59 protein-coding genes, 1 tRNA gene and 2 other annotated features (1 of these 62 running past the window's edge) are annotated in these 56,353 nt (G+C 43.3%); of the genes, 21 read left to right on the top strand and 39 right to left on the bottom strand.

The annotated features are described in order from the left end of the window. Positions 1-183: 183 nt before the first annotated feature. A complete protein-coding gene (locus tag EV146_RS11720; protein WP_132006154.1) occupies positions 184-783 on the top strand; it encodes an SCO family protein in 600 nt (199 codons plus the stop codon). Positions 784-910: 127 nt separating this feature from the next. Here EV146_RS11720 and EV146_RS28155 read toward each other — a convergent pair whose 3' ends face one another. Continuing rightward, positions 911-1,045: a hypothetical protein gene (locus tag EV146_RS28155; RefSeq protein WP_257535514.1), complete on the bottom strand. Its 135-nt coding sequence runs from the start codon at positions 1,043-1,045 to the stop codon at positions 911-913. Positions 1,046-1,319: 274 nt separating this feature from the next. Here EV146_RS28155 and EV146_RS11715 point away from each other — a divergent pair, with 274 nt between their 5' ends. Continuing rightward, positions 1,320-2,936, top strand: coding sequence for an ABC-F family ATP-binding cassette domain-containing protein (locus EV146_RS11715; RefSeq protein WP_121613979.1), 1,617 nt, complete (start codon positions 1,320-1,322; stop codon positions 2,934-2,936). A 33-nt stretch (positions 2,937-2,969) separates the two neighbouring features. On the opposite strand, the gene EV146_RS11710 is transcribed toward EV146_RS11715, so the two are convergent. Continuing rightward, positions 2,970-3,101 (bottom strand): YuzL family protein, encoded by a 132-nt coding sequence (locus tag EV146_RS11710; protein WP_121612219.1) that lies wholly within the window; start codon positions 3,099-3,101, stop codon positions 2,970-2,972. Between the two features lie 111 nt (positions 3,102-3,212). On the opposite strand from EV146_RS11710, the gene EV146_RS11705 reads away from it, so the two are divergent. The 3 genes from EV146_RS11705 to modB all read left to right on the top strand — a co-directional run bounded on the left by EV146_RS11705 (position 3,213) and on the right by modB (position 4,994). After that, complete coding sequence (locus tag EV146_RS11705; protein WP_132006151.1) at positions 3,213-3,458, top strand: YkuS family protein; 246 nt, start codon at positions 3,213-3,215, stop codon at positions 3,456-3,458. A 93-nt stretch (positions 3,459-3,551) separates the two neighbouring features. After that, positions 3,552-4,334, top strand: coding sequence for a molybdate ABC transporter substrate-binding protein (modA, locus tag EV146_RS11700; protein ID WP_132006148.1), 783 nt, complete (start codon positions 3,552-3,554; stop codon positions 4,332-4,334). Between the two features lie 6 nt (positions 4,335-4,340). Continuing rightward, on the top strand, positions 4,341-4,994 hold the full coding sequence (gene modB, locus EV146_RS11695) for a molybdate ABC transporter permease subunit (protein WP_132006145.1): 654 nt from the start codon (positions 4,341-4,343) through the stop codon (positions 4,992-4,994). 13 nt (positions 4,995-5,007) lie between these two features. Here modB and EV146_RS11690 read toward each other — a convergent pair whose 3' ends face one another. Beyond that, positions 5,008-6,189 carry a D-alanyl-D-alanine carboxypeptidase family protein gene (locus EV146_RS11690; RefSeq protein ID WP_158287077.1) on the bottom strand — a complete coding sequence of 394 codons (1,182 nt, stop codon included), beginning with the start codon at positions 6,187-6,189 and terminating at the stop codon, positions 5,008-5,010. A gap of 109 nt (positions 6,190-6,298) precedes the next feature. After that, entirely contained in the window at positions 6,299-7,495 is a 1,197-nt protein-coding gene (locus EV146_RS11685; protein ID WP_132006139.1) for a DHH family phosphoesterase, read from the bottom strand. Positions 7,496-7,675: 180 nt separating this feature from the next. Here EV146_RS11685 and EV146_RS11680 point away from each other — a divergent pair, with 180 nt between their 5' ends. The 4 genes from EV146_RS11680 to EV146_RS11665 all read left to right on the top strand — a co-directional run bounded on the left by EV146_RS11680 (position 7,676) and on the right by EV146_RS11665 (position 12,375). Further along, entirely contained in the window at positions 7,676-8,122 is a 447-nt protein-coding gene (locus EV146_RS11680) for a cupredoxin domain-containing protein (RefSeq protein ID WP_132006136.1), read from the top strand. Between the two features lie 350 nt (positions 8,123-8,472). Further along, positions 8,473-10,698, top strand: a complete 2,226-nt coding sequence (pflB, locus tag EV146_RS11675) for a formate C-acetyltransferase (RefSeq protein WP_132006133.1) — start codon at positions 8,473-8,475, stop codon at positions 10,696-10,698. Positions 10,699-10,916: 218 nt separating this feature from the next. Continuing rightward, a complete protein-coding gene (gene pflA, locus EV146_RS11670) occupies positions 10,917-11,657 on the top strand; it encodes a pyruvate formate-lyase-activating protein (protein ID WP_132006129.1) in 741 nt (246 codons plus the stop codon). A gap of 133 nt (positions 11,658-11,790) precedes the next feature. After that, positions 11,791-12,375: a biotin transporter BioY gene (locus EV146_RS11665; protein WP_132006126.1), complete on the top strand. Its 585-nt coding sequence runs from the start codon at positions 11,791-11,793 to the stop codon at positions 12,373-12,375. A 25-nt stretch (positions 12,376-12,400) separates the two neighbouring features. Here the strand turns inward: EV146_RS11665 and EV146_RS11660 are convergent, their stop codons facing one another. Next, positions 12,401-12,718 (bottom strand): hypothetical protein, encoded by a 318-nt coding sequence (locus tag EV146_RS11660; RefSeq protein WP_132006123.1) that lies wholly within the window; start codon positions 12,716-12,718, stop codon positions 12,401-12,403. 338 nt (positions 12,719-13,056) lie between these two features. Between EV146_RS11660 and EV146_RS27550 the strand changes: the two genes are divergently transcribed. From EV146_RS27550 to abc-f, 3 genes are all read left to right on the top strand, one after another. Continuing rightward, entirely contained in the window at positions 13,057-13,218 is a 162-nt protein-coding gene (locus tag EV146_RS27550; RefSeq protein WP_181215862.1) for a hypothetical protein, read from the top strand. A gap of 24 nt (positions 13,219-13,242) precedes the next feature. Next, positions 13,243-14,016 carry a membrane protein insertase YidC gene (yidC, locus tag EV146_RS11655; RefSeq protein ID WP_132006120.1) on the top strand — a complete coding sequence of 258 codons (774 nt, stop codon included), beginning with the start codon at positions 13,243-13,245 and terminating at the stop codon, positions 14,014-14,016. 358 nt (positions 14,017-14,374) lie between these two features. Beyond that, complete coding sequence (gene abc-f, locus EV146_RS11650) at positions 14,375-16,075, top strand: ribosomal protection-like ABC-F family protein (protein WP_132006117.1); 1,701 nt, start codon at positions 14,375-14,377, stop codon at positions 16,073-16,075. A gap of 41 nt (positions 16,076-16,116) precedes the next feature. Here the strand turns inward: abc-f and EV146_RS11645 are convergent, their stop codons facing one another. The 5 genes from EV146_RS11645 to EV146_RS11625 all read right to left on the bottom strand — a co-directional run bounded on the left by EV146_RS11645 (position 16,117) and on the right by EV146_RS11625 (position 18,373). Beyond that, positions 16,117-16,464: a fluoride efflux transporter FluC gene (locus EV146_RS11645; RefSeq protein ID WP_158287076.1), complete on the bottom strand. Its 348-nt coding sequence runs from the start codon at positions 16,462-16,464 to the stop codon at positions 16,117-16,119. After that, a complete protein-coding gene (gene crcB, locus EV146_RS11640; protein ID WP_219916300.1) occupies positions 16,461-16,871 on the bottom strand; it encodes a fluoride efflux transporter CrcB in 411 nt (136 codons plus the stop codon). The genes EV146_RS11645 and crcB overlap by 4 nt, the downstream gene beginning before the upstream one ends. A 137-nt stretch (positions 16,872-17,008) precedes the next feature. After that, complete coding sequence (locus EV146_RS11635) at positions 17,009-17,212, bottom strand: DUF6501 family protein (RefSeq protein ID WP_121612205.1); 204 nt, start codon at positions 17,210-17,212, stop codon at positions 17,009-17,011. 71 nt (positions 17,213-17,283) lie between these two features. After that, the gene (locus tag EV146_RS27865; protein WP_241993898.1) at positions 17,284-17,655 is read right to left on the bottom strand and encodes a hypothetical protein; all 372 of its coding nucleotides are present in this window, start codon (positions 17,653-17,655) and stop codon (positions 17,284-17,286) included. A gap of 469 nt (positions 17,656-18,124) precedes the next feature. Further along, positions 18,125-18,373: a hypothetical protein gene (locus EV146_RS11625; RefSeq protein WP_132006111.1), complete on the bottom strand. Its 249-nt coding sequence runs from the start codon at positions 18,371-18,373 to the stop codon at positions 18,125-18,127. Positions 18,374-18,622: 249 nt separating this feature from the next. On the opposite strand from EV146_RS11625, the gene sda reads away from it, so the two are divergent. Then, complete coding sequence (sda, locus tag EV146_RS11620; RefSeq protein ID WP_121612203.1) at positions 18,623-18,757, top strand: sporulation histidine kinase inhibitor Sda; 135 nt, start codon at positions 18,623-18,625, stop codon at positions 18,755-18,757. A 112-nt stretch (positions 18,758-18,869) separates the two neighbouring features. Here sda and odhB read toward each other — a convergent pair whose 3' ends face one another. From odhB to mnmH, 4 genes are all read right to left on the bottom strand, one after another. Continuing rightward, positions 18,870-20,129, bottom strand: a complete 1,260-nt coding sequence (odhB, locus tag EV146_RS11615) for a 2-oxoglutarate dehydrogenase complex dihydrolipoyllysine-residue succinyltransferase (RefSeq protein WP_132006108.1) — start codon at positions 20,127-20,129, stop codon at positions 18,870-18,872. 14 nt (positions 20,130-20,143) lie between these two features. After that, positions 20,144-22,966 carry a 2-oxoglutarate dehydrogenase E1 component gene (locus tag EV146_RS11610; protein WP_132006105.1) on the bottom strand — a complete coding sequence of 941 codons (2,823 nt, stop codon included), beginning with the start codon at positions 22,964-22,966 and terminating at the stop codon, positions 20,144-20,146. A 312-nt stretch (positions 22,967-23,278) separates the two neighbouring features. Further along, positions 23,279-23,515 (bottom strand): hypothetical protein, encoded by a 237-nt coding sequence (locus EV146_RS11605; protein ID WP_132006102.1) that lies wholly within the window; start codon positions 23,513-23,515, stop codon positions 23,279-23,281. A 153-nt stretch (positions 23,516-23,668) separates the two neighbouring features. Then, positions 23,669-24,751: a tRNA 2-selenouridine(34) synthase MnmH gene (gene mnmH / locus EV146_RS11600; RefSeq protein WP_132006099.1), complete on the bottom strand. Its 1,083-nt coding sequence runs from the start codon at positions 24,749-24,751 to the stop codon at positions 23,669-23,671. A gap of 398 nt (positions 24,752-25,149) precedes the next feature. Here mnmH and EV146_RS11595 point away from each other — a divergent pair, with 398 nt between their 5' ends. Next, positions 25,150-25,746, top strand: coding sequence for a class I SAM-dependent methyltransferase (locus tag EV146_RS11595; protein ID WP_132006096.1), 597 nt, complete (start codon positions 25,150-25,152; stop codon positions 25,744-25,746). A 39-nt stretch (positions 25,747-25,785) separates the two neighbouring features. Here the strand turns inward: EV146_RS11595 and trpA are convergent, their stop codons facing one another. From trpA to EV146_RS11555, 8 genes are all read right to left on the bottom strand, one after another. Beyond that, positions 25,786-26,550 (bottom strand): tryptophan synthase subunit alpha, encoded by a 765-nt coding sequence (gene trpA / locus EV146_RS11590; protein WP_121612198.1) that lies wholly within the window; start codon positions 26,548-26,550, stop codon positions 25,786-25,788. Beyond that, complete coding sequence (gene trpB, locus EV146_RS11585) at positions 26,551-27,759, bottom strand: tryptophan synthase subunit beta (RefSeq protein WP_132006093.1); 1,209 nt, start codon at positions 27,757-27,759, stop codon at positions 26,551-26,553. It abuts the gene before it with no gap. Then, positions 27,756-28,376 carry a phosphoribosylanthranilate isomerase gene (locus EV146_RS11580; protein ID WP_132006090.1) on the bottom strand — a complete coding sequence of 207 codons (621 nt, stop codon included), beginning with the start codon at positions 28,374-28,376 and terminating at the stop codon, positions 27,756-27,758. The genes trpB and EV146_RS11580 overlap by 4 nt, the downstream gene beginning before the upstream one ends. Then, positions 28,373-29,158 carry an indole-3-glycerol phosphate synthase TrpC gene (gene trpC, locus EV146_RS11575; RefSeq protein WP_132006087.1) on the bottom strand — a complete coding sequence of 262 codons (786 nt, stop codon included), beginning with the start codon at positions 29,156-29,158 and terminating at the stop codon, positions 28,373-28,375. Before trpC ends, EV146_RS11580 begins: the two co-directional genes overlap by 4 nt. Beyond that, the gene (trpD, locus tag EV146_RS11570; protein WP_132006084.1) at positions 29,159-30,184 is read right to left on the bottom strand and encodes an anthranilate phosphoribosyltransferase; all 1,026 of its coding nucleotides are present in this window, start codon (positions 30,182-30,184) and stop codon (positions 29,159-29,161) included. Then, positions 30,168-30,770: an anthranilate synthase component II gene (locus EV146_RS11565; RefSeq protein WP_132006081.1), complete on the bottom strand. Its 603-nt coding sequence runs from the start codon at positions 30,768-30,770 to the stop codon at positions 30,168-30,170. Before EV146_RS11565 ends, trpD begins: the two co-directional genes overlap by 17 nt. Beyond that, complete coding sequence (gene trpE / locus EV146_RS11560) at positions 30,754-32,148, bottom strand: anthranilate synthase component I (RefSeq protein ID WP_132006078.1); 1,395 nt, start codon at positions 32,146-32,148, stop codon at positions 30,754-30,756. The genes EV146_RS11565 and trpE overlap by 17 nt, the downstream gene beginning before the upstream one ends. 61 nt (positions 32,149-32,209) lie before the next feature. Next, positions 32,210-32,452, bottom strand: a binding site (T-box leader). 51 nt (positions 32,453-32,503) lie between these two features. Then, positions 32,504-32,743 (bottom strand) — a binding site (T-box leader). Positions 32,744-32,815: 72 nt separating this feature from the next. After that, positions 32,816-33,469: an MOSC domain-containing protein gene (locus EV146_RS11555; RefSeq protein WP_132006075.1), complete on the bottom strand. Its 654-nt coding sequence runs from the start codon at positions 33,467-33,469 to the stop codon at positions 32,816-32,818. A gap of 136 nt (positions 33,470-33,605) precedes the next feature. Here EV146_RS11555 and EV146_RS11550 point away from each other — a divergent pair, with 136 nt between their 5' ends. After that, positions 33,606-34,868: an MFS transporter gene (locus tag EV146_RS11550; protein ID WP_132006072.1), complete on the top strand. Its 1,263-nt coding sequence runs from the start codon at positions 33,606-33,608 to the stop codon at positions 34,866-34,868. Positions 34,869-35,022: 154 nt separating this feature from the next. On the opposite strand, the gene EV146_RS11545 is transcribed toward EV146_RS11550, so the two are convergent. The 4 genes from EV146_RS11545 to EV146_RS11530 form a co-directional block, all read right to left on the bottom strand. Continuing rightward, positions 35,023-35,826 (bottom strand): DUF2935 domain-containing protein, encoded by an 804-nt coding sequence (locus EV146_RS11545; protein WP_132006069.1) that lies wholly within the window; start codon positions 35,824-35,826, stop codon positions 35,023-35,025. A 123-nt stretch (positions 35,827-35,949) separates the two neighbouring features. Further along, positions 35,950-37,830, bottom strand: coding sequence for a PTS fructose transporter subunit IIABC (locus EV146_RS11540; protein ID WP_132006066.1), 1,881 nt, complete (start codon positions 37,828-37,830; stop codon positions 35,950-35,952). 21 nt (positions 37,831-37,851) lie between these two features. Further along, positions 37,852-38,763, bottom strand: coding sequence for a 1-phosphofructokinase (pfkB, locus tag EV146_RS11535; RefSeq protein WP_132006063.1), 912 nt, complete (start codon positions 38,761-38,763; stop codon positions 37,852-37,854). Beyond that, the gene (locus tag EV146_RS11530) at positions 38,760-39,512 is read right to left on the bottom strand and encodes a DeoR/GlpR family DNA-binding transcription regulator (protein WP_132006060.1); all 753 of its coding nucleotides are present in this window, start codon (positions 39,510-39,512) and stop codon (positions 38,760-38,762) included. The genes pfkB and EV146_RS11530 overlap by 4 nt, the downstream gene beginning before the upstream one ends. 563 nt (positions 39,513-40,075) lie before the next feature. On the opposite strand from EV146_RS11530, the gene EV146_RS11525 reads away from it, so the two are divergent. Further along, positions 40,076-41,140: an aromatic acid exporter family protein gene (locus EV146_RS11525; protein ID WP_132006057.1), complete on the top strand. Its 1,065-nt coding sequence runs from the start codon at positions 40,076-40,078 to the stop codon at positions 41,138-41,140. 70 nt (positions 41,141-41,210) lie between these two features. On the opposite strand, the gene map is transcribed toward EV146_RS11525, so the two are convergent. Both map and EV146_RS11515 read right to left on the bottom strand, forming a co-directional pair. Beyond that, positions 41,211-41,951 carry a type I methionyl aminopeptidase gene (gene map, locus EV146_RS11520; RefSeq protein ID WP_121612182.1) on the bottom strand — a complete coding sequence of 247 codons (741 nt, stop codon included), beginning with the start codon at positions 41,949-41,951 and terminating at the stop codon, positions 41,211-41,213. Positions 41,952-42,249: 298 nt separating this feature from the next. Further along, positions 42,250-42,969: a YebC/PmpR family DNA-binding transcriptional regulator gene (locus EV146_RS11515; RefSeq protein ID WP_121612181.1), complete on the bottom strand. Its 720-nt coding sequence runs from the start codon at positions 42,967-42,969 to the stop codon at positions 42,250-42,252. 293 nt (positions 42,970-43,262) lie between these two features. On the opposite strand from EV146_RS11515, the gene EV146_RS11510 reads away from it, so the two are divergent. After that, positions 43,263-43,781 (top strand): acyl-CoA thioesterase, encoded by a 519-nt coding sequence (locus EV146_RS11510; RefSeq protein ID WP_121612180.1) that lies wholly within the window; start codon positions 43,263-43,265, stop codon positions 43,779-43,781. Positions 43,782-43,911: 130 nt separating this feature from the next. Here EV146_RS11510 and EV146_RS11505 read toward each other — a convergent pair whose 3' ends face one another. Next, positions 43,912-46,056, bottom strand: a complete 2,145-nt coding sequence (locus EV146_RS11505; protein WP_132006054.1) for a heavy metal translocating P-type ATPase — start codon at positions 46,054-46,056, stop codon at positions 43,912-43,914. Then, the gene (locus tag EV146_RS11500; RefSeq protein WP_132006051.1) at positions 46,049-46,417 is read right to left on the bottom strand and encodes an ArsR/SmtB family transcription factor; all 369 of its coding nucleotides are present in this window, start codon (positions 46,415-46,417) and stop codon (positions 46,049-46,051) included. The genes EV146_RS11505 and EV146_RS11500 overlap by 8 nt, the downstream gene beginning before the upstream one ends. Before the next feature lie 187 nt (positions 46,418-46,604). Between EV146_RS11500 and EV146_RS11495 the strand changes: the two genes are divergently transcribed. Continuing rightward, positions 46,605-46,687 (top strand) — tRNA-Leu (locus EV146_RS11495). A 184-nt stretch (positions 46,688-46,871) separates the two neighbouring features. Here EV146_RS11495 and EV146_RS11490 read toward each other — a convergent pair. After that, complete coding sequence (locus tag EV146_RS11490; protein ID WP_132006048.1) at positions 46,872-47,078, bottom strand: cold-shock protein; 207 nt, start codon at positions 47,076-47,078, stop codon at positions 46,872-46,874. Between the two features lie 370 nt (positions 47,079-47,448). Between EV146_RS11490 and EV146_RS11485 the strand changes: the two genes are divergently transcribed. Continuing rightward, positions 47,449-48,072: a LysE family transporter gene (locus EV146_RS11485; RefSeq protein ID WP_132006045.1), complete on the top strand. Its 624-nt coding sequence runs from the start codon at positions 47,449-47,451 to the stop codon at positions 48,070-48,072. Between the two features lie 166 nt (positions 48,073-48,238). Here EV146_RS11485 and EV146_RS11480 read toward each other — a convergent pair whose 3' ends face one another. Further along, the gene (locus EV146_RS11480) at positions 48,239-48,583 is read right to left on the bottom strand and encodes a hypothetical protein (RefSeq protein ID WP_181215861.1); all 345 of its coding nucleotides are present in this window, start codon (positions 48,581-48,583) and stop codon (positions 48,239-48,241) included. Between the two features lie 127 nt (positions 48,584-48,710). Continuing rightward, positions 48,711-50,060, bottom strand: coding sequence for an amino acid permease (locus tag EV146_RS11475; protein WP_121612174.1), 1,350 nt, complete (start codon positions 50,058-50,060; stop codon positions 48,711-48,713). A 210-nt stretch (positions 50,061-50,270) separates the two neighbouring features. Here EV146_RS11475 and EV146_RS11470 point away from each other — a divergent pair, with 210 nt between their 5' ends. Beyond that, positions 50,271-50,573, top strand: coding sequence for a DUF6509 family protein (locus EV146_RS11470; RefSeq protein ID WP_132006042.1), 303 nt, complete (start codon positions 50,271-50,273; stop codon positions 50,571-50,573). Between the two features lie 29 nt (positions 50,574-50,602). Here the strand turns inward: EV146_RS11470 and EV146_RS11465 are convergent, their stop codons facing one another. The 5 genes from EV146_RS11465 to ku all read right to left on the bottom strand — a co-directional run bounded on the left by EV146_RS11465 (position 50,603) and on the right by ku (position 53,539). Continuing rightward, positions 50,603-50,998, bottom strand: a complete 396-nt coding sequence (locus tag EV146_RS11465) for a cytosolic protein (protein ID WP_132006039.1) — start codon at positions 50,996-50,998, stop codon at positions 50,603-50,605. Between the two features lie 63 nt (positions 50,999-51,061). After that, positions 51,062-51,559 carry a metallophosphoesterase family protein gene (locus EV146_RS11460; protein WP_132006036.1) on the bottom strand — a complete coding sequence of 166 codons (498 nt, stop codon included), beginning with the start codon at positions 51,557-51,559 and terminating at the stop codon, positions 51,062-51,064. Between the two features lie 131 nt (positions 51,560-51,690). After that, positions 51,691-51,813: a hypothetical protein gene (locus EV146_RS28150; RefSeq protein ID WP_277873214.1), complete on the bottom strand. Its 123-nt coding sequence runs from the start codon at positions 51,811-51,813 to the stop codon at positions 51,691-51,693. A gap of 74 nt (positions 51,814-51,887) precedes the next feature. Beyond that, entirely contained in the window at positions 51,888-52,400 is a 513-nt protein-coding gene (locus tag EV146_RS11455) for a hypothetical protein (protein WP_121612170.1), read from the bottom strand. Between the two features lie 287 nt (positions 52,401-52,687). Continuing rightward, on the bottom strand, positions 52,688-53,539 hold the full coding sequence (ku, locus tag EV146_RS11450) for a non-homologous end joining protein Ku (RefSeq protein WP_132006034.1): 852 nt from the start codon (positions 53,537-53,539) through the stop codon (positions 52,688-52,690). A 144-nt stretch (positions 53,540-53,683) separates the two neighbouring features. Between ku and EV146_RS11445 the strand changes: the two genes are divergently transcribed. Continuing rightward, positions 53,684-55,513, top strand: a complete 1,830-nt coding sequence (locus EV146_RS11445; RefSeq protein ID WP_132006031.1) for a DNA ligase D — start codon at positions 53,684-53,686, stop codon at positions 55,511-55,513. A 69-nt stretch (positions 55,514-55,582) separates the two neighbouring features. On the opposite strand, the gene dapF is transcribed toward EV146_RS11445, so the two are convergent. Continuing rightward, a protein-coding gene (gene dapF / locus EV146_RS11440; RefSeq protein ID WP_132006029.1) for a diaminopimelate epimerase crosses the window boundary here: on the bottom strand, positions 55,583-56,353 show its 3' portion. The gene runs 189 nt beyond the window's last position; 771 of the gene's 960 nt are visible here — the last part of the coding sequence; the start codon falls outside the window, past its right edge; the stop codon is at positions 55,583-55,585.

Below are 56,353 nucleotides of genomic sequence, written 5' to 3'. Positions count from 1 at the left end.
TTTAAAGCGATTACATATTGAGAGAATTTGCACGCTTGCCATTTTGAATATTTCATATAACTTGCATCGTGAAAAAACAATCGTCGAGCAGTAAACGAAGATACGCATCGGGAAAGATTTGTCACAATATATCCATATGATTAAAACTGTTTCTCCTATATGTTATTAAGGGGGGATGCAAAAATGAAAAGGATATACATCATTTGTGGAATATTGTTATTTATCGGAATCGCATCAGGAATCTCTTTTTTCCTGATCCGGGATGCAAATGCCCAAATACCGGACAATATCACACTGATGACACAGGATAAGGAAGACTTCACTTTTGGTGAGAATAATAAAAAAATAAAACTTGTTGAATTTGTCTATACACACTGTCCAGATATTTGTCCAACTACTACCCAAAAAATGCTGCTCCTACAGAGAGATCTTGAAAAGGAAGGAGTTTTCGGGGACAAGGTTCAATTTATAACGGTTACTATTGATCCATATCGTGATACACCGGAAGTGATGAAGGAATACATGACTACCTTTGAGATAAAAAATGACGGAAACTGGCTTATGATTACTGGGAACCCGGATAATATGAAAGAGGAACAAATTAAAATACGGGAAGTTGCCGAAACCTTTCAATTCCAATACCGTGATCCTGGAAACGGCTTCTTTGTTCATACTGCCTTTACTTACTTGATTGACGAAAACAATAAATACATCAAAAAGTTTCCCATGGGCGAGGAATTTAATAAAGATGAGGTCTTTAAAAAGATCATGAAGGAAATTTAACAATGTCAATAAGCGGCAGGGCATTGCCCCGCCGCTTTTATGTATGTACTTTGTTATGTTCTGCTTTTACTGTCCCTTTGCGCCATGCCCGGCCCGTGACAGGGCTGAACATGGCACAGGCGCTTGTTTAATGTGAATTGACAGTGGGATGCTTTTTGGTTTGCTCCAGGGAGAAGAACTGTGACCTTGGCTTGGTAAAGCTGACTTTTATCCCTGATTCTTTCAAACGGTTCACAAAATCGACCAGCTGCTGTTTAGCCATCTTATAATCTCCTTTTAGGACCTGTTTATACTACTATTTTACCTTATATAATTGAAAAATGTGTGAAGATGAGCAAAAAAATTGAAAAAAATATTATAATGATCTTCTTTTTAGCAGTCTGCATTTTTATTGACTGTTTCTTCCCACTTTCCTTGCTAAGACTATTCCCTGTTTTTTTTTGATTAACCCATTTTTGGAAAACATTAGTAAAGAATTCGCGATGGAGCTCGGGATGTGGTATAATTTTTGGGATTATTTTATTTGGAGGAAATTCATGATTACAGTTAATAATGTTGGCTTGCGGTACGGTGACCGAAAGCTGTTTGAAGATGTTAATATTAAATTTACCCCTGGCAACTGCTACGGATTAATTGGAGCCAATGGTGCCGGTAAGTCCACTTTCCTTAAAATCCTGTCTGGCGAAATTGAGCCCCAGTCAGGCAATGTTTCATTAACGCCTGGAGAACGACTTACTGTGCTGAAGCAAAATCACTTTGAATATGAAGATGTAGAAGTGATCAAGGTTGTCATCATGGGACACAGCAGGCTTTATCAAATTATGGAGGAAAAAGACGCCATATACATGAAGGCAGATTTTACAGACGAGGATGGCATGAAAGCTGCAGAGCTTGAAGGTGAATTCGCTGAATTAAATGGGTGGGAAGCTGATTCGGAAGCTTCGATTCTTCTAAAAGGACTGGGTATCGGAGAAGATCTGCATAATAAAAAGATGGCCGATCTGGACGGCGGGCAAAAAGTTAAAGTACTCCTTGCCCAGGCATTGTTTGGGAAACCTGATGTACTTCTCCTCGACGAGCCGACCAACCACCTTGACATTAAAGCTATTCAATGGCTTGAAGAATTCCTGATCAATTTTGAGAACACAGTCATAGTTGTTTCCCACGACCGTCACTTCCTGAACAAGGTATGTACTCATATTGCGGATCTGGATTACAGCAAGATCCAAATCTACGTCGGGAACTATGATTTCTGGTATGAATCCAGCCAGCTGGCTACAAAAATGGCCCAGGACGCAAACCGGAAAAAAGAAGAGAAAATAAAAGAATTGCAAGCCTTTATCGCACGCTTCAGCGCGAATGCATCTAAATCAAAACAAGCTACATCAAGGAAGAAGCTTCTTGATAAGATTTCTCTTGATGATATTAGGCCTTCTTCACGCCGATACCCATATGTCAATTTCGGGATTGAACGTGAAATAGGAAATGACTTGCTGCGCGTTGAGGGATTAACAAAGACCATCGACGGAGTAAAGGTTCTTGATAATATTTCTTTCATTATGAATAAAGATGATAAAATTGCACTTGTGGGAAAAAATGAACTAGCAAAAACAACCCTCTTTAAAATTCTCATGGGCGAAATGGAACCTGACAGCGGCAGCTTTAAATGGGGCGTTACAACCTCCCAGGCTTACTTCCCTAAGGATAACAGCGAGTATTTCGAGGGATCGGACCTGACTCTTGTCGACTGGCTCCGCCAATTCTCCCCAAAAGATGACAGCGAGAGCTTTCTTCGCGGGTTCCTTGGAAGAATGCTTTTCTCGGGTGATGAAGTACTGAAAAAAGCAAGCGTGCTCTCCGGTGGGGAAAAGGTTCGATGCATGCTTTCCAAAATGATGCTGTCCGGCTCAAATATTTTATTACTGGACGAACCAACGAACCATCTGGATTTGGAATCGATCACCGCCTTGAATAATGGATTGATTAATTACAAGGGATCGCTGATCTTCTCCTCCCATGACCACCAGTTTGTTGAAACCATTGCTAACAGGATTTTCGAAATTACACCATCTGGTCTTGTCGATAAGCAAATGACTTATGATGAATATATTGAAAACCAGGAAATACAGCAGCAGGTTGCTTCTATGTATTAACCAAAAGCCCGGGCATACCCGGGCTTTTTTGTTCTATTGTTTTTTCTGCTTATTGCGGGCTGAAGAAGCTTTAAAGCTGCCTGTTTCACGGTTGGTTGTCCCCTGCCCCTCTACCTGGGGAGAATTTAAGCCAATTGTGGATGGATCATGCTTGCGCTTAGACATATACACACCTCCCCGCTTACTTTTAGTTGTTTGAATGGAATTTATACAAAGGACACGGACGAATAATTCCACCCTTGCGTGGAAAAATTAGACTTGGAGGAGGTGTTACATATGGCAAGAGTTGGAGTGGAGCAATCTCTTACAAATATTTCAGAGGCGCTTCGTGAAAAAGGGTATGATGTCGTAGACCTAAAACAGGAAAACGATGCACAAGGCTGTGACTGCTGCATTATTAGCGGAATTGATTCAAATATCATGGGTATGCAGGACACTGTTACCCAGGGGTCTGTTATTGAGGCAAATGGCCTCTCTGCAGATGAAGTTTGTCGCCAGGTTGAACAAAGGTTTGGGAAATAAACAGGAAAACTGCCTCAAAAAGGCAGTTTTTTTATTGTTTCTTCGCTATAATGAAGGAGCAAATTGATTTTAGGAAACAAGGATGAATCACATATGAAAAGGAAATTGCTCCTGACAGCTGCCCTGGCTGCATTCATCTTATTGGGCGGCTGTTCTCAAAATACGGAACAAACAAGTAAGAGCATCGAACTGACAATATCCGCTGCTGCAAGCCTGAGTCAGGCACTCATGGAGATTGAAAACATTTATGAGAAACAAAACCCGGATATTAACCTGCATTTAAACTTCGGAAGTTCGGGGTCACTTCAGCAGCAAATCATCCAGGGAGCCCCTGTTGATTTGTTTTTTTCAGCAGCAAAAACTCCATTTTACAGGCTTGTCAAGGAAAAACTTATCCTGCCAGCATACAACACTAATTTAATCGGGAACGAACTAGCATTGATTGTACCCAAACAATCAAAAATGCCCTTGGGCAATTTTAGGGACCTGGATTCTGGCCAGATTGCCAGAGTAGCGATTGGAATCCCTGAAACCGTACCGGCAGGACAATACAGCCTGCAAGTTCTCAAGGGCCTGAACATAGATCAAAAAATAGCGGAAAAACTTATACCGGCAAAGGATGTCAGACAAGTGCTTTCTTATGTTGAAACCAATAACACAGATGCGGGCATAGTCTATGTGACAGATGCAAAAGGTTCTGATAAAGTTAAAGTTATATCTTTAGCCGACCCTGCTCTCCATGACCCGATTGTTTACCCAGTCGGTGTGCTAAAAAGTACACCAAACAAAAAACAGGCTATAGAATTCTATGAATTTCTTAAAACAAAAGCTGCATTGCAAATATTTAAAAACTACGGATTTACGATATTGGATTGATATGAAATGAATCAGAACTTTTTTGACCCGATCATCCTGTCACTTCAAACAGCAAGCGTCGCGCTCCTGTTTGTGGTTTTCTTTGGCATCCTTATCGCAAAAGGAATGGCGGGAAGCCAATTTAAAGGCAAAATTCTTGTTGAGACCTTTCTGCTTCTCCCGTTAGTCCTTCCTCCTACCGTAATTGGCCTTTTATTGATCATTTTATTTGGAAGGAACAGTCCTCTTGGTGCTGCCATCGAAGCATTTCTAGGTCAGCCAGTGATGTTTACCTGGCCCGCAGCGGTGATCGCTTCAGCTGTCGTTGCTTTCCCGTTAATGTATCAGTCGGCAAAATCCGGGTTTCTTTCAGTTGATAGAGCTGCCGAAGAAGCTGCGCGTGTAGACGGAGCCGGCGAATGGCTCGTTTTTATTTATATTACTCTCCCGCTGTCGGCAAAAGCGCTTGCTGCTGGTGTTATTTTAAGCTTTGCCCGGGCACTCGGGGAATTCGGAGCTACCCTCATGTTTGCAGGAAACCTTCCGGGAAAGACCCAGACTATTCCAACCGCTATCTACGTGGCTTTTGAATCAGGCTTTATGAATCTGGCCTGGCTATGGGCAGCAGTAATGGTTCTCATATCCTTTCTTATGCTGCTTGCCACAAGATGGCTGAAATAGGAAAAGGCACCCTTTATCTCAATGGGTGCCTTTTTCTTCTGGAACGGCGCAGATTCCTGTTAAGCGTCCAGACTGCCATTGCAGCAAAGACTACAACGGTGATGAAAAGCGGATTCCCTTGCAAAAGACCACTCTCATCGGCTGTCTCTGAAATCTCTTGAGCCGGCTCAATTTGATGTTCATTTACGATTTCCTCTAGCTGCAGCTCCTGCACGGTTTCCCCGCTGCTGTTCCGAATGGACAGCAAACCCGAAGAGTCAACTTTTCTCATGCCCTCTTTCAGAGGCTGGGTTACATATACATCTTCAACAGGCCTAAAAGACTTCCCAGCATGAATAAAAACCTCAGTATGAGCGAGTGGGACAGTTTGATAATGGGCAAATCCAAAATCAAGGAGCTTAATCGTATCTTTATAAATTTCTCTTTTGAAGTCGTTTTTTAGGACAATTGCCGTTAAATCGATTTTCCCATTGGATGCCGTCGTTGCGAGAGTCTGCTTTGATTGGTCGACAAACCCGGTTTTCCCGCCTGTTACCCATTTATAGGGTACTTCCCCTTTAACCATGCGATGATGGCTGTATATAGTAGTATCCCAGGCCTCACCCTTCCAGGGAAGTTCCTTGGTTGAAAAAATCTCCTTAAATTCCCTGTTTTGCATGGCATGATTTAATATCAGCCCAAGATCATTTGCAGTTGTATAGTGATCCTTTGAAAATAAACCATGGGGGTTGACAAAATGGGTATTTTTCGTGTGCAGCTCGTCTTTTAAATACTGATTAAGGCTGTCAGAGAACTGTTTTAGACTGCCATCCAAATGTTCCGCAATGGCAACAGCAGCATCATTCCCCGAATTGATGAGCATCCCCTGGAGAAGTTTTTTTAATGGCACCTTCTCCCCTTCATTTAGGTATACACGGGTGCCCTCAACCTTTAAAGCGTTTTCACCAACTGTCACAGTATCGTCCAGATTCCCATGTTCAATGGCATAGATTGCAGTTGCCATTTTCGTAAGACTGGCAGGATACATTTTTTTGTCGCCGTTCTTAGTAAATAAAACTGCACCTGATTTTGAATCCATCAGGACAGCCGCCTTGCTGTTAATATCGGGATCAGCTGTTCCTTGTGCCGAAGCCTCCTGGTTTCCCTGTAAGAAAAAAAGGAGCGTAGTACAAACAAGCAATACTAGTCTTTTCATATAAAACACATCCATTTATATAAGTTCCCTTTTGAGTTTATCAAATAGATGTCGAAATTGCAGGAGTTTTGTCGAAATGTAACAAAAATGAAAAAGTTATTAACCTGTCCTATTTTTTACCAGAAACGTAATGCCTTGCCAGGTAATTTACGAATGCTTCATCCCTGGCCAGATAAGCACTGAATTTTCTTTTGAGATGCCGTTCCGCTTCAATAAAGCTGCTGAATTCATGTCCCATATCGGATCCGTTCCTTTCGGCTCTCCACGTACCGCCAGAATGTAAATAGATAAAGAAAGTTTCCCCTTGCCTGGTTTCATATAAGGTCCCTATACCTGATTCCTTAATATTATAGAGATTCCTTGAGGCATCAGGCCTGATTGGATCCATGGCGAAGACCTCTTCAATATAAACGCGAAAGGCCTCCTTATCCATTGGACTTCCGGACGCCTTCGCATGGCCACCGCCCCCGAACTTTCCAGCAATCGCAGAAACATCGATATTATCATGAATGGTTCGATAACTGATTTTCTTTCCTCCAAGGTTTAAAATAGCAATATAATCAAGATGAGAATGCTCCTTGCCTAATTCATTCCCCAGCTCAGAATGATAGGATTCAGCATGGACAATTCCTGTACAATAATTCCCAATAAAGGTTTGGATAATTTCCCGCCCCTTCCTCCTTATGTATCGTTCAATCTTCTCGGCCTCCATCTGAAGCAGCCTGCTCTCAAAATCGTCAAACTCAAAAGCACTGGATTGTGCAAGCCTTTCGACCATCCTTTTTTCAAACTCTTCGATTGAGACTAAAAAAAACAGATCATTAAGCTGCTTTGCCTTCTGATTATTGTTTTGATCCCATTCCCAAGTATCATATTGCCTGACTAATTCTACAAACTCCCCAACTCCACCGGAATCCTGAAGCAGGTCCCTCTTTAAAAGGTATTCATAGAAGAGTGAGGTTGCGGAAGCTAACCGCCCTTCTTTATCGCTAACTGTTACCTCCCCCCAGCTAAACTCATTCAAATACAGCGCTGTTTTATGATGGTCAATAAGTTGAAGCTGTTTTCCTTCGGACTCATATTCGGTTAGTTTATTGGCCATCTCCTTTCCCACCGAAAGGTCAGTTATGCATAGAAAATCTTCATCCCCTGCCCTTTCGGCTGCTCTCTCCAGAAAACGCTCGAGCTGATGCTCAAGCCCGCCAACTGAATTGTATTTAATTTCTGCCTTATTGCCATATGCCAGTCTTGCAAGAATTCCGCAGCCAACCCCATCGAGGTCATTATGTGTAAACAAATAAAACATGTACCCATCCCTCCAATCAATTTTAAGCCTGCTTTTTTAGTGTGCAGGTTCACCTTGTTTCTATACTGTAACGGATCCATTGTTCAGAGTTCTTTCTGCGATGTTTTTTTAAAATGTAGACAAGTTTACCCTTGCAATGCGCATATGATAGACCAAAGAAATGTGTCAGGAGGAGATGAAATGCATTTTTTAGTTATTAAAAAACAATACCTATTTTTGACAGTGCTGTTCCTGGCTGCTGCTGCCTCCTATTGGCTGCTCCAGACACCGGATGCCGAAACAGTAACTAGTCCAGCTCAGGGAGACACAGCACGGGAAATCCACCTGGTAACAGGGGAATTTAAAGCGACAACCAAGGATGGCCGCAAGATTGAATCCTACCGCTGGGATCCTGGAGCCATTGTGCTTAAAAAGGGAGAGAAAGTCAGCCTCAAAATCTATGGAGTCAATGGAATGGAGCATCCTTTCATGATTGAGGGCACAGACATTAAAGGAAGTGTTAAGCAAGGGGAGGAAACCGCTGTCCCGCTTCAGTTCAATAAAGAAGGGGTATATAGGCTGATCTGTTTGACCCATCCTGACAAGGACAGCAATGGCCCGATGATTGCTTATATCTTTGTCGAATAAAGCGTGCAGGACAGGAGACCATTCTCCTGTTTTTTTTGTGCGAAAACCTTTTCCCCTCTCAGGTATTCACAAAACATTCATAACCATGTAGGAACACTGCAAACCTTGTTTGTTATACTGGATTTACAAGAGAAAATGAATATGCAGATACAATAGAACAGCAAAGTCTTTTATTTATTATTTGTAGTACAGATTCAGAAGAGTTTTTTAAAAGAAGAAACAAAACCTTGCCATAACACCATGTTCAACATTTCACAAATATGTCACACATAAACTGTTTTAGTCGTAGTAAGATATAAGTGTAGCAACTGTTATATAAAATTAAAAAGAAAATCTTGAGGTGAAACCTAATGGAACAGTGGAGAGGCTTTGCAAGCGGCAAATGGCAAAATGAAATTGATATAAGAGATTTCATTCTAAAAAACTTCACTCAATATGATGGGGAGGAAAGCTTCCTTTCGAGTGCAACCCGGGCTACAGACGATCTCTGGAAGCAGGTTATGGAACTGACAAGGAAAGAACGGGAAAACGGCGGCGTCCTCGATATGGATACAGAAATCGTTTCTACCATTACCTCCCATGGACCAGGTTATCTGGATAAAGACAAGGAAACGATTGTAGGGGTTCAGACTGACGAGCCTTTTAAAAGGTCCATGCAGCCATTCGGGGGAATCAGGATGGCGAAAGCCGCCCTTGAATCCTACTGTTATTTGCTAAATGAAGAAGTAGAAAGAATTTTTTCCGATTTCCGCAAAACGCATAACCAGGGTGTTTTCGATGCCTATACACAAGAAATGCTTCTTGCACGTAAAGCAGGGATCATCACCGGCCTGCCAGACGCCTATGGACGCGGACGAATTATTGGAGATTACCGCAGGGTAGCTCTTTATGGCGTTGACTTCCTGATGGCAGAGAAGAAAAAAGACCATGAATCAACCAGTAAAATCATGACAGAAGATACCATCAGGCTAAGAGAAGAAATCTCCGAACAATACCGTGCCTTGAGTGAACTGAAGAAGCTTGCGGCCAGCTACGGCTTTGATATCTCAAAGCCCGCATCAAACGCAAGGGAAGCCTTCCAATGGGTATACTTCGCCTATCTTGCTGCGATTAAGGAACAAAACGGGGCCGCCATGAGTCTTGGACGTGTATCCACCTTCCTTGATATATTTGTGGAACGCGATCTTCAGGAAGGGATATTGACTGAAACAGAGGCCCAGGAACTGGTCGATCATTTTGTCATGAAGCTTCGCCTTGTAAAATTCGCCAGAACACCTGATTACAACGAATTGTTCAGCGGAGACCCTACGTGGGTTACTGAATCAATCGGTGGCATGGCACAGGATGGGCGCGCTCTTGTAACAAAGAACTCGTTCCGCTTCCTTCATACACTTGATAATCTAGGACCTGCTCCAGAGCCTAACCTGACTGTCCTATGGTCCACAAAGCTCCCTGAGAACTTTAAGAAATATTGTGCAAAAATGTCCATTAAAACCAGCTCGATACAATATGAAAATGATGATATCATGCGTCCGGAATATGGAGATGATTACGGAATCGCCTGCTGTGTATCCGCAATGAGGATTGGAAAGCAAATGCAGTTTTTCGGAGCCAGGGCCAACCTTGCAAAAGCCCTGCTGTATGCGATCAATGGCGGTGTGGATGAAAAGCTGAAAATCCAGGTTGGACCTAAGTTCCTCCCCATTAAATCCGACATCCTTGAATATGAAGAAGTAATGGAGAGATTCGACCATATGATGGAGTGGCTTGCCGGCCTCTACATCAACACTCTGAACATCATTCATTACATGCACGATAAATACAGCTATGAGCGGATTGAAATGGCGCTTCATGATACAGAAATTCTTCGTACAATGGCCACAGGCATTGCCGGCCTGAGCGTGGTGGCAGATTCCCTGAGTGCCATTAAACATGCAAAAGTAAAAGTCATCCGTGATGAGAATGGGCTTGCAGTTGACTTCGAAACAGAAGGAGACTTTCCTAAATACGGGAATAATGACGATCGCGTGGACACAATCGCCGTTGAGCTTGTGAAAACCTTCATGAAGAAGCTTCGCAAGCACCCTACCTATCGCGGTTCCATGCATACAATGTCCATCCTGACGATTACATCCAACGTTGTATACGGTAAGAAAACAGGAAATACCCCTGACGGACGGCGGGCTGGAGAACCATTTGCGCCAGGGGCAAATCCAATGCACGGCCGTGATACCAAAGGCACGCTTGCTTCCCTGTCTTCTGTAGCGAAGCTCCCATATGAATATGCCTTGGACGGGATTTCTAATACGTTTTCCATCGTGCCAAAAGCACTTGGAAAAGAAGAAGACGGCAGAACGAAAATCCTTGTAGCCATCCTTGACGGCTATGCGGCAAAAACTGGACATCACTTGAACGTCAACGTATTTAACCGGGAGACTCTGATGAATGCCATGGAACATCCGGAAGAGTATCCGCAGTTAACGATCCGTGTTTCGGGTTATGCTGTAAACTTCATCAAGCTGACACGCGAACAGCAGCTTGATGTAATCAACCGTACCTTCCATGAAACCATGTAAAAACTAAAGCGGAAGCGCCCCGGTCAGCGACGTATGGACTGGAGCCAGCCGACTGAGATAAAGGAAACACGAAGAGCGGATGGAATTCGATGTTGACTTATCGCAGGGAGGGCTGGTGAAGTACACTAGTCGCTGGGGCGCTGCAGCTGGATGAAACTAATAACCAGTACGAAAAAGTAATGAAAGTGAAAGCGTATATTCGAAAGGGGTTTATCGTCATGTTCGGAAACATTCATTCTATTGAAACATTGGGCACAGTGGACGGCCCAGGCATCAGGTATATTGTCTTTACACAAGGATGCCTGCTTCGATGCCAGTTTTGCCACAATGCTGATACCTGGGAAATAGGGACAGGAAAGCAGATGTCTGTTTCCGAGATCATTGAGGATCTTCAAACCTACCTACCCTTCATTGAAGCGTCAGGCGGTGGCATAACTGTCAGTGGAGGCGAACCGCTTTTGCAAATCCCCTTCCTCACTGAACTATTTAAGGAATGCAAAAAATTGGGCATTCATACAACCATAGATTCATCAGGGGGCTGCTATTCCGCAAGCTCCCACTTTCAGCAGCAGCTTGCGGAACTGCTAAAATACACGGACTTAATCCTGCTGGACCTTAAGCATATTGACCGTGAAAAGCATAAAAAATTAACAGGATTAACGAATGACCATATATTAGAATTTGCCCGCTTCTTATCCGACCATCAGGTCCCTATCTGGGTCCGCCATGTGCTTGTTCCTGGAACAACTGATTCACATGAGGATCTTGATAGGCTAGGCAAGTTTATCGGCACCTTAAATAACGTCTCCAAAGTCGAGGTTCTTCCCTACCATAAACTCGGTGTTTATAAGTGGGAAGCACTTGGAATGGAATACCCTCTACAGGGTGTAGAACCACCGAGTGAGGAGTCTGTCCAGAAAGCCTACAGGCTGCTGACTGCCGAAGTAGTGACAATTTAAAAATACTTAAAAACCGGTCTGAGTTAAGACCGGTTTTTTTATGATTCCTGTTGACAGATAAGTCAGAAAAGATTACATTACTTATATGTCAACCTACGCTTCAGTTTAGTTAACTTAAATAAAGAGGTGAAATATGACCAGCAATCGCATTAAGCTTAGAATGATGATTATCACGGCACTTTTTGCTGCAATGACAGGGATTCTGGCCCAATTGAGCATCCCGCTGCCTCTTGTGCCTATAACGGGGCAGACCTTGGCAATAGGTCTGGCCGCAACCATTCTTGGAGCAAAATATGGCACTTTTTCTGTTATCCTCTATATTCTCATCGGTGCTGCCGGAATACCTGTGTATGCGGAAATGCAGGCCGGAATTTCCGTGTTGTTTGGTCCAACGGGAGGCTACTTAGCCGGATTTATCCCCACTGCCTTTTTTATCGGCTGGATGCTTGAAAGAACTGCCTATTCCTTTAAGTATGCTCTGATTGCAAATACAGTCGGTATGCTGATTACACTATCGTTTGGCACTGCATGGTTAAAAATTGCGGCCGGTCTATCATGGAGCGCTGCTTTTACAGGAGGCTTTTTCCCGTTCCTTGTGGTTGGAATAATAAAAGCAGCCCTTGCCTCCTGGATTGGTATCTCCGTCAGACAAAGGCTTCAAGACGCCAATCTTCTCTACTCTGTTAAAGGAGATACAGCGCTAACCAAAACCATCTAACAGCCATGATTTATGTGGCTGTTTTTTATTCTGCATTTACATTTTGTTTGTACTCGGGTTCACAATTGATGCAAACAGCCTGATCATAATCGGCCGTATTGACGTCAGCCGGATTATATTCGATTCCGCAAAGCTCGCATGTGACCATATCCTCTTCCAAAATCTGTACTTCTTCCGGGATAGAGTCATTGACAGTCAATTCCTTCACCCAGAGTCCGCTGATATTTTTCATTTCCGCTTCTATATAGTCTTTTGCACCGTCCTCCGTTTCCCAGACTCCTCGATCCCAGATCATTTCATTCGCATCTCCGGCCTTTATCATTAAACCATATACCTTTTTCATCCTTGGTTTCCCCTTTCCCAATTGCCATGTCAATTTTTTCTTTCTAAAGCTTGCTATATTCTTAACCTGTTTTTACTTTCTTGAAACCCGTTGTCCTTCAACATTATGAAACTTTTGTGTCTTTGGCCCGTATTCTACTAGAAGAGATATCAAAATGAATCACTATGGTTTATACTAATACCATGTTTCTATAGTGGAAAAACACACTGAGGTGCCAAATAGTGTTTGAATTATACGCAGAAAGTTATCAGTTTACTACCTTTTACACCTTGTATATAACCTTGTTAGTAAGCATCCTGTTACGCGTAATATGGATGCTGAGTGTAGAAGCACCCCATTTGGATACGTGGGTAAAAAAGATTGAATTTGGTCTCTCTGTGTCAGACTCGGCTTATAAAAACCGTGCCGACTTAAGGATAGACAAACGCCTGGTGATACTAAAGACAATTAAAATGAAACTTGATTCAGATGAAGAAGCCTTCTCTTTTTCTCCCAATTAAAAATCAAACACTCAGGAGGAGAAAATGAAAAAGGTTTTTTCAAGTTTATTCGTATTGACGATTTCCTTGTTACTAACTGGATGCCAATCGTCTGGCAGCGACCCAGGTTTTTTTCAAAGCACATTTGTCCAGCCTTTTCAAAAGCTTATTCATATATTTGCCGATCTTACAGGTGGCAGCTTTGGTCTGGCAATTATCCTGATCACAGTCCTGCTAAGATTGGCTCTAATGCCCATGATGCTGAAACAGTATAAAAAACAACAGCAGATGAAAGAAAAAATGGAAATCTTCAAGCCGGAAATGGAGGCAATCCAAAAGAGGCTGAAAGAGACTAAGGACCCGAAGGAACAGCAAAACCTGCAGCAGGAAATGATGAGCCTTTATCAAAAGCATGGGGTCAACCCGCTGAATATCGGCTGCCTGCCCATACTGATACAAATGCCAATTCTGACGGGACTTTATTATGCCATATCAAATTCCAAGGAGATTGCCTCCCATACCTTTTTGTGGTTTAATCTGGGGCAGCCTGATCTCTGGATTACAGCAGCAGCTGGCATTGTCTATTATCTGCAATTTAAAGTGTCACAGGCAAGCCTGCCGGTCCAACAGCAGCAGCAAATGAAATTCATGGGACTTCTATCTCCGGCCATGATTGTCATTTTTTCATTGAATGCACCAGCAGCCTTGCCTCTCTATTGGACAGTCGGAGGAGCATTTTTAGTTCTTCAAACCTTACTATCAAAAAAGATTTACAGATCAAGCAGCGATAGTCTAAAAGCACAAACCGAGAAGGCCTGAGGATATTCCTCAGGTTTTTTTTAGTTGACAAACAAACCCTTCCAGTCATACACTAAATACAAACATGAAAAGGATGGTAAAGGGCCAATGAAGTACTAATCTTATTTTCTGCGCGATTTTTCCAATAGTGAAAAACCGAGTTGCCTGAAGATAGGATTCGTCTGCCCTTTTTACCTTCATAAAAGATGCATCGCCTTTTTAACAGCGGCTTTTTTAGGCTCTGTTATTAGTTATTCAATCTTTTTGAGTGTAAAAAAAACGACAACCTTCCAGGCAGCCAGCCCGGGAGGTTTTTTTAATGGATATACAAGATCACCCATCATTTTTATAAGATAAAAATCCTACCTGGGGTGATTAAATGTTATTAATAAAATTAAGTGAAATTGAAAAAAGCTTCGGTGATATTAAAGTACTCCAAAAAGCAAATATGAATATTCCGTTTGGAGCAAGGGTTGGCCTTGTGGGCGAGAATGGTGCCGGAAAAACCACCCTCGCCAATATTCTTTTTGGAACAGTCCTGCCTGACAATGGTCAGATTGAATTTGGAAAAAAAGATATCAACATAGGTTATTTGAAACAATCCACCGAAAGTGATACCAAGAATCCCGTAAGCAGCGCTTCCCCTCTTGAACCAAGTATTTTCCGCCATTCAAGCAAACTGGGTTTAAGCAAGCTTGCTGAATGGAGTGAAGAAAAGTTTAAACACTTAAGCGGTGGAGAAAAGTTAAAGCTCTCCCTGGCCGAATTATGGGCGTCGAAGCCTGATTTACTCCTTCTGGATGAGCCAACAAACCACCTTGATGCCAAGGGAATGGAATGGCTGATAACTGAACTGAAAAACTTTCGGGGATCCGTGGTCATCATCTCTCATGACCGTTATTTCCTGGACAAAAGCGTTAACCAAATTATTGAGATCCAGGATGGCAATACCAAACTCTACAGCGGCACTTATACAGAGTACCGCCAGGAAAAAGAGAGGCAAAATGCCATCCTTCGCCATCAATTTGACAGCCAACAGAAGAAAAAAGAGCGGATTGAAGCACAGATGGCGAATCTTAAGAACTGGTCGGAACAGGCACATCAGCAGTCTACAAAAAAGGAAGGCTTTAAAGAATATTACCGAGTCAAGGCAAAGAAAATGGATAGTCAGGCAAAGTCGAAACTGAAAAGACTCTCACGCGAACTCGAAAAACACCAAATCGAGAAACCGAAGGAAGACTCAAGAATACATTTTCAATCTAAACAAGCCGGAAGGCACGGGCAAAGAATAATTGAAGTCAGTAAACTTGAGAAGCAATTTGGCGATCAGCTTTTATTTTCCGACGCCCGCTTTTATATTTCCCATGGGGAAAAAATAGGTATAATAGGCGATAATGGGGCTGGAAAAACAACACTCCTCCGAATCCTGTTAGGAAAAGAACAGGCTACAAGAGGAAGTGTCTGGATAAGTGATTCTGTCAAAGTTGGGTACCTAAGTCAGGATCTTCATGAACAGGATGTATCTTTAACTGCTCTCCAATTAACATGCTTGAGCGCCAAGCAAGAGCTTAGCAGGGCGCGAACCCTTTTTGCCAATATAGGATTGCCGGACAGCAAAATTACAGTTCCTGTTAATACCTTAAGTCTTGGTGAACGGACACGAGTTAAATTGGTTTGCATGCTGCTGGATCAAATTGATGTTCTTGTCCTCGATGAGCCTACGAACCATTTGGATTTAACCAGCCGTGAAAGCCTTGAAATGATGTTGTCTCAATTTACAGGAACCATCCTGGCTGTATCCCATGACCTATATTTTTTAAATCGAATTACGAATAAACTTCTCGCGATTGAAAACAGGACAATCCGCAGGCTGGAAATGGGGTACACCGAGTTTACCGAAAAGAAGCATACAACTAAAAATTCGGGAAGTGCAGAAGAACAGAAGCTTTTGCTCCAAAATGAAATAACAGCGCTTATCGGACGGCTAGGTCTGGTAAGTAAAGACAGTGCCGAATATAAGGAAATAGACAATAGACTTAATGAACTGTTCAAGGAAAAAGCCAGACTGTCTGATAAATAAACACAGAAAACAGGCTTCGCTATCGGCGAGGCCTGTTTTTGCTATAGGTTTCCTGCCCAAAGTCCGAGCAGGCCCAATCCAATTCCGCCGAAATAGGTCAATCCCGCATACCACAGTACGGACTTAAGCTGTTTTTTCCGGAATAGCTTTAACAAATCGACGTTTAGGGTGGAGAAGGTTGTAAAAGCACCCAGAAATCCGATTCCCGTTACTAAATATATACGGCCTTCAAGACCTTTCCCGACAAGCAAGCCAAGCAGGAATGCCCCTGTCAGATTGATTAGAAGGGTAGCCGCCGGAAAGGCAGCGATTTTAATCATCCTCTGGAGCACATACCTGCATATGGCACCTAAAAAGCCTCCCAGAGCAATGAAAAGTCCACTTATCATAATTGAACTCCCCCTGTTTCCTTCTCCTGTTTCCGGGCTCCCAGCGCATACCCTGTAAATGCCAGCAGCAATCCCCCACCTGCACTGGCAGATATGTAGACAATGGCAGGAATCAGACTCCCTGAGCTCCATAAAGAAATGGACTCAATACTAAATGTCGAGAAGGTTGTAAAAGACCCAATCAATCCGGTACCAATCGATGAGGCGATGGCAGGGTTCAGACACTTCTGTTCAATCACTCTAGAGGTGAGCCATCCTAAAAAAAATGAACCAATGAGATTAGCCACTAAGGTTCCATAAGGAAATTGGTTTCCAAACATCTGTAATGACCATACACCCAGACTGTAACGAAGCAGACTTCCTGCAGCCCCTCCCAAACCAACTCCTATTATCTCCTTGCTTTTCAATTCCTCACCCTTTTCTGTTCTCTATTCCAGTCGTTAATATAACGTTACTATATCACTTTTCAATGATCCAGGAGACATTACGCGGCCCCACATAACAGCAAAAAAAAGCTGCCATCAGGAAGATTGGCAGCCTTTTTTTAAGCGTTTTCGAAGTACTCTTTATAATAGCCTCCTACTTTCCCGGTGTTATCAATGAGAAAATAGAATTCTTCTGTTTCATTTTTCACTTCATACTCTTTGCCTGCTGTAAGTACACGGTTCACAATATACTTGTTCGCGTCTGTATGAACGCATTTTACCCTTTTAACTGTTGCACGGCCATGCCAATTTAAATGAATCATAATGCCACTCCTTTATCTTTCTTCCTTTATAGTATAAAGAAAGGGCATGTGTCTTTGCAACTTCATTCTTATTATCCTGCGCTGGCTTCCAAGGCTCCGCTCATTTCACGAATCCCCAAAATGCCCGATTTATCAAAAGTAAACATCTCACCTGTAAGTATATTTTTTAATGTTATATAGCAAACATCACATATGCAATCTTTCCTGATAAAACTTAAAAAAGAAAAATGCCTGCCTTTATAAACCACTTCATATATCCCTTTATCCGTAAAAATGTTCATTTTCAATCCCTCTTTCCCAGAAGTTTTACCCAGGTGATGTGCTGTCTTTTTTATACCACCAATAACGCTTGGTTCAAACCCAGGTAAAAAAGAAGTGAAAATAAATGTAAAATTTATTGTCCTTGCATCTCTTGGCTCTATTAAAATTATACTAGTTTCCAAGTTAGAAAGCGATTACATTTTAACGACAATTATTATTGTGTTTCGACAGCCGTTACTATCGCTCCTCTAACAATGCCATTGGAGGCTGACTTTGCCTCTGCCAAGACTAAGTCACACAATCCTTTTACTACTGATCATCATGAAATGGGCATTGTCTTTCCTTTCATCTTGATCATCCATAAATCGGGCACGCATTTCTTTCTTGCCTCCGCTTTAACTGCTTGCCTACCGTAAATTGGGATTGCATTTTCGCCGGACTCCCTATCACCTCTAATCTCAAATGTTCTCACGACACATTTTTCCTAACTGAGCTCACCCTTTCCACCGTGGAATTTTGGAAGCATATCTATTTCATTCCCCCTTTTTGTCCATCGGATTAGATTTGCTTATCTTTTCACAGTGGTGCCTAACTAAAATAAAAAACCCTGGACATTGTTCCTTTGTCCAGGGCGTTTATGTTATAAATCGGTTATTTCCGATGAATATCTTTTATTACAATAGTACCGGCCACCATAATCGGAATTATAGATGCCACTGAAAAGCCAAGCGCGTATACCGGCATATTTTCTTTGAAAACGTCATTCTTTATATCTATTCCAAAAAGGCTTATGCCAAATTGGGTTCCTTCGGCCTGATTCATAACTGTCCACAGTTCGATTCCTTCCCCCAGCAAAAGGAGGCTAAACAGAGACAGTATAAAAACGTAAACCCACTTCATGCGCCAACCTCCATTGTTTCTTTTTTGGGATTTCTTTAATTATAAGGCTCGGTAGTTATGATTGATATAGATGTAACAATATGTTCATAACATTTGTGAACAAAATAAAAACAAAGGAAGGAATTCCCACTATTCTTTTTAAATAAATTTGGAAATAGGGGTTTTCAAAAGCTTAATAAACCTTTACAATAAATTAAAACTAAATAAAAATTAGAAAATTCAATCCATTCTACCGAGGAGGAATGCAAAATGAAAATTATGAGCAATGAACAATTGGTGGTCTCATATCGCGATGCATTAAAGTCGGAACAAGATAAGGAATGGGCAAAAGTTTTAAAAGATGAAATTTCCAGACGAGGGTTAAGACCATTTAAAACACGATAAGATGATAGGGAAAACCGCCGGAATCACTCCCGGCGGTTTTTTATTCTGTCCTTTTACAAAAAACTCCGGATTTGCATCCGGAGTTTTCTAATTCCTTATGTTGAGCGGTGGCTCAGCTTCCAAACAGCAAAGATTCAGGATCCTCGATTAATTCCTTCACTTTCTTTAAGAAGGTTACGGCCTCTTTGCCATCCACAATCCTGTGGTCATAAGAAAGAGCAATATACATCATCGGCCTGTTTTCCATCCGGTCCTTGTCAATGGCTACAGGTCGCAGCTGGATCGTGTGCATGCCCAGAATCCCAACTTGAGGGCCATTCAAGATTGGTGTGGAAAGCAAAGAACCAAACACTCCACCATTGGTAATCGTAAAGGTACCGCCTTGAAGATCATTTAAGGAAAGCTTGTTCGTCCGGGCCTTTTCAGCAAGCTCCACAAGATTGCCTTCAATCTCCGCAAAGTTCTTTCTATCTGCATCCCTGATGACTGGTACGACAAGACCTTCATCTGTAGAAACAGCTACCCCAATATCATAAAATTTCTTGACGAGAAGTTCATTTCCCTGGATTTCTGCATTCAAGTTAGGTATTTTCTTCAATGCTGCAACAACAGCTTTCGTGAAAAAGGACATAAAGCCCAGTCGGACATCGTTCTCTTCATAAAAGCGATCTTTCCACTTCTTTCTTAATTCCATGACGGCTGTCATATCGACTTCATTGAAGGTAGTCAGCATGGCGGCAGTCTGCTGTACTTCCACCAGACGGCTGGCAATCGTTTGACGGCGGCGTGACATCCTTACACGTTCTACAGGTTTTCCGCTTTCAGCTGCAGCTGGCTGTTGAGCCGGCTTGGCTGCTGGTGCAGGTGCTGCTTGTTTAGCCGGATTTTCAGGCTGATAGCTTGAAACATCCTGTCTGCGGACACGTCCAAGGGGGTCTGCTGGAGATACTTCGCTTAAATCGATACCTTTTTCGCGCGCCAGCTTACGGGCAGCAGGAGTAGCGATAATTCTTTCCGAACTCTTTTTAGGCTCTGTTTCTGCCTTTTGAACAGGTGCTGCAGCCGGTGCTTCTGAAGTTTTTCCTGCCGGCTCGTCAACGGATTCAGCTTCTCTTCCCGTCTCAATCCCGGCAGTCCCTTTCTCACTGACAATGGCAATCGTTTCCCCAACCTGAACAGTATCACCTTCAGCTGCTTTAAACTCGGCGATCACCCCTTCATGCTCGGAGATAATTTCCACATTTACTTTATCCGTCTCCAGTTCAACTATATATTCCCCTTTGCTGACAAAATCGCCTGGCTTTTTTAGCCACTGGGCAATTGTCCCTTCACTGATTGTTTCTGCTAATTCAGGAACCTTGATTTCTGCCACCTTTGTCCTCTCCTTTACTTGGTTAATGCTTCATTAATGATACGAGCTTGTTCAATTTTATGGATATCCGGTTCGCCTTCGGCAGGGCTTGAGCGTCTGCGGCGTCCGATATAGGAAACTTTTAACTCATCTTCAAGAGCATAATCGATACGAGGTTCAACAAACGTCCATGCTCCCATATTTTTAGGTTCTTCCTGAACCCAGATCACTTCTTTTAGATTCGGGTATTGCCTAATCTTTTCTTTAAGAAGCTTCATAGGGAATGGGTAGATCTCCTCCATTCGCAGTATTTGCAGCCAGGAATGCGTTTCAGGGTTAACCTTCTCTGCAAGGTCGACAGCAATTTTACCTGTACATAATACAACTCTCTCCACTTTATCAGGTTCCGACCCTAATCCAGGCTGGCTGACAATCGGCTTGAATTCCCCTTCACTGAATTCCTCAGGGGCTGAAGCAACCAATGGGTTCCTGAGCAGGCTTTTCGGAGTCATCAGGACAAGCGGCCTTACAGGTTCTTCTTGTAAGATTGCAGCCTGCCTTCTAAGAATATGAAAATACTGTGCGGCAGAAGTCAGGTTCGCTACTGTCCAGTTATTTTCAGCAGCTAATGTTAGGAACCTTTCAAATCGGGCACTGGAATGCTCTGGACCCTGACCTTCAAAACCGTGCGGCAATAGCATGATTAACCCAGATTTCTGGCCCCATTTAGCCCTTCCCGCTGCAATGAACTGGTCAAAGATAACCTGGGCAGCGTTGGCAAAGTCGCCGTACTGGGCCTCCCATAGTACCAATGTTTCAGGCGCAAATACATTATAGCCATATTCAAATCCTAAGACAGCGGCTTCTGAAAGCGGGCTGTTATGGACCGTAAAGGAGGCTTTGGCACTTGGCAGAGCGTGCAATGGCGAGAACTGTTCACCTGTTTCCCGGTCATGGAGAACAATGTTCCGGTGTGCAAATGTTCCGCGTTCTGAATCTTGTCCGGACAGTCTGACTGGAGTCCCATCTGAGACAATGGAAGCAAAAGCCATTGTTTCGGCAAGCGCCCAGTCAATCTTTCCTCCCTCTCCAAATGCATCAAGCCTTCTTTTTAAAATTCGTTCAAGCTTTCCGAATACTTTAAAATCAGCAGGCCACTCAAGGAGGTCCTCGTTAATTTGTGAGAGTTTTTCCAGCGGAACGGCAGTTTGGATTCGTGGCAATCCTTTTTCAATTGTATGCGGTACTTCCACTTCACTTAAATCATGCGCATTTTCTCTAGGAACCTTTTCAAAGGCTTTTGTAAGCTTATCAAGAACCTCTGTCTCAATTTCCCTGGAAACTGCTTCCTCAAGAACACCTTCTTCTGTCAGTTTCTTGGAGTAAACAGTTTTAGCTGTTGGATGCTGGTGAACGAGCTTGTACATCAGCGGATTGGTGGTCATCGGCTCATCCATCTCATTATGTCCGAACCGACGGTAGCCGATCAGATCAATAAGGAAATCCTTGCCAAACTTAGAGCGGTAATCCGTTGCAAGTATTGCTGCCATGACACAGGCTTCTGGATCGTCTGCATTCACGTGGATAATCGGAATTTCATAGCCCTTGGCAAGATCGCTGGCATATCTGGTGGATCGGGAATCGATGGACTCCGTGGTAAAACCAATCGTATTATTGGCAATGACATGGACTGTTCCACCAGTGTTATAGCCTTTCAGTCTGCTAAGATTCAGAGTTTCCGCAACAATTCCCTGTCCAGGGAAAGCGGCATCTCCATGAATCAGGATCGCTAGTGCAGAGGAAGGATTTTGCCTTGGACTTCCCGGCTGCTCCCTGTCATCCTGGGCTGCCCTTGTAAACCCTTCCACGATGGCCCCTGCAAATTCAAGATGACTCGGGTTATTGGCGAGAGTGAGACGCACCTTGGCTGTACTTTCGGATTTAATCTGTCTGTCAAGCCCAAGGTGATATTTGACGTCACCGGTCCACCCATAGTTAATCCCTACTGAGCCTTCGGAAGGTACCAGCTCTTTATTTGGTGCATGCTGGAACTCGGCAAAAATCATTTCGTAAGGCTTGCCAAGAACATGAGCGAGAACATTCAGGCGGCCCCTGTGTGCCATTCCAATATTAACGGTTGTTACCCCATCTTTAACTGCTTCGGTTATGACCTCATCAAGCAGGGGTACCATTGTGTCCAGCCCTTCGATCGAGAACCGTTTTTGTCCAACAAACGTGCGATGAAGAAACTTTTCAAACTCTTCCACTTCAGATAACCGCTTGTATAAGGAAAGTCTTTTTTTCGTATTCAAGGAAGGAAAAACACTTCCATTTTCAACTTTTTCCTTTAGCCAGTTCACTTCTTCCAAATCATGGACCTGGTCAAATTCAAAGGCAATCGTACTGGTATAGACTTTCTTTAAGTGGTCCATCGCTTCTGCCCCGTTTTGAACCGATTGAGGTGCAGAAGGGCAAATAAGGTTTGCAGGGATCTTCTCCAGATCTTCTCTTGTAAGTCCCCACTCCTCTGGTTCGATAAGCGGATTCTTTTGAGGCTCTGCCAACAGAGGGTTAATATCAGCAGACAAATGCCCAAAGTCCCTGATATAGTCCGCCATTCTAATTGCGGAGATTATTTTTTTAGTATCATTAGGTTGGTTGAATGTGTTAGGTGCTTCTGGTGTGATTGTTTTCTCTTCATAACCTGGAATATTTCCTTGGTCAAAGTAATCCTTCATTTCAGAATCAATTGAATTAGGATCTTCAAGGTATTTTTCGTACAGCTCGATGACGTATCCCAGGTTAGGCCCGTGAAAACCAGACAAGACAGAAGCTTGGCTGGCGCCAGGTTTTTTCATAGAAAATTCCCCTACCATTTCTTTTTATAATTGGAAGCGGCATCCCCAGAATCAAGTAATAATAAGAATAATGTTAAAATTCGGGGGATAAACGTTTTCATAAGTCATTTTACCACTGCTATCACTTTAGCACAAAGGTTTTGACCACCTTTATAGTAGAAACTTTTATAAATCTTAAAAAATAGTAATCTTATCGTAAGAAAATATTATGGTATAAAAAGTTTTTATATACAAAATGAATTTTATGTATAAAAAAAAGACCCGGCTTCACTACTCGGGACAACTGGGAAAGGATATATTTTTTGAGTTTCCTTACAGATTAACCAAGTTCAGATAAAGGCTTTTAGGTGTCCGAGATTCATTCTTCTTTTCTATCAGAGATGCGAGGATATAATCGTTTGAGTCCCCTGGAAATTCCATATGCCCGCAGCTGATGGATTTTTGGAACCTTGAGCCGGATAAAAAGACATCGACTCCATCATCAGATTGAAATCCTATATTTTCTTCATGGACTGAAAAGCGGTGATGGCAGTTCTTAGATTCGCGCATTTTCCAATCCCCCCATAAATATATTTCTTTTATTATATACTAAATATTCAGACTTATTGTGACATTTTATTGAAATTTTTGGTACATAACGATTACAATAATCTTTATAATTCGTCAAACAAAAAAAGAAGCGGATTTGCTTCGCTTCTTTTTTTATTTCTGTTTCACAGAGAAGGCTTCATTGCGGGAGAACCGTTTATCCAGCTCTTTTGTAATGGCAGCCGCCGCCACTTCTGAACGGTCTCCATTTACCTGGATAAATTGGCCTCTATAATCCTTTAAGGTGTGGCTGTATCTAGGATCATAGTAATGCTCAAACAGAATGGAGATAACCGCCCTGTAATCTCTCCCTAGGGCCGCCTCCTCCTCCAATTGAGCAACCAGAGCGGGATTTTTCACTCGTTTTTCTATCTTCCTGATCTTTTCCAAAACTTCGTCTCTGAACCATTCCTGATCTTTAAATGGCTCAACATACTCTCCATGGATTCTCTCTATTCTGCTTTCCACCGAACTCTGTACCAGAAAATGAATTCCATCGACTTTGCGTTCCATCATAAGCTCTGGCTGCACAGCTCTACCGATTCTCTTGCTTTCCGCTTCAATAATAAAGTATGGCGATCCTTTTATTTCATTCAGCCGTTCAAAAAGCAAAGCATCAAATGTTTTCTGATTATGCCCATCCCCTATTCCAATTGTCCCAAAAAGAGAGCCTCTGTGGTTGGCCATTTGTTCAAGGTCCAGTACTGGATATCCTTCCTTTTGTATAATCTTCAGGATGTCCGTTTTCCCGGTGCCTGTAAGACCGTGCAATACAACGGCCTTTTCAGGAAGCAGCAATGGAATCTGTTCGAGTATATATTCCCTGTAGGCCCTGTACCCTCCGCTCAACCGGATAGAGGGAATTCCAGAAAATTCCAGGAAAGAAGCAACCGCCTTGCTCCTGGAACCTCCTCGCCAGCAATGAATGACTGGCTGTACACCAGAGTCTTCAAGAAGTCTAATTTCTTTCAGAAGGGAGGGGAGCTTAGGAGAAACAATTTCCATTGCCCGCCACTTGGCAGCCTGATCACCAGAATTTTTATAGATCGTCCCAACTTCTGCACGTTCTTCGTTTGTAAATAACGGAATATTGACGGAGCCTGGTATCGATGCTTCCTGGTGCTCAATTGGCGCACGGACATCGATAGGCACATAACTCTTGGAATTGACAAGCTCTTCAACTGTAATGTCTTTCATCTATTATCATTCCTTCCAGGGAAGACATACACGGGTTCAAATATTTGATCTAAAACTCCCCTATTTTACACCTAATAGCTTTAAAAGACAAGCCTGCCTGATACACTATAGCCCAATCAACGCCCTTCTTCCTACAAAATTCCCCGCTTCAAAAAGGAGGATTCCGCAAATTCAGCGCATTTTTCGACAGCTTCCCTGCTCCTCTTCTCTTATTCTCAATTTTCTGTTTAAATTTGTCTATTTTTGCGCTTTCCCGAGAAATAATTAAATAGCTATTCCCCAAAATAATAAGCCTAATCGATTGTTTTCTGCATTTTAAGATAAAAAAACAGCCAGAAAGGTTTAAGGGAACTTAACTTTGGCGTATAAGGAGATAAAAAGAGATGGAGTGCATAAAAATGTTTAATCTATTAGCTCGCCAATTTGAAAAACCTGATGGCCTTCTTGGAAAAATCACCGGATTGATCATGTTTCTTGAAAACAGGAAAATCAACCGCTGGAGTATAAAGCGGCTTCATATAAAAAAAGGAGACAGAATACTTGAGATCGGCTATGGACCAGGTTTCGCGGTCAAGGAAATAATGGAAAGCACCCGGAAAGTTACCCTCGATGGGATCGATCTTTCGGAAAGCATGAAACAGACAGCTGAAAAGAGGAACCAATGCTATATTCGTGAAGGCAAGGTGAAGTTGTATTCGGGAGACATTTCTTCTTATCAGCCCAATCACCTCTATAATAAAGTACTATCGGTCAACAATTATCCTCTTTGGGAGAAACCAAACCAGTCCCTTAAAAGAATTTATCACATGATGGCCGCTGGAGGGCAAATTACTCTGACTGTCCAGCCAAGAGAGGATGGAGCAGGGGCTCAGACAGCCAGAGACCTAGGTGAAAGCATGACAAGAGATTTAACGGAGGCAGGGTTTCACAATATTTCTGTCGCCTTTAAGAAGGTGCGGCCCGTTCTTACTGTATCCGTTAGCGCTCATAAATAAAAAAGGAGCAGCCAGCTCAAATCTGGCGCTCCCTTTTTATTATACCGCCTTAGCAGCGTCAACTAGCTTTTTGATTCCTTCGAGATCCCCTTCATTAAACAATTCAATGATCTTGCTGCCGACAATCACACCGTCGCAGTACTGACTCATTTCCTTGACATGATCAGGAGTGGAGATGCCGAATCCAGTCAAAACAGGAAGCCTGCTGGCTGTTTTAACTTTCTGAAGGAAGCTGCCCAAATCCGAATTGAAGCCTGACCGAGTACCAGTAATTCCAGCTACCGTAACCGCATATACATATCCGTTTCCTTTTGCGGTTATTTTTTTAATTCGTTCTTCTGGACTTGTGATGGTGACAAGCCTGATCAGTTCAATCCCGGCCTTTTCAAGCTTAGGGACAAACAAATCTTCTTCTTCAACTGGCAGGTCCGGAATGATGCAGCCGTCAATTCCGGCCTGTGCTGCCTGTTCGGCAAATCTGTCCACTCCAAAAGCCAGAATTGGATTAGCGTAGGTCATGACAATAAGAGGAATGGAAATCTCTTCACGGAAGGATTGGATTGTTTCCAGCACTCCCTTCAGAGTAGTCCCCTCCTTCAATGCCCGGATGCCGGCTTGCTGGATTGTCGGTCCGTCAGCAACGGGATCAGAAAACGGGATGCCAATTTCAACAGCATCGACTCCGCTCTGCTGAAGAAAGATCAATTTTTCCTTCAGGCTTGAAAGGCCGCCGTCACCGGCCATAATATATGGAACAAATGTTTTGTGGTCACTGTTGTGGAAAACCCTCTGTATTCTTGACATTTACTTCTCCCCCAAATGTTCTCTGATGGTTTGTACATCTTTGTCGCCGCGGCCGGAGAGGCAGATGACAATTCCCTGATCCGGACTCATGCTTGCTGCTAGTTTAACAGCATAGGCCACAGCATGCGCACTTTCAAGAGCCGGAATAATCCCTTCATGCCTGGAAAGGAGACGGACTCCTTCGAGCGCTTCGCTATCAGTTATTGATTCATATTTGATTCTCTTAATATCGTGAAGATAGCTGTGCTCCGGTCCAATGCCTGGATAATCCAGACCCGCTGAAATGGAGTGGGCCTCCTGAATTTGGCCATCCTCATCCTGAAGAAGATACATCATGCTGCCATGGAGGATTCCCGGCTTGCCTTTCGAAAGCGAAGCAGCATGTCGGTCTGTATCGATTCCAAGACCGGCAGCCTCAACCCCAAACATTTTTACTTCTTCATCCTCGATGAACGGATGGAACATCCCGATTGCATTGCTCCCTCCCCCAATACAGGCGACCAGCGCATCAGGGAGCCTTCCTTCTTTTTCTATATATTGTTTTTTCGTTTCTTTGCCAATAACACTCTGGAAATCGCGGACCATTTTCGGAAATGGATGAGGGCCCATGACCGAACCTAAAATATAATGGGTATCATGGACATTGGAAACCCAGTAGCGCAGTGCTTCATTTACCGCGTCTTTCAGCGTTCCGCTGCCTGAACTTACACTTACGACTTTTGCGCCGAGAAGCTCCATCCGGAAGACATTCAGCTGCTGCCTCCGAATATCCTCTTCCCCCATAAAAATGACACATTCTAGATTCAGAAGCGAACATACGGTCGCAGTCGCAACGCCATGCTGTCCAGCACCTGTCTCAGCTACTACCTTTTGCTTTCCCATTCTGACAGCGAGCAGCGCCTGGCCAATGGTATTATTGATTTTATGGGCGCCAGTGTGATTCAGGTCTTCCCTTTTCAAATAAATTTTTGCCCCGCCGGAGTGGGCAGTAAGATTTTCAGCAAAGGTAAGAGGGGTTTCCCTTCCTACATATTCCTTTAATAAGTGAGTAAGTTTGTCTGTAAATTCAGGATCAGACTGGGCCTTTTCATATTCACTCTCTAAATCAATCACAGCCTGCATGAGCGTCTCGGGCACATACCTCCCGCCATATTGGCCGAAATGTCCTTTTTGATCCGGAAATGAATATACTGCTGTTTCTGTTTTCATTGAATTCCATCCTCTCTACTTCCTTTTGCTCTCTCTATGAACGCAGTGATTTTAGCAAGATCCTTGACCCCGTCTGTCTCGACACCGCTGCTTACATCCACCATATAGGGTTTTACAAGCTTGACCGCATCCGCTACATTTTCCGGATTAAGCCCTCCTGCTAGTATGACTCTGTCTTTCACCTCAAGTGCCGCTGCCAGATTCCAATCAAAGCTTATCCCATTCCCACCTTTATATTGGCCCGGCGGACTGTCAAGCAGGATCAAATCTGCTTCAGATTCAGATATCTTGTCTAAGTCATCGCTGGAACGCACACTAATTGATTTAATTAAGGGCTTACTGCTGGTGCGGTAAGGCTTTGACTCTTCATTCCCATGAAGCTGAATATGGGTAAGTCCCGCTTTTTCAGTAATTTGGCGGACCCTTTCCGGTGTTTCATCTACAAATACTCCTACCTTCCAAATCGCTTCCGGCAGAGCTGAAATGATTTCGTTTGCCTGTCCAGGACTGACTTCCCTTTTACTAGGAGCAAATACGAACCCAAGCGCATCAGCCCCTTGCTTCACAGCGTGGAGTGCCGCTTCCACTGTCGTAATGCCACAAATCTTTACCTTCATCGCTGCGGCACCGTCAACGGTACCTTAAAGTCCCGGAAGGTTTGCTTAAGATTGTCCGCAGACATAAAGGTTTCCCCAACCAATATTCCGTTGGCACCTGCTTTTGCAGCCCTGACTACATCCTCCCTGGTCTTCATTCCGCTTTCACTGATCAAAAAGGCACCTGACTGCCGGACAAGCGGTCCCAGCTTTTCCGTTGTTCCTAGATTTACTTCAAAGGTTTTGAGATTACGGTTATTAATTCCTATTAACTCTGCCCCAATAGAAACAGCTTTTTCCAGCTCTTCATCATCATGGATCTCAACCAGAACCTCTAGCCCAAGCTCCGCGGCATATTCATGAAGCTCTTTTAATGCATCTTTACCATGAACAGCCGCAATCAGCAAGATTAGATCCGCGCCTGCCGCCTTCGCGTGTGAAATCTGCTTCCGTTCTACCATGAAATCCTTGCAGAGAATAGGGAGATTAACCGCTTCACGAACCGTTTTTAAATCTTCGAAGGTCCCTTTAAAGTAAACATCTGTTAAGACAGATATGGCTGATGCGCCGTAACTCTCATACAGGGCACCCTGCTCAGCAGGATTCAGGTTTGCATTGATGATGCCCTTTGATGGCGAAGCTCTTTTAAACTCAGAAATGATGGCCATTTCTGATGTGTGTCTAAGTTTTTCAATAAAGGACCGTTTTTCTCTGGACAGGTCCAAGTCGTTTATGGTCAATTCCGTCATATTTCGGATATCTTCTCTTTTTTTTGCAATTATTTTATCCAGGATCGTTTCCATCTAGATCACCGCTTTCTTGTACTGGTTGCTTTTTTCGACCAGGTTCTTCAGCTTTGCCAGCGCTGCACCTGAATCAATGCTTTCAACCGCCTGGAAGATTCCCTGCTGTATGGTTGGAGCCCAACCGGACGTATAGATTCCGATCCCTGCATTTAACAGGACTGTGTCACGATGAGCGCCTTTCTTTCCTTCTAGAACATCCATCAGGATTCTTGCATTTTCTTTTGGATCGCCTCCAACAATCTCACTGTTATCATAAGTTGGAAGACCGAATTCTTCCGGATGGAGTGTCTGTTTCGAAATCACTCCATCGTTCAGGATTGCCAGCTCATTGTACCCAGCAAGTGAAGCTTCGTCCATATTGCCAGCACCGCTGATTACAACAGCCCGTTTTCGGCCTAGCGTGTTCAGCACCTCCGCAAACATATCCAGCAAATCACGACGGTAAATGCCCAGCATCTGATAGTCAAGATTGACCGGGTTGGTCAAAGGCCCAATCAGGTTAAACACAGTTGGTATCCGCAAATCCCTTCTCACTTTCATGATGTGTTTGATTTTTGGATGTACATTCGGTGCAAATAAGAATGCAATTCCGTTCTCAACAAGGATTTCTTCCGTTGCCTCTGCTGGGAGGTCAAGCGAAATGCCGAGCTCTTCCAGAACATCTGCGCTTCCTGTCTTGCTGGAAACACTTCGATTTCCGTGTTTAGCCACAGTAATCCCGGCGCCTGCCATGACAAATGCCGACGTAGTACTTACATTAAAGCTTTTTGAACCGTCTCCGCCAGTTCCGCAATTATCAATCACGTTAGGAATCGGTTTGCGGAACGGAAGGGCATGCTTTCTTAGCGCCTGAACGATTCCGGCAACTTCTTCCACCGTCTCTCCCTTTGCTTTTAAACCGATTAAAAATGCTGCTATCTCACTTTCTGATACTTCTTCAGTAAAAATTTTTCCGATTGCCTGTTCCATTTCCACCTGGGTAAACGACTGTTTTTCAATTAATTTTTCAAGATAAAACTTCATTTTTCTCCTGCTCCTTCCCCGCTTCGATCAAAAAATTGTTCAGCATCATTTTTCCTTCTGCCGTCCCGATAGACTCGGGGTGAAACTGAAGCCCATAGATCGGAAATTCTTTATGTCTAACGGCCATTACTTCACCATCATCTGCAGATCTTGCAAGTACTTCAAACACCTCAGGAACGTTATCCTTGCTAATAACGAGAGAATGGTAGCGCATAACCCTTATTTCCTTCGGCAAAGCATAAAACAAAGAGGTGCCTGTGTGGGAAAGCTCCGATATTTTTCCATGCATAATTTTCTCTGCATTGATGATGCTGCCACCGAATGCGTATCCTATCGCCTGATGGCCAAGGCATATGCCAAGGATGGGAATGGAAGCTCCCACTTTTTTAATGAGTTCCACACAAATCCCGGCGTTCTCCGGCCTTCCGGGTCCGGGCGAAATGATGATTGCCTCGGGATTCATTTTCTCTATATCGCTGATGCTGAGGGCATCATTCCGGACTACACAGGGAACCTGGCCAAGCTCGCCAAGATACTGGTACAAGTTAAAGGTAAAGGAATCATAATTATCAATTAAAAGTATCATTGGCAGCCTCCATTAAAGCTCTTAATTTATGAGCCGTTTCTTCATACTCTTTAGAGGGATCTGAATCGTAGACAATTCCTGCCCCGGCCTGGATATACGCTTTGCTGTCTTTTATCACCATCGTGCGGATGGCAAGGGCAAAATCCATATTGCCGCAGGCTGAAATATAGCCAATAGCTCCAGAGTAAACACCTCGTTTATGCTTCTCCAGGTCATTGATGATCTGCATAGCCCTGATTTTCGGCGCCCCCGAGACTGTACCGGCTGGCAGACAGGAGGCTAATCCTTCCGGCCCTGTACGCCCGTCCTCCAGTTGTCCGCTCACCTCGGAAACAATATGCATGACATGCTGGTACCTTTCAATTTTCATGAACTTTTCAAGCGTTACTGTACCGATTTTACATATACGTCCAAGGTCATTTCTGCCTAAATCCACCAGCATCCGATGCTCTGCAAGCTCCTTTTCATCATTGAGCAATTCCTTCTCAAGCTCCATATCTTCTTCCGGCGTCTTTCCTCTTGGCCGTGTTCCTGCAATGGGGTTGGTCAGGATTTCCGCCCCTCTCGCCTTTACCAGGCTCTCCGGGGAGGCACCGGCAATTGAATAGTCGCCATAATCCAAATAGTACATATATGGTGAAGGGTTCTTTACTCGTAATTTCCTGTAAAAGGAGAATGGATTCCCTTTTGCATTTGCTTCCAGGCGGCGGGACAGCACCACCTGAAAAATGTCTCCTGCCACAATGTATTCCTTTGCTTTTATCACTAAATCTTCAAATTCTTGTTTGGACAGGTTTGACTCGAACTCAGATAATTCAAAGGCGTCGTCCTTTTGATAGTCTGCTTGCTTTCTGAGTTCACCCTTCCGTTTATTGAGCTTTTCCTTTAATTCATCCCTATTGATTTCCGGCAGCTGAATCCCGACAATAAAGACCTTTTGCTTTAAATGATCGAAGACAATCACTTCATCGAATATCATTAAATGGGCTTCCGGCATATTTAACGGGTCGTTATTTTCCGGCCCGATTTCCTCGTAGTCGCGGATGATATCATAACCGATATAGCCAACTGCCCCGCCTATAAAAGGAATATCCAGCATGGGACCAGACTCTGGCAGGTAATTTTTCAGGATATCCATGAATTTGCCCTGTTTTGTCTCTTCACCATCAGGCCCCTTTACCAGCACTTCACCGCGGTGGCCTTTCAATTCATACACGGGGTCTGCACCAATGAAGGAGAATCTCCCGGAATTTTCATGTTTTAACGAGCTCTCCAGCAGAAATTTCTGTTTACCTGTTATTTTCTGATAAATGGAAATAGGAGTCAGAGTATCCCCTTCAATTTCTTCAATAAAGCCTTTGGTTTGCTGGCTGATCATTTTTTTCCAATCCCCTTTCTCAGGAAAATAAAAAAGTCCCCTATACGCACTTTAAGTGCATATAGAGGACGATTGGTTCGGACCGCGGTGCCACCTCAATTGGAACAACATGTTGTTCCCTCTTTTCGAATTCAAGCCTGGCTTAAACTCTATCCTTTTAACGGCGGAAACCCGTGCTCCCCTACTCCAAGTTCAGGGAACCTCTTGCAAGCCCATTCCAAAAGCCTGTTCGTACCGGTTCACACCCAATCCCGGCTCTCTGCAACGAACTCAGCTCTGTACTCTTCTTGCGCAACAATTTATCGTATTAACGCATAAACGCATTTGTGTAATAAAAAAGGGTTCTCTCCTTATATAAAAGGACGAGATACCCGTGGTGCCACCTTTTTTAGCCAATTACAGCTCACTTAGCACATCAAAGCATACGCTTTAATGCTGCCTCTTGTAACGATGAGGCTGTTCGCCAGAGCCTACTGCATACAGGTTCGGTCTGGAGCTCGGAAGCCCATTCACTGATTCATACATACTGGTTCGCACCTTCCACCAGCTCTCTGAAATTTCCGATTCAGCTACTCTTCTTCGTCAATGCCAACGTATTTATTGTTTATAATAATAAAAATATTCTTCATAAATGTCAATAGATAATTTGTATTTTTAGAAAATTCTCTTAAAACTTTGTCCTGCGATCAAGAAATTGGCAAAATCTTTTTCTCCAATCCTCTGCCAGAGCAGGGACCTGGAGAATTCTCTCAAGATCTGGACTCTTCTCACGTTCGTGAAACATCATTTGGTTTGCCCTCAAAACCGAAAATTGTTCCTGTACTCGATCAATTAGAGCTAAACTGGAGTTGGAGGAAACGGCTCCTTCTTTCTTCACTCTAAAAAAATATCCTGTGAACCCTGTTTCAACAAGCCTGGACAAAATCGGGTCTACCCCATTATGTTTTGAAATGGTTGAACAAGGAATCCTTCCCTGCGTTACCTCGATGACAGCCTCCCCCAATTCAAATACATCGCCGATATAAATATCTTTTTCAAGCATTCCCGACGGCGTGATATTTTCACCAAAAGCCGGAAGCACTAAAGCGGTGTTAAATTCTTTTTCCCAGCTGGCATAGTGCTCATAAGGGTAAAGGCAGACTGCCCTGTCCTCTCCACCATGGTATTCATGATTCGCAACATCATCTCCGGCAAATCCTCCTTTTAGGAGCATAGCTTCTTCTGTAGGCTCTTTTCCGATTGCCGAGTGTTCCTGCATTTTCCTCCAATAATATTTCTTCGGTTTTCCTATGTTCAACTGATGAATTACTGTTTTAGCCATCCTGCACCTCAGCTTTTTATCCCATTTTATCCCTAATCGCTTTTGTTGCCTATCTTTTTTCCATAAAAAAGAAAGGAGGTTTCTCTTGATTTAGTAAATGCTAACAAACAGATGAAATTACAAAGGCGGTTATGAGATGAATTACGTGGAAAAGTTGTTCACCAAGCCTGGAGGCAAATCCTCTGAAAAGAACTCCGAAAAGAAGACCGGCAAAAAATGGGCAATTTTATCTATATCATCTATTCCATTAGTAATGACCCTTGGAAATTCAATGTTAATCCCGGTCCTGCCGGTTATGGAAAGAGAGATGGGAATTACTTCTTTTCAGTCGAGCTTGATCATTACCGTTTACTCTGTTGTTGCGATATTCTTAATTCCTATAGCAGGATATCTTTCTGATAGGATCGGACGAAAAAAAGTTATTATTCCAAGCCTGGCTCTGTCCGCTATCGGGGGGCTGATTTCAGGCTGGGCTTGCTGGCAGATGGATGATGGCTATTGGCTGATCCTTGCTGGAAGAGCCTTGCAGGGAGTAGGGGCGGCCGGGTCCTTCCCCATTGTACTCCCTCTGGTTGGCGATTTATTTAAAAACGAGGATGAAATCAGCGCTGCTCTCGGTGAAATTGAAACCTCCAATACTCTTGGAAAAGTGTTAAGCCCTGTTCTAGGCTCATTTCTGGCTGGAATCATCTGGTTCATCCCTTTTTTCTCTATCCCTGTTTTCTGTACAATTTCAATAGTACTGATGCTTTTTTTGGTTAAAACCCCCAAAAAAAAATCAGAAGCTCTGCCTTTCCGGGACTTCCTAAAAAAAATCCGTCTAATTTTTTCAGAAAATGGGCGTTGGCTCTACGCCATCTTTTTCATTGGTGTGATTCTCATGTTCGTCTTATTTGGAATCCTGTTTTACCTTTCCGACATCCTGGAATCAAAATACGGGATCAAGGATTTGAAGAAAGGACTTTTTCTGGCATTGCCGCTGGGCGCCCTGTGCTTCACCTCTTTTTTAACCGGAAAAATAATCAAGGAAAATCAAGTGCTAATGAAGTGGATAGCATTTTCTGGCGTCATTTTGCTTGCCATTTCGAGTGCCATGATCGGATTCTCCAAGGACCTGTGGTTTCTCATTTCACTTTTCCTGGTTGGTGCGGTTGGAATTGGTGCATCACTGCCTCCGCTCGATGCATTAATTACAGCAAGTATTGAAAAAGAAGAAAGAGGCACTATTACGTCTATTTACAGTTCAATGAGGTTTGTCGGTGTGGCAGCCGGACCGCCGGTCGTTGCCGTAATGATGGGTAATTCAGAGAAGCTGATGTTCTATCTTTTGACGGGCCTTAGCATTGCTGCAGCCTTTGCAACATTACTGGCAATAAAGCCCGATAAAAAAGGGGCCTAATAAACATCCCGCTCCCAAACAGGGGCGGGATGTTCTTTGAAAAATATCATCTTAAAGGGGCTTGGAATCTTGGCCTTTGAAGATAGGGATGATTTACTTAGCTGTATGCATTCAATATGATCGTTGAGAAAATCAGCTAATGAATGGCATTCCATTACTCTTCCCTTTGGGTTCTGGGCTTGCCAGGATCACACCCGGGCAGCTCGGTTCTGGCCGACTGGGCTACTTTTGTCAGGTAATAGCATTCTTCCCGGTACATGTGGTCTGCCATCAGTGGCGCAAATGACCCTAAAGCCTGTTCACTAAGCTCAAGCTCTTCCAATTCCTCAAGGAAACCCATAAACAAACGGATTTCCAGAGAGACATCATTATTCATCCGGCTTAAAGCAGGAAAAGATTCCAGGTTTGTTCTTAAATAACCGGTCATCTCTACCGCTTTAAGATAAAAATCCTCAAAATGCCTCCGATATGTGTCACTCACTTCTTTTAATCTCTTCTCTGTCTGGTCGAGGTTATCATTTATGGCGCCTGCATGGCCGGATGCATCCAGAAGCCACACAAGGTGATGATGGAGTTCATGGAAAATCGGAGGCACCTGTGAATTTTTCAGGTACTTTAAGACCCTGAGGTACTCCTCTACTTCATTAACCATATGGTTGATGAAGGTTGGAGTTAAATGAATCTTTACTTTTCCGGTTAATTGCTTTTCAATAAGTTCTAATTTAAATGCCCTTATTTTTTGTGCTTCTTCTTCGGCCCTTCTGCTCAAGTGCAACATATCTGAAGTTTCCGCACTGTTCAGAAGCGAGTCGAAGGTATTAATAAAATATAATGCAGCAGAGATTTCCTCTCTTTCCATCGATGCTAGGGCCTCCTGAATGAACCTACCATGATCTCCAAGTACCTGGAGCCAAAAGCGGTGTTCAAACAATGCAGCACTCTGATATTCATCTGCCAAACCAATCCCTCCTTTGCCCTTTACATAAGAGGATATCAGGCATGAAGCAGAAATATGACAAGTTGACATTGGATCATAAAAAAAATCCGGCAGACATTCCTCGCCGGATTTCTTCTATTCTTCTTATTCCTGTACTGGTTTTTTCAATATACCGAGCAAGATGGCTGTAACAATCGCCCCAATAAAGATAGCGAGAAGGTACATTGGCCAGCCGCCATCCACTAAAGGAACAACAAAAACCCCGCCATGTGGCGCTCTTAAGCTTATGCCGAACAGCATTGTCAAACCGCCTGCTACCGCAGAACCCGCCATTGCCGATGGCAGGACACGAAGCGGATCAGCAGCAGCAAATGGAATCGCACCTTCTGTAATAAAGGAAAGGCCCATTATAAAGTTTGCTTTCCCTGCATCCCTGTCCTGTTTAGAAAACTTGCGCTTAAAGAATAAGGTAGCAATCGCAATTCCCAGCGGAGGAACCATCCCTGCAGCCATGATGGCAGCCATGGGCTCATATACTCCATTGGCGAGCAGACCTGTACCAAATACATACGCAGCTTTATTGACCGGACCACCCATGTCAACGGCCATCATTAATCCTAGTACAATCCCCAGAAGCACCGCGTTTCCAGTCCCCAGGCCGGAAAGCCAATTAGAAATTCCCTGATTCAATGCACCAACAGGCTCATTCACCAAATAAAGCATCAAGAATCCTGTGAGAGCTACTCCAAACAGCGGATATAAAAGAATTGTCTTAATTCCTTCCAGTGAAGCCGGCAGAACCGCAAAAGCCTTCTTCAGTCCAATGACAAGATAACCGGCAAGGAAACCGGCAACAAGGCCGCCAAGGAAACCGGCACCGCCAGTAGCAGCAAGCAAACCGCCAACCATACCAGGGGCAAAACCAGGACGGTCCGCAATGCTCATCGCAATGAAACCAGCCAGAACGGGAACAAGCAGTCCGAAAGCACCAGCACCGCCGCCAATATCCATCAGTGCTTTTGCGATTGGATGGTAGGAAGGATCATTAGGATCAGCTGCGTTATAGCCAAACATAAATGAAATCGCAATTAGGATTCCGCCGCCCACAACAAATGGAAGCATATTGGAAACACCGTTCATTAAATGCTTGTAGATGGTTGATCCAACTGACTTCTTTGATTCAGATTTTGGGGAATCACTCTCTGTTCCGCTTCCCTGATAGATAGGTGCATCCTTTCTCACAGCCTGTTCAATCAGTTCCTTCGGTTTCCGGATTCCGTTTGCAACTGCCGTTTCAATGACTGGCTTACCTGCAAATCGACCCATTTCTACTTTAGTGTCTGCCGCTACAATGACGGCTGCGGCATTTTTAATATCATCCGCTGTCAAGACATTCTTGGCCCCGCCAGAGCCGTTTGTCTCAACTTTTATGTCGACACCAAGCTCCGCTGCTTTCGCTTTTAATGCATCTGCCGCCATGTAGGTGTGGGCAATGCCTGTGGGACATGCTGTAACAGCAACAATGAAATTTTTGCTGTCTGAAACAGATTGTGCCTCTTCTTCCTCCTCTGATTCATCATAGCTGTTGATTATTTGGATCACTTCATCTTCGCTAGCAGCGGCCATTAATTTCTCACGGACTTCAGGCCTCATCAGAATGCCGGAAAGCCTGGCCAGCGCTTCAAGATGGGTGTTGTTTGCCCCCTCCGGTGCAGCAATCATAAAGAATAGGTGGGAAGGCTGTCCATCAAGCGACTCATAATCGACACCCGCTTCAGACTTGCCGAAAACAATGGCTGGTTCAATCACCGATTTCGTTTTGGCATGAGGAATTGCAATCCCATCGCCGACTCCTGTCGTGCTTTGTTCTTCCCTTTTCAGAATCGCCGTTTTAAAATCTTCACGGTCATTTATTTTTTTTGCTTTAACTAGTACGTCAACCAGGCTGTCAATTGCACCAATCTTGCTGGTTCCATTTATTGAAAGTAAAATGGTCTCTTTCGTAAGCAATTCTGTAATTCTCATTCCGGTAACCCCCCTCTAAAATTAAGCCTCTCTAATCTGTACTTGCGGAAGCAGTTCTTCTGCTTTTTCTTTAGAACCTAAACCAATGGAGAATGCGGTCGCACTTCCAGAAGCAACACTGTAGCGGAAAGCTTCTTTCACTTCCTTGCCGGAAAGAAAACTGGACAGGAACCCTGCAACCATTGAATCTCCCGCGCCGACGGAACTTTTCAGCTCGCCTTTAGGAACGGTTGAAATATAGGCGGACTGTTCATTGATGAAAACTGCCCCTTCTCCGGCAAGTGAAACAATGACGTTTTTCGCACCAAGCTCTACAAGTTTTTTACCATAGAAGACTGCCTCATCACTGGTGGTAATTTCTCTTTCAAAAAATTGACCAAGCTCGTGATGATTTGGCTTGATAAGGAACGGACCATACGGAAGAACACTTTTCAAAATGCTGCCTTCTGCATCCACCACGAATGCTGCTCCCGTTTCTGAACAAATCTTAACTAAATCCTCATAGATCGTTTCCGGCAAGCGGGATGGAATGCTTCCAGCCAGCACAAGGATGTCTTCGTTTGTCAGCTGCCGGATTTGTCCTTTTAAGCTTTGAAGATGTTCGTCTGTTATATTAGGACCTTGTCCGTTAATTTCGGTTTCTTCTTTTGCTTTCAGCTTAATATTAATCCTTGTGTCTTCATCCACCTTGATAAAAGCAGTATCGATTCCTTCTTCCTCGAGATACTCTTTTACATAGATTCCTGTAAAGCCTCCCAGGAAACCTGTTGCTTTACTGTTTACCCCCAGGGACCGCAGGAGACGGGAGACATTGATTCCTTTGCCTCCGGGAAATTTCGCTTCTGACTCTGTCCTGTTCAGTCCTCCTATATTCACTTCAGTGAGTCCAACCATATAATCTACGGACGGATTTAAGGTAAGGGTATAAATCATGCTTTCACAACCTTTATTTTTGTTTTGCTCATATATTGAGCAGCTGTTTCTTCATCTAAATTGTTGGTAATAATGGAAGCTTCATGGAGCTCGGCAATTTTTGCAAATGCAATTTCGGAAAACTTTGATTCATCACACAGGACATATGCTTCCCTCGACAAAGTAATTGCTTTGTACTTGATCATGGCCTCTTCCTGATCAGGAGTGGTATACCCAAACTCAGGATGGAGTCCATTTACACCCATAAAGCATTTATCAAATCGATATCGCTCAAGGCTGTCAAGCGCCCCTCTGCCAATAATGGCATTGGTCTTCTGTTTTGCAAGTCCGCCAATTAAATAAGTTTTAATTCCGCGTTCAAGCAATGGCTGGATATGCATCAACCCATTTGTTACAACAGCAATGTCGGCGGCCGGCAAATACTGAATCATTTCAAATGCCGTCGAGCCAGCATCCAGATAGATACTATCCCCTTCTTCCACCAGGCCAGCTGCATATTGGGCGATTAATTTCTTTTCCTGAAGGTTTTTGGATGATTTTTCCGTCATGCTGAGCTCCTGCAGTTTTCCCTGCAGCCTTGAAGCCCCCCCGTGAACCCGTTTTAAGTATTTTTCCTCTTCAAGCTGGGTTAAATCACGGCGGATCGTCGATTCCGAGGCTCCAGTTAAATCAACCAGCTCCTGGATTTTAACAACCGTTTTTTCCTTTACTAATTCCAGGATTAACCGCTGTCTTTCAGGTGTTAACAAACTACAACACCCCTTTAGGTTATATAGCATTATTATATTGGAAACGATTTCAGATATCAATCATTATCTATCAAAATCAGTCAACAACATTCACTATTTTAACGTTTTGTGAACGATTTTGGAAGAGTCAGTTTTGCAATATAATAAATATAGAATATTTGCTATATTTATAAAACTTATGGTACAATAAAAACACAATATATAGTCAGCGAATTGAAATCGGCGACTATATATTGATGGTACTTACCTGTTTAATTATGGTCTCTATTATATCTTGTTCCGCCTTTAACAGAAGGCGGATCCTTTTTTCACGCAAAAAGGAGGTGTTCCGCACACCTCCTTCATCTATTATTAAGTACTATTTCCCTAATTAGCTGCTTCATAACCACTATTTTTCGGCCGTTCCCTCCGGCAATCCTAACCCGATGACCTTGATACCTCGCGGTGATAATTAAATACCTTTAAAAGTCCACCACTCTAGAGCATTTTGTCTGGAGCTAAATATTGTTTATACTAATAACAGCATATAACTAAGAAGGTTTTTATTTATGAAGGTTGCTTCAATGAAATTTAAATTAGCCGGAGGGCGAATTTTCAAAACTGGAATAGCCGTTTTTGTAACGGCTCTAATTTGTCATCTTATGAACTGGCCAGCCATGTTTGCGGTAATTACAGCTATTGTGACGATTGAGCCCACAGCAGCCGATTCCATTAAAAAAGCTTTTGTCCGCTTCCCTGCCTCAGCGATTGGTGCAGGTTTTTCGGTGCTGTCCACATTTTTATTTGGAGACACTCCCATTTCCTATACGTTTGTCTCCATTGCCACTATATTTGCTTGCAATAAGCTAAAATTGCATGACGGCACCATTGTTGCTGCTTTGACAGGAGTTGCGATGATTTCGACTGTACATGATGATTATTTGTCTTCTTTTTTAATCAGGCTAGGAACCACTTCTACAGGGTTGATTGTTTCTTCCCTGGTGAATCTGTTTGTCATGCCTCCTAATTACTCGTTGACTATTTCTAACAGAATCCATGCGGAGTTTTTGAAAGCAGGGGATATCCTCAACAGAAGGTGCACGGAATTATTCAACGGACAGGCTTATGTGAAACAGCTTCGCCATGAGTTTCAGATGCTTATCAATGAAATTGAAAAAACAGAAACTCTTTGCTCTTATCAAAAGGATGAATGGAGGTACCATTCCTTTCAGCGGAAAGAGGCAAGGAAGTTCCATTACGCATATAAAAAATTGAAAATCCTTCGTCTCCTAGCCTTTCATATTGGAAATTTAATCTACCTTCCCTCGCACCATTTACAATTGGAGCCTGATAAAAACATGCTCCTTTCCTCGTCCATTCAAGTCCTCAGAACCATCTATTACAGCGGAGCTTTTTCCTTTGGAAAACAGGAACAAATTATGAGGAATGAACTAAAGGATTGGTTCCTGAAGCAAAAATCAGCCATGGAATCTGAAAAATCTAAAATCGGGGAGAATGCACAGCTATCCCCTGAAACAATGGTGTTATATGAGCTCTTATCTATTTATGATTTAACTAAGCAGCTTTCCACCATCCACCATCAAGGGCAAAAGCACAGAAAACATGGCATCAAACCTTATCGTGGTTAATCCAGCTGTTTGTCTAAAGTCATTGAAATTAAAAAAACAGGCCTTAAGATCTATGGCCTGTTTTTTTACATTATTCGGTTATAACAACCGGACCGTTTTTAGTGATGATCAAGGTATGTTCATACTGTGCCACAAAGCTGTTATCAGTGACATAAGTCCAGCCGTCATCCAGCTGATAGACTTCTTCATCTTTTGTGGAAATAAATGGTTCAAAGGCGATGACCATGCCTTCCTTCAGAAGTTCATCATCCCAAGGCTCATTGTAATTATAAATATGGTCCGGCGCTTCGTGGATGGTGCGTCCAATTCCATGGCCGGTTAGATTTTTAATTACAGTCAAACCATTTTGCTTTGCTGTTCTGAACACTGCTTTCCCAAGACCGCTTTTTTTAGAGCCCGGCTTTGCTTTTTTTAGACCTTCCTCAAAAGCCTCTTTAGCGACAGCACAAATCTTTGTCAAGATCTCATCGCCTTTCCCAACAACAACCGAAATGCCGGTATCGGCAAAATAGCCATTTTTGGAGCCGGAAACATCGATATTGATCAGATCCCCCTCTTTGAGAGCCCGCTTCCCCGGTATTCCATGTGCCACTTCTTCATTTACACTGATACAAGTATAACCCGGAAAATCATATTCCCCTTTAGGTGCGGAAACGGCGCCCGCCTTCTCAAACAGCTCACCGGCAATTTCGTCGAGTTCTTTTGTCGTAATGCCTGGTTTGGCTCTGCGGACTAGTTCATCCCGAATGGATCCGCATATTTTCCCGATTTCTTTTAATCCATTTATATCTTCTTCTGTTTTTGCAATCATACTTTCTTCCCACCTATTTTAAATTGTTAATCTTCCTTTTTCCTTATAGATTGTACCTTAAGCGATCAAAATACCCAAACAGGATGTTTCAGCAGAGACGAATCTTCAATGTGTCCAGTATTCACTCCTGAACAGGGATGTTTGATGAACGTAAAACACAGCGTGAGAACCGAACCCTCTTCCCCTTCCGTTCATTCGGGTCTTAGTTAATTAACCCTCTTTTTCCAATCGAATGACAGGTCATTGTCCAATGTAAAAAGCAGACCTTCTGTTTGTGCCAAAGGTCTGCTAAGCTGGTTTATTCCCCTAGATCGACATTGTGGTAGACTTGCTGAACATCTTCCAGATCTTCCAGAGCATCAATCATTTTCTCAAATTTAGCTTGGGCATCTTCCGGGATTGTCACATCATTCTGGGCAAGCATCGTGAGTTCAGCAACCGTAAATTCTGTGATACCCGCAATCTTGAACGCTTCCTGGACGGCATGGAACTGATCGGGTTCGGCATAGACGATTACTGAATCATCTTCTTCAATGATATCCCTTACGTCCACATCCGCTTCCATTAACAGCTCAAGTACTTCGTCCGCGCTTTTCCCTTCGACACCAATTACCGCAGTTGCATCGAACATATAGGCTACGGAGCCGCTCACACCCATGTTTCCGCCGTTTTTCCCAAAAGCTGCACGCACATCGGAAGCAGTACGGTTCACGTTATTTGTCAATGCATCAACGATTACCATTGAACCGTTTGGACCAAACCCTTCGTACCGGAGCTCATCAAAGTTTTCCTCTGATCCGCCTTTAGCCTTTTCAATGGCACGGTCGATGATATGTTTGGGAACACTGTAGGTTTTGGCGCGTTCAAGGACAAATTTTAATGCCTGATTAGATTCAGGATCCGGCTCTCCCTGCTTTGCTGCCACATAAATTTCCCGTCCAAATTTAGCGTAAATACGACTCGTGTTGGCGTCCTTTGACGCTTTCTTTTCTTTAATATTATTCCATTTACGACCCATTATGAACACTCACTTTCAACATTGAATCTACATTTATCTTGCAATGACTCTATTGCGATTAAAAGTAATGCAGTCTGTTTTATCACAGATAATATTATACCTTAAAAGAGGTATTTGTTAAGAGGATAATGATTAAAAAATAGATTAGCACCTTGCCTTGTCCAACCCTTTAATAAGAATATTGGGTAAATTAGCGAACATATGGTAATTTATTAAGAGATATATGATAATCTTGATTGAATCCTCTTGAAAGGGATTACACCATTTAACAAGACTAAAGGAGATTTATGAAAATGACGACGGAATTGACTAAAAGGCCTTGTTCCGATTCAAGGGTAATCCAGACAAACAGAGTTTTGCCGCTGGATACAAATAACCTTGATACTTTGTTCGGGGGAAAATTGATGTCTTCCATAGATATCGTTGCCTCAATATCGGCAGCCAAACACTGCCGTTCTGAATGCGTTACAGCTTCGATGGATTCGGTCGATTTTCTGAAGCCAATCCGCCAGACAGAAGCAGTCCATTTGGAATCCTTTGTCACATATACTGGCTCCAGCTCAATGGAAGTGTTCGTTAAAGTTATTGCCGAACACTTGATTACTGGCGAATCAAAGGTGGCAGCGACCAGCTTCATTACCTTTGTATCCCTCGACGAGAATGGCAAACCTAAAAAAGTACCGGCTGTCTATCCAGAGACCGAGGAAGAAAAATACTTATTCCATTCCGCAGAAGACAGGATGAAAGTTAGGAAAAACCGCAGGAAACTCAGTACATATCTTGCCGAGCAAATTGAAAAATATCATTTTTAATTCTTGGAAAGGCAGGCGTTCTAACCTGCTAAGATATATGAAAAAACTCAGAAATCAAGATATAAAAAAGATTGCAAGGAGACTGGCCCCTGCAATCTTTTTAGGTTATATTCATTGATTTACTGGCTCCTCACTTTTTATCCGGTCGAACTCTTAACAGTCTCAGCCCGTTTAAGGTGACAATCAGAGTGGCTCCCATATCAGCAAAGATGGCAATCCACAGAGTCAGCCACCCGGGGATGACCAGCAGCAGTGCCAGCAGTTTGACACCAAGGGAGAAGGTGATGTTTTGCTTAATGATCCGAAGCGTCTTCCTGCTAAGCTGGATGGTAAAAGGAAGCTTTTTCAGGTTATCTCCCATTAAGGCAATATCAGCAGTTTCAAGCGCGGTATCCGTTCCGGCTCCACCCATGGCAATGCCGATTGTTGCAGCTGCAAGGGCTGGAGCATCGTTTACCCCGTCGCCAACCATCGCCACATTTCCATACTTCTCCTTGAGCTGTTTAACAGCAGCCAGCTTATCCTGCGGGAGAAGCTCCGACTTTACTTCCGTTACCCCTGTACGCTCGGAAATAGCATTTGCGATATCCCGGTTGTCTCCAGTAAGCATGATCGTTTTTTCGATCCCAAGCCTATGAAGATCAGCAATCACTTCCCTGCTGCTTTCCCTGACTTCATCCGCAGCTGCAATGATGGCCAAAACCTCTTGCTCTGTTCCAGCAACCATCACCGTTTTCCCCTGTTCCTGCATTTCTCTGATTAGAGTTTGGACCTTATCGGACAATCCACTTGCGAGCATTTCGGCAAACATTCTTGGATTGCCAACATAAAAAGTAACTCCTGCTATACGCCCTTTTATCCCTTTGCCTGTTATGGAAGTGAAATCCTCTATTTGCACTTGAGAATAGTTAATGCCATCTTCCTCCGCCTTCTTGATGATGGCGGAAGCCAGAGGGTGCTGTGATCGAAGTTCCAGTGCGGCAACGGCACTGGCAAGGGAATCATCCTTCTCGGCTTTCATGTAAACATAATCGGTTACAGTCGGAATTCCCTCCGTCAGGGTACCTGTTTTATCAAAGGCTACAGCCCTTATGGCACCTGTTTGTTCCAGATAAATGCCGCCTTTGATCAAAACACCATTTCTCGCAGCGTTGCCGATTGCGGTAACAATCGAAACCGGAGTCGAAATAACCAGGGCGCATGGACAGCCCACTACTAATGCAGCCAGACCTTGATAAATCCACTCGCTCCAATCTCCATTGAACAGCAAGGGCGGAATCACAGCTACAAGTACAGCGGCCAGAATGATGGCCGGTGTATAATATTTTGCAAATTTATCTACAAAGGCCTGGGAAGGGGCCCTCTCTGCCTGCGCTTCCTCCACAAGATGAATGATCTTGGCAATCGTGGTGTCTTCCACCCTTTTCGTCACCTGTACTTCCAGTAATCCTTCACCATTTAAGGTGCCGGCAAAGACTTCGTCACCTGGTACCTTTTCCGCTGGGACAGACTCGCCTGTAATGGCTGCCTGATTTACAGCTGAGACACCGTTTGCCACTAACCCATCCATGGCAATTTTTTGGCCTGGCTTGACCAGCATGATGTCCCCAATTTCAATATCTTCAACACCAATCAGGATATCCTGACCATTACGGCGAACCAGGGCTTCATTTGGTGCTATATCCATGAGAGAGCGAATGGAATTTCTCGCCTTATCCATTGAATACTTTTCAAGGGCCTCGCTGATGGCAAAAAGAATGACCACTATCGCCCCTTCACTCCATTCCCCGATAATCGCTGCCCCAATGATCGCAATCGTCATCAAGGTTCTCATATCGAATTCAAGAGATGCCAAATTCTTAAAACCGGCAATGAACAGAGAAAATCCGCCTATTAAAATAGCTCCCAGGAATGCAGCAATAGTTATCAGGCTGCCCTCGCCATATAAAAATTGAGACAAATAGCCTAAAAGAACAAAAACAAGTGAACCCAGGACTGCCGCATGCTCCTTCCAGAACGGCTCCTTGGAGGGAGGAAGCACTTTTTGTTTTTCCGGGTAAAGACTTAAATTCTCAAATGCTCCTGCTTTTTCAAGCTCTTCAATCGTTACATTCCCGTAAACCGTAAGCTTCGAAGCGCCAAAGTTTACTTTTGCTTCAGAAACACCATCCAGGTGCTTCACGTTCTTTTCGAACTTATTGGCACAGCCTGCTCAGGAAAAGCCCTGGACCCGGTATACCTGTTTTTCTGCGGCAAGCTCATTTCCTTCAGCCATTGTCCTTCACCTCCCTTTGATGTTCAAATGCCACGGAGATCAATTGTCTGACATGAACGTCATCAAGTGAATAATAAACCAGTTTCCCTTCTTTTCGATATTTTGCAATTCCATGCTTTTTCAATAACCGCAAATGATGTGAGGCAGTAGCGGTGCTAGCATCCACAATATTGGCCACATCACATACACAGAGCTCTTCCTCTTCGGTAAGGGCCAAGGCAATGTTGAGCCTTGTTTCATCTGATAATGCTTTAAAAATTTTCGTAACATCCAAAACATTTTCCTTGCTTAATCTGACCTTTACCTTGTCAACTTTATCCTGATGAACACAATTTACCTGGCAGACATCCTGTTCCTTCATAAATAGCCTTCTCCCCAATATTCAAACGTTTATTTGATTATATTTTATTCAAATCTTTGTTTGAATGTCAAAGGTTTGCTATTAAAAATATCAGAAAATAAAAACTTTTAATTTTGCACTCTTTTTATCTTTCTTTTTATAAAACCTGTGCTATAATAAATCTTGTGACGCGGTAGTAACAAAATACGCGGATGTGGCGGAATGGCAGACGCGCTAGATTCAGGTTCTAGTGGTAGCAATACCGTGGAGGTTCAAGTCCTCTCATCCGCATCTAAAAAAGCAATCTACAAATGTAGATTGCTTTTTTTTATTATGTACCCTTTTTACTATGCTGTTTGCTGTCCTCATTCCCCTTGTACTACAGAGTTGCAGATCGAAAATCAAGACATTTTTCCTGTGTTATCTTGCTGAACTTAAAAACAGCTGCTTTGGGAGCAGCTGCCTTCAAAATATATTAGCCTGTAATATTTAAACTGTGGTTGTTCACAACTTCCAGCTCTTTCGTTGTCTGTTGCATTTCACTATTGCAAATTGGGCATGCCGGAACTGCACTGCTTTTAAAATTGTCGCGGACCCAGCAATTACAATCATCAGCTGTACATACCCATATCTTTGTTTCCGCAGTGACAATCTCTTCAGGAGGTTTTCTTCCAAATGCCATTACCTTCACGCTCCATTTCAATATTAGTTCAGATAAGCCAGTATAGATAATAAAAAAACTCATTTATTATAAAAAGCCTGTTTCCCAAAAACTTCTTATAATAAATGAATCTTCTCTAAATTTATGATCTTCTCCTATCATAACATAGTTTATCTTCAATTCCAAAATTATCTACCTTTGTTGAAAAAGCTTGTTACTGACCCAACCCTCTTATGATATGCGAAAAAGCAAAATAAATACCTCTTTTTTTAAAAGCAAAGTAAAAGAAAATAAAAAATCCAATTCCATCAATTAAAGGTCGTACAAGCACCAAAGGCTGAATACATATAGTACGAGCATTGATTCTTCTTGGTAAATGGGGGTAACAAGCTTGAGTGTATTTTTAAGTTATGTATTCCTTGGACTTTCCCTCGCTGCCCCAATAGGACCGGTTAACGCAGCCCAAATGGACAAGGGAATTAAAAGCGGCTTTTTTCATGCATGGCTGCTGGGATTAGGTGCGTTAACAGCAGATGTCGTTTATATGCTTGCTGTGTATATGGGTGTAGTCCGATTTCTTGAAACTCCCTTCATGCAAACCTTTTTATGGCTGTTTGGTTTTTTTGTCCTAATGTATACAGGGGTGGAAACCATTATGGGCGCTGGTAAAGTGGTTATGCAGCAGCAAAGACAAACAGAATCCCGCTGGAAATCTTTCCTCTCTGGATTCATGATGTCTATTTCCAATCCGCTGACCATTTTATTCTGGCTGGGCATTTATGGTTCTGTTCTTGCCAGGACCGCTTCCACCTATGGAACCAGTGAATTGGTGGTGTACAGCTCGGCCATTATCCTTGGCTTGGTCCTTTGGGATATTGTAATGGCAGGGATTTCCAGCAGCTTCCGCAAGCTATTAACGAGCCGTCTCCTAACCTTCATTTCCATCCTGTCTGGTTTATCCCTGATTGGGTTTGCCGTCTATTTTGGCATCCAGGCTGCCAAAGTTTTATTTTAAATTCATCTTTGAACTGTACATACTCGGATATTCCGCGGGAATCAGCCATGTAACCAAAATTAACAAAATGTTGGACTAGAAAGAATAGGCTAACTGGAAAAGCCGTCAGCAAAAACTGCGGACGGCATGTTTTTTGATTCCAGCCGGGACCTTATCATGCATGACCTTAACCCCTGTAGCCTCCATAGCCTCCATAGTGACCGCCGCCATGATGTCCGCCGTGGTGTCCGCCATGGTGTCCGCCATGATGTCCGCCATGGTGTCCGCCATGGTGGCCTCCGTGATGGCCTCCGTGATGGCCTCCGTGATGTCCATATCCACCATAACCTCCGTAGCCTGGGTATCCGCCATAGCCCCCGTAGCCTCCATGTCCTCCGTAGCCTCCATGTCCCCCGTAACCGCCATATCCTCCATATCCACCGTAACCGCCATATCCAGGCTGACCATAAGATCCATAGCCTCCATAGCCTTGCGTTCCATAACTCCCTAGAATTCTCTCATCCTCGTACATAATATCGCTCCCTTATATAGGTTTCAGTCTAAAGTATGTCATCTTAACCTATTCGTGCAGGGCTATCACCCAGATTTTCGTAAAAACCAGAAACCGCCCAAATTATGGCGGTTTCTGGTTTTTTATTCTATTGGAATCGTGCCCTGTGAACCTTTGCACCTTTTTTTCTTTTTCCCAGGGAGTTCCGGATAAAAAGGATAACGGCAATCACGCCTAAAAATATCAGGGAGATAAAAAATCCAGGACGGCTTGCCTTGTCAAGAAGGGTCCCACTCACAGCCAGCAGGATCAGGATTATACCCGCATACCTTTTACCTTCATCCAACCCGGTCAATTTAATAATCCTTTTATAAGAAAAAAGGAGAAAAAGCCAATTATAGAGGAGCATCAGACCGGCTGCAGTTGTTAAATATTCGTAAATACTGTCAGGCATGGCAAGGGCTAGGATAATGGAAGTTATTAAACCTAAAACAGTTAATCCCAAGGCAAAATGAGGAACCTTCAATATCCCCTTTTTCGCCAGCACTTTTGGAGCATCACCGTCTTTAGCCAGAGTAACGATCATGCTTGTGACAGCAAAAAGGGAGGCACACATGGTCGAGAAACCGGCGATAATCATCGCACCATTAAAAAGATGGGGCACGAACGGGAGATGATAATGATCCAGGGTCGTCACAAACGGACTTTCTTTTGTTGTGAAATCATCGAAAGGTACTAGCACAACAGCCAGTGTAATGGCGATCAAATAGATGGTGGCAAGCAGAATCAGCATCATATGCCCGGCTTTTGGCGCATCTTCTTTCTTTTTTAATCTTGGGGCCATTATTCCCATAATTTCAATCCCGCCAAAAGCGTAAAAAGCAAAAATCAACGCTGTCCATAGTCCCCTGTAGCCTTCAGGAAAAAATTCGCCCATCGTGCCCGGCATATTGACCCCATGGCCCTGCCCCTTAAAAACTCCAAAAACAGCAAGGGTTGCAAGCACGAGAAACATCACAATAGCCGCCACCTTGATAACGGCAAAAATATTTTCCATTTTCTCAAACCCGTGTGTACCAGATAAAACTACTGCAAGGCCAAGTATGGCGAAAATACAAGCAAAAACCCAGAGCGGGATATTTGGGAACCAAAAACGTGAGAATAACGACAAAGCTGTTAATTGACTGCCCATGATGAGCAGTTCTGACCCCCAGTATACCCAGCCGCTGGAAAATCCCGCCCAGTGCCCGAAGGCTTTTTTAGCATAGGAACGGAATGAACCTTTTTGCGGATCCTTGGCTGACATTTTTGCAAGTGCATCAAAGACAAGATAGGTTCCTGCTGCAGCAAGTGCAAACACTAGAATAGCCGAAGGGCCTGTCATTGTTATTGCAAGGGCCGATCCAAGGAAAAAGCCGGTACCAATGATACAGCCTATCCCAATCATTGATAGCTGCCACCACACCAGTTTCTCTTCAGAGCCACTTTTACTACTCATTTTGTATCCCTCCCATTTTGTCTCCTTTTATTGTTGTATTTGGGAAGGAGAAATATGTACAATAGGCAGGAAGAGCAGAAGCATGTTTTACCATTTCAGGACAAGCTGTGCCTAATACCAGACAACATGCGCAGCACTTTCGATTATTTGATTGTTTTAGGAAGTTTCGTTATATAATAATGATGATTAAAATAAAAGGATGATGTAACTATGGAAATTACTGGCCATACGATGGAAATACTGCAGGACCCATTCGGCCTTCTTGGCGGAAACCGATATGAGTTTTTCTTATATATTGATGTTGATGAAGAGGACGAATTGTATACTGAAAATGGTCTTTTATTAAAAGTCATTTTCTCAGGTGATGAGGAGAACCCAAGAATCCTCCAATATTATTTCATTGAACGGGCTACGGGGAAAGTTCTCGATTTTGCCCTTGAGGAAGAAGAAGAAGCGCTGGTAAAAGAGTATTGCCTAAATAACTTATCAGAAGAGAAATTTGAAGAAGAATAAAAACAAGCAGGGATGGTCCCTGCTTGTTTTTATTCTTCAAGCCCTTTTCCTTCTTCGATGATATGATAAAGCAGGTGGGCAAGATGATGCACCGGACCATACTCCTCTTCGTCTTCACTTGACTCTTCATTGAATTCCAGATCATTCAGGTATAAAGCCATAAATTCGTAAAAATCCTTCAGTTCAAAGCCATAACAAGCTGTTGGCTCCTCATTGTTTTCCTCGTATTGAAGCATGAGGTATGATTCCTTGCCGTTGGAATCCTCAGCATCAAAAAAAACAAAAAAACCAATATTGGTATCGAGCTCAAACAAATGCCTTGTTCCGCCAGCTGTAATTGTGTTGTAATCATCCTCGTTAAACTTTTGAACGTTCATTGCCTCCACTTGATCCTCGGCATGAAAGTGTACCTTAAAGGTTTGCATACCCTCACTCCTTTATTTTAATTTCCTTTGATACAATTTTATTTTGCTCGCATGGAAGTCAGATTAGTCTTTGTCACTGTAAAAGACGTGAGCAAAGTCGGCCTTGTCCCCTAATCTCAGGATTCCAAAAGAATATTGCTTTTGTCTCCGTTTATCAGTAGCAGAACCTGGATTAAACATCAGTAATCCGTCTTCCGTTTTTAAAAGAGGGATATGCGAGTGCCCAAAGATAATACAATCTACTTCATCCCTGCTAAAAGCAGCCTTTGCCCGTTTTTCGGTTGACCGGCCTGAACCGTGTCCATGAACAAGACCGATCCTGTATCCGCCGGCAATAATTATTTCCTTGCTGTTTAAAAATCTCCCTAGCTCAGGGGTGTCCACATTTCCAGTCACACCAATGACTTTTCCGAGCTTTTTAAATTCCTGATATACCTCCATTGTCTGCCAGTCACCGGCATGAAGAATCAGATCGGCACTCTGTGCTTCCTCAATCAGTCTTTGCGGCATAATCTTTGCTCTCCTGGGCATATGGGTATCGGAAACGATAATAATCTTCATGGAGCCACCCTTACAAATTCTCCGGAAAAATGTTTCCCGGAACAAGATTTTAGCTGGGCAGCAGTTCTGCCCGCATAACATCGTTTTACCCTTGTATCGATTCCATTACTCGTGTTAATTATATTACCCAATCACAAGGCAGGATTAATCAAGGATAGCTGCTGGTCATTTCCCTTGGATGATGACCTTTTCTCCGGCTCTCTATCTCGGATTTCGTCTTCATTCCGTTCATGATGCCCCTTTCTTCGGCCCACTTCTCAGTACTATGGTTACCTTTTACTCTCTTTTCCCTCACCCTTTGTTTCACCGCGGATAAACCTTTTACAACTTAACTCTTGTATTCAGTGACATCATAATAATCCTTAGTATCTTTGTAACGGTTGAACTCGACATCAAGGTCATGGAAATAGCGATGCAGCTTTAAGAGGATCTGCTTATCTTTTGCACCGGATTCAACCTGCTTTGCATATGTAGAAATACTTTCAAAATCTGTCTGCAGCGCCTTGTTATCGGTTTGGACGGAAGCCATTAAAGCTAAAATATCGCCTGCAATCTTTTTTTGATCTGTCCATTTAACGGAGTCAATACCGCCCCACCCCAGGCTTTTATTATACTTTTCGTGAAAATCGGCAATAAATACCCCAACATTTTTGTAGCCTTTATTCGATTCACCATCTTTAAATTGGGCTACCTGCTCACTTGCTCCTGCCTCACTCCCGCCGCCTGTGGCAGATTTCCCCTGGCCAAAGTTCAATGCAGTGTAACCATAATAGGCCCCAAAGAGAATAGCCATCATCCCGAATATGATGATGCTGGTTGTCCACTTATTTTTCCTTTTCATGTGCTAACCAGGCCCCCTTTCTATTTCTGTCAAATCTGCGGTGAAAAACTTCCGTAACTAATTTGACATCAATCTAATGAAATCCTTTAAAACTTTCCAATTTACAACTTTTAAATTCAACAATAGAGCTAAGCAGACTTCTATAAAATAAACCTAGATGCTTGCCCCATCCAATGGAAAGCTGTGAGCTATTGTCACTCTCTTGTTGAATTAACGGTCCATAAAAACCCGGAATAAGCCAAAAAAAAAGAAATCGCCCCGGTTGAAGGCGGTTTCTTCTATTTGTTCTATGCTTCTTTCTTTGCTTTCGGTACGGCCCTTTTTCGTTTGGCCGTCTCCTTTTTAGTTTTTCCTGCTGGTGCCGCCGGTTTAGTTCGGTCAATCGAGGCCTGAAGTGCAGCCATTAAATCCGTCACATTGGTGACAGGCTCTTTTTCTTTTGCTGTTACTACTTCCTGCCCTGTCCGCTTGCTTTCAATGAGATCGAGAAGGGCTGTCCTGTAATCATCCGTATACTTTTCAGGATTGAATTCAGTTGTGAGCTGCTCAATTAACATGATTGCCGTATCCAGTTCCTTTTCAGTAACCTTGTCCTCCGAAGGAACACTGGGAACATCAGCGGCTTTGCGAACCTCGTCAGGAAAATGGATCGTTTCCATTACAAGGGTATTTTCGTACACTCGAATAACCGCAAGCTGTTCTTTTGCCCGAATGATAATTTTGGCAAGACCTACTTTTTTGGATTCTTCCAGTGCTTTCCTCAATAGGGAGTAGGCCTTGCCTCCGCCTTCATTCGGAGACATAAAATAACTGCGGTTAAAATAAATCGGATCAATCTGATCCATTTTGACAAAATCAATGATTTCGACTGCTCTGTCCTCATTTTCCTTGCGTAAATTTTCAAGCTCTTCATCTTCAAGCACAACATATTTTCCTTTTGTATACTCGTAGGCTTTTACAATATCCTCTGGCTTTAGTTCGACTTCACACACGGAACAAACCTTTTCGTATTTGACAGGTGAATGGCACTCCTTGTGGAGAGTTCGCAATTTTATATCCTTATCTTCTGTGGCCGTATGAAGTTTAACCGGAATATTGACAAGCCCGAATGAGATGCTTCCTTTCCACATCGTATGCATGGTCAGAACTCCATTCTATAGTGGTTTATTAGTGTTAATTTCTGCAGAACCGCGATATTCATCCTTATAAACATTTGCCAGTGCATTAGTTCGCTTACTATCTGGAAAGCTAACCCTAAATATATACCTGAAAGGAGCCTGAAAATGAAACCAATGCTCCCCACTCTTACTTTTGAAGCCCCTAAGGGTGATGATTGGCAATATGAAGTGAAGTTTGATGGCTTCCGGGCTTTTCTGAAATGGGATGATGAAATCAGTCTGACAAGCAGGAACGGAAAGCCGCTCCTCGATATATTTCCCGAAATTAGGGCTTTTTTAGAGGATAAGAAAGAAAAGTTTGCCCCGCTTTTGCCGCTGGTTTTGGATGGAGAACTAGTGGACCTCGTAAACGCCTATAAAGCGGATTTTGGAGCACTGCAAATTCGAGGCAGAATGAGATCAACTGAAAGAATTAAGGAAAAAGCGAAAAATAAACCCTGCAGGCTTATGGTTTTTGACGTCCTCACACTTAGGGGAAAAGATATGACCTCACTGCCTTACGAGGAGAGACACAGGGAACTAGTCAACATTTTTGAGGAAGCCGGCCTCCCGCTTGCTCCGGACACCTCTGATTCCCAGCTCGTCCAATTAATTACTTCAGAAGAAAATTTTCAGCAGCTATGGGACCATGTAGTTTTAAACGATGGGGAGGGCATTGTCGCTAAACATACTAAGAGCCGGTGGGAGGAAGGAAAGCGGACCGATAAATGGTTTAAATTCAAGAATTGGAAGTATGTGAACTGTTTTATCACGGCCTATGAAAAGTCCAATGGGTACTTTTATGTTTCAGTTTATAAAGGCCGGGAGCTTCATCCGCTCGGGGCGGTACTCTTTGGATTTAAGCCAGATGAAAAGGCAGCTCTGGCCCAGACCATAAAAGGCAACCATTCAGGGGAAGATGACCGGTTTATTTATGTCAACCCAGGCATATGCCTTGAGGTTAAGTACCTTGAACTCTATGAAGAGCAAATGCGTGAGCCTCATTTCCATCAATTCCGATTTGACCTCAAGCCAGAAGAATGCACGTATGAAAAATTTGCGCAGCAGCAAAAAAATATTCCCTCAGGTATTGAAATTACCCATCCAGATAAACCGATTTGGGAGGAAACTCCTGTTCAAAAGGCGGATTTCATTCGTTACCTTCAAGAAATTTCACAGCATATGCTCCCGTTTTTAAGGGACCGGCTGCTGACCGTAATCCGCTATCCGCACGGTCTCCTTGGCAAAGAGGCCTTCTATCAAAAAAATTGCCCGGATTATGCACCCGATTTTATCCGTACCTCACTGTCTGATGGAATCGACTATATCGTATGTGATGATCTGAAAACACTGCTGTGGCTCGGAAACCAAATTGCCATTGAATACCATATTCCTTTTCAGACCATCAGCAGCAAGGGGCCTGATGAAATTGTATTCGACCTCGACCCTCCCTCAAGGGATCATTTTCAACTGGCCGTACAGGCAGCCCGGATGATCAAAGAGGTACTAGACCAGCTAGAATTGATCAGTTTTATCAAAACCTCCGGGAATAAAGGGCTTCAGGTTTATATCCCTCTCCCTAAAGACAGGTACAGCTATGATGACACGAGGCTGTTTACTACTTTTATCGCCCAGTACCTTGTCTCCAGGGAGCCTGAACTGTTTACGGTCGAGCGTATGAAGAAAAATCGCGGCGGCCGCCTTTATGTCGACTACGTACAGCATGCAGAAGGGAAAACGATCATTTGCCCCTTCTCGCCCCGCGGTACGAAAACAGCTACAGTGGCGGCGCCTTTATTCTGGGATGAAGTAGATGAGAATCTTTCAATCGAGTCCTTTAAGGTGACCAATATGGTGGAGAGAATAAACAGAAAAGGCTCACCTTTTGCAGATTATTTTTCTGTAAAAGAAGTGCAGGCTTTCGACCCAGTACTTAAGGTATTACGAAAAAAATAGTCCTGCGGTCCCAAAAGCAAAAAACCCCGATAAAAGCATGCTACGCTTTTATCAGGGTTTTTTGACATTTTATTTGTTCAGGACAGATTGCGCATGCTCCTGCAGCTTTCTGTACAACTCCTGTTCGCTATATTCTTCTTTTTCCATTACAAAGCCATTTTCTGTATCAATGCTTGCCTTATACAGATAGGTTGCATTGCCAATCAAGTCAATTTTGTAGGAATCCTCATATTTATGCACCACGCAGCGCACCATCCCACCGTTGTTAAAGACAGAGATGTTTTCTTCTGCCTGGTTTTCACCGATCAGGCAAGTGACGAGGCTGGATGCAGACATTGCTGTACCGCAGGCATTGGTGAAGCCAACTCCCCGTTCAAAAGTCCGTACATAAATCTGATTCTTGCCCAGGACCTTGATAAAGCTGACATTGACTCCGTCCGGAAACAATTTGTTCGGTCCATTTACTTTTTCACTCAGTTCTTTCTGCAAACTGGAATCAAGCTGGGAATCATTGACGATCGCAGCAAGGTGCGGGTTTGGTACCGCAACGGCAGTAAACACAAGCTCGTCATTCAGCTGCGGAAGCCGCTCCTGAATGAGTGTCTCCTGGTCGATAACGAGAGGAAGATCTCTTACCTGAAAGGATACAGGAGAAATCCCCACCAGGTAGGTTGGGATACCAGGGAAGATATCCTCTTCCTTTTTCACCTGTAAATCGGCCTTCATGGTTTCAACTATTATTTCTTCCAGTCCAAGCTTTTCACAAATATAACGGCCGGCACAACGAAGGCCGTTTCCGCACATGGATGCCTCTGAACCATCCGAGTTGAATACACGCAT

Source organism: Mesobacillus foraminis (genome assembly GCF_004340465.1).
Classification (GTDB): domain Bacteria; phylum Bacillota; class Bacilli; order Bacillales; family Cytobacillaceae; genus Mesobacillus_B; species Mesobacillus_B foraminis.
Note: the sequence above shows the minus strand (reverse complement) of the source record. Positions and strands in the feature narration are given on the sequence as shown.

Excerpts from the sequence above, each read along its gene's own strand:
- pfkB (WP_132006063.1), bottom strand. The coding sequence starts at position 38,763 with ATGATTTATACCCTTACCTTAAATCCGTCCGTAGATTATATGGTTGGA.
- trpA (WP_121612198.1), bottom strand. The coding sequence starts at position 26,550 with ATGTCAAGAATACAGAGGGTTTTCCACAACAGTGACCACAAAACATTT.
- EV146_RS11685 (WP_132006139.1), bottom strand. The coding sequence starts at position 7,495 with ATGTTTTATTTGTTTACACATAATGACCTCGATGGGGTTGGCTGCGGA.
- EV146_RS11710 (WP_121612219.1), bottom strand. The coding sequence starts at position 3,101 with ATGTCTAAGCGCAAGCATGATCCATCCACAATTGGCTTAAATTCTCCC.
- EV146_RS11625 (WP_132006111.1), bottom strand. The coding sequence starts at position 18,373 with ATGAAGTGGGTTTACGTTTTTATACTGTCTCTGTTTAGCCTCCTTTTG.
- EV146_RS11660 (WP_132006123.1), bottom strand. The coding sequence starts at position 12,718 with ATGAAAAAGGTATATGGTTTAATGATAAAGGCCGGAGATGCGAATGAA.
- EV146_RS11445 (WP_132006031.1), top strand. The coding sequence starts at position 53,684 with ATGAAACCAATGCTCCCCACTCTTACTTTTGAAGCCCCTAAGGGTGAT.
- EV146_RS11665 (WP_132006126.1), top strand. The coding sequence starts at position 11,791 with ATGACCAGCAATCGCATTAAGCTTAGAATGATGATTATCACGGCACTT.
- pflB (WP_132006133.1), top strand. The coding sequence starts at position 8,473 with ATGGAACAGTGGAGAGGCTTTGCAAGCGGCAAATGGCAAAATGAAATT.
- yidC (WP_132006120.1), top strand. The coding sequence starts at position 13,243 with ATGAAAAAGGTTTTTTCAAGTTTATTCGTATTGACGATTTCCTTGTTA.
- EV146_RS11470 (WP_132006042.1), top strand. The coding sequence starts at position 50,271 with ATGGAAATTACTGGCCATACGATGGAAATACTGCAGGACCCATTCGGC.
- trpC (WP_132006087.1), bottom strand. The coding sequence starts at position 29,158 with ATGGAAACGATCCTGGATAAAATAATTGCAAAAAAAAGAGAAGATATC.
- modA (WP_132006148.1), top strand. The coding sequence starts at position 3,552 with ATGAAAAGGAAATTGCTCCTGACAGCTGCCCTGGCTGCATTCATCTTA.
- trpE (WP_132006078.1), bottom strand. The coding sequence starts at position 32,148 with ATGATCAGCCAGCAAACCAAAGGCTTTATTGAAGAAATTGAAGGGGAT.
- EV146_RS11720 (WP_132006154.1), top strand. The coding sequence starts at position 184 with ATGAAAAGGATATACATCATTTGTGGAATATTGTTATTTATCGGAATC.
- EV146_RS11465 (WP_132006039.1), bottom strand. The coding sequence starts at position 50,998 with ATGCAAACCTTTAAGGTACACTTTCATGCCGAGGATCAAGTGGAGGCA.
- EV146_RS11645 (WP_158287076.1), bottom strand. The coding sequence starts at position 16,464 with ATGATAAGTGGACTTTTCATTGCTCTGGGAGGCTTTTTAGGTGCCATA.
- EV146_RS11540 (WP_132006066.1), bottom strand. The coding sequence starts at position 37,830 with ATGAGAATTACAGAATTGCTTACGAAAGAGACCATTTTACTTTCAATA.
- EV146_RS11525 (WP_132006057.1), top strand. The coding sequence starts at position 40,076 with ATGAAATTTAAATTAGCCGGAGGGCGAATTTTCAAAACTGGAATAGCC.
- sda (WP_121612203.1), top strand. The coding sequence starts at position 18,623 with ATGAAAATTATGAGCAATGAACAATTGGTGGTCTCATATCGCGATGCA.
- pflA (WP_132006129.1), top strand. The coding sequence starts at position 10,917 with ATGTTCGGAAACATTCATTCTATTGAAACATTGGGCACAGTGGACGGC.
- mnmH (WP_132006099.1), bottom strand. The coding sequence starts at position 24,751 with ATGAAAGACATTACAGTTGAAGAGCTTGTCAATTCCAAGAGTTATGTG.
- EV146_RS11455 (WP_121612170.1), bottom strand. The coding sequence starts at position 52,400 with ATGAAAAGGAAAAATAAGTGGACAACCAGCATCATCATATTCGGGATG.
- EV146_RS11635 (WP_121612205.1), bottom strand. The coding sequence starts at position 17,212 with ATGATTCATTTAAATTGGCATGGCCGTGCAACAGTTAAAAGGGTAAAA.
- EV146_RS11500 (WP_132006051.1), bottom strand. The coding sequence starts at position 46,417 with ATGAAGGAACAGGATGTCTGCCAGGTAAATTGTGTTCATCAGGATAAA.
- ku (WP_132006034.1), bottom strand. The coding sequence starts at position 53,539 with ATGCATACGATGTGGAAAGGAAGCATCTCATTCGGGCTTGTCAATATT.
- trpB (WP_132006093.1), bottom strand. The coding sequence starts at position 27,759 with ATGAAAACAGAAACAGCAGTATATTCATTTCCGGATCAAAAAGGACAT.
- EV146_RS11555 (WP_132006075.1), bottom strand. The coding sequence starts at position 33,469 with ATGGCTAAAACAGTAATTCATCAGTTGAACATAGGAAAACCGAAGAAA.
- EV146_RS11475 (WP_121612174.1), bottom strand. The coding sequence starts at position 50,060 with ATGAGTAGTAAAAGTGGCTCTGAAGAGAAACTGGTGTGGTGGCAGCTA.
- EV146_RS28155 (WP_257535514.1), bottom strand. The coding sequence starts at position 1,045 with ATGGCTAAACAGCAGCTGGTCGATTTTGTGAACCGTTTGAAAGAATCA.
- trpD (WP_132006084.1), bottom strand. The coding sequence starts at position 30,184 with ATGAAGTTTTATCTTGAAAAATTAATTGAAAAACAGTCGTTTACCCAG.
- EV146_RS11605 (WP_132006102.1), bottom strand. The coding sequence starts at position 23,515 with ATGCGCGAATCTAAGAACTGCCATCACCGCTTTTCAGTCCATGAAGAA.
- EV146_RS11705 (WP_132006151.1), top strand. The coding sequence starts at position 3,213 with ATGGCAAGAGTTGGAGTGGAGCAATCTCTTACAAATATTTCAGAGGCG.
- EV146_RS11595 (WP_132006096.1), top strand. The coding sequence starts at position 25,150 with ATGTTTAATCTATTAGCTCGCCAATTTGAAAAACCTGATGGCCTTCTT.
- EV146_RS11515 (WP_121612181.1), bottom strand. The coding sequence starts at position 42,969 with ATGGGTCGTAAATGGAATAATATTAAAGAAAAGAAAGCGTCAAAGGAC.
- EV146_RS11480 (WP_181215861.1), bottom strand. The coding sequence starts at position 48,583 with ATGTACGAGGATGAGAGAATTCTAGGGAGTTATGGAACGCAAGGCTAT.
- EV146_RS11610 (WP_132006105.1), bottom strand. The coding sequence starts at position 22,966 with ATGAAAAAACCTGGCGCCAGCCAAGCTTCTGTCTTGTCTGGTTTTCAC.
- EV146_RS11690 (WP_158287077.1), bottom strand. The coding sequence starts at position 6,189 with ATGAAAAGACTAGTATTGCTTGTTTGTACTACGCTCCTTTTTTTCTTA.
- abc-f (WP_132006117.1), top strand. The coding sequence starts at position 14,375 with ATGTTATTAATAAAATTAAGTGAAATTGAAAAAAGCTTCGGTGATATT.
- EV146_RS11565 (WP_132006081.1), bottom strand. The coding sequence starts at position 30,770 with ATGATACTTTTAATTGATAATTATGATTCCTTTACCTTTAACTTGTAC.
- EV146_RS11510 (WP_121612180.1), top strand. The coding sequence starts at position 43,263 with ATGACGACGGAATTGACTAAAAGGCCTTGTTCCGATTCAAGGGTAATC.
- EV146_RS11550 (WP_132006072.1), top strand. The coding sequence starts at position 33,606 with ATGAATTACGTGGAAAAGTTGTTCACCAAGCCTGGAGGCAAATCCTCT.
- EV146_RS11460 (WP_132006036.1), bottom strand. The coding sequence starts at position 51,559 with ATGAAGATTATTATCGTTTCCGATACCCATATGCCCAGGAGAGCAAAG.
- EV146_RS11490 (WP_132006048.1), bottom strand. The coding sequence starts at position 47,078 with ATGGCATTTGGAAGAAAACCTCCTGAAGAGATTGTCACTGCGGAAACA.
- modB (WP_132006145.1), top strand. The coding sequence starts at position 4,341 with ATGAATCAGAACTTTTTTGACCCGATCATCCTGTCACTTCAAACAGCA.
- EV146_RS11715 (WP_121613979.1), top strand. The coding sequence starts at position 1,320 with ATGATTACAGTTAATAATGTTGGCTTGCGGTACGGTGACCGAAAGCTG.
- EV146_RS11680 (WP_132006136.1), top strand. The coding sequence starts at position 7,676 with ATGCATTTTTTAGTTATTAAAAAACAATACCTATTTTTGACAGTGCTG.
- EV146_RS11580 (WP_132006090.1), bottom strand. The coding sequence starts at position 28,376 with ATGAAGGTAAAGATTTGTGGCATTACGACAGTGGAAGCGGCACTCCAC.
- map (WP_121612182.1), bottom strand. The coding sequence starts at position 41,951 with ATGATTGCAAAAACAGAAGAAGATATAAATGGATTAAAAGAAATCGGG.